Genomic DNA, 53,750 nt, shown 5'->3' on the forward strand with positions numbered 1-53,750 from the left:
CGACATCGGCATTCCGGAGGACAAAATACGCTTCCGCCAACAGCTCCCCGAGGAGAGGGCCCACTACTCACGCGACACCTGGGACGCCGAGATACACAGCGAGCGCTTCGGCTGGGTGGAGTGCGTGGGCATAGCCAACCGCGGTGACTACGACTTAAGCAGGCACATGCGCGAGAGCGGGGCTGACTTGACAGTTCTCATCCACTACGACGAGCCGAAGGTTGTGAAGAAGCTCGAGGTTAGCCTCAATCTCAAACGCGTCGGTCCGAAGCTCAGGAAAGATGCCAAGAGGATAAACGAGCTGATAAAGAGCCTGAGCGAGGAGGAGAAGCGCGAGCTGGTTGAGAAACTTGAGAAGGAAGGAAAGGTCACAATCGAGGGCTACGAGCTTGAGAAGGACGACTTCATAATCAAGGAAGTCGAGGAGAAGATAACGGGCGAGAAGATAGTGCCCCACGTTTTGGAGCCGAGTTTCGGTATCGACAGGCCCTTCTATCTGCTCCTTGAGAACAGCCTCGTCATCGAGGAGGACAGGACCTACCTGAAACTTAAAAAGGACATGGCGCCGATAGAGGTCGCGGTTTTACCGCTGGTCGCCAAGGAACCGCTCAAGAGCATAGCCTACGACGTCTTCAGAACCCTCCAGAAGGCGGGCTTTATAGCCGTCTACGACGAGAAAGACACGATTGGAAGACGCTACATGAGATATGACGAGATAGGAACGCCCTACTGCGTGACGATAGACAACCAGACGCCCGAAGATAACACTGTAACGATTCGTGACCGCGACACGAGGGAGCAGGTGAGGGTTAAGATAGAAGAACTGCCTGAGAAGCTAAGGGAGCTGATTTTTGGGAGCTAGCACTCCCTCTCGATGATTTTTTTCGATTTCTTTTTTCAACTCATCAAGCTGGGAACTCACGATGACCCATACTACCGAAAGGTCAACACCGAAGTAGTGATGAACGACAACGTTTCTAAGACCGACGATTCTCCTCCAAGGAACCGAGGGGTATCTCTCCCTCATTCAGGTAAGAACAGGCAGGGATTCCGTTTAGACATAGACCAAGTCCTCCTTGATATGTTCCCACAGTTCTTTTCTGCTCATAACGGCGTTTTTTGTAATAAGATCTACAGGAAGACCGAGAAGCTCCTCCAGATAGTCCCTGAGGTCAATTATCTCCCACCCAATAGGTCCTTCAAACTCAACGAGTATGTCCACGTCGCTCAGCTCGGTCTCCTCACCTCGGGCGTACGAGCCGAATATAGCTATTGACCTAACCCCGAAGCGTTCTCTGAGCTCTTCCTTGTGCTTTCTGAGAATGGCATCGATTTCCTTAAGTTTCTTGGTCATCGTTTCTGGGTAGTTCGTGAAAGTATAAAAGGCTTAGTGTGAACGCTCTCCATGCCGTCCAAAATCCACCTCATCTACAGGAGGATTCCAAACCGCGTTCTTGAGCGGGACGACGAGGTAATAGATGACTTGGGGGACGTTGTGATTGCCAAGTCTCGTTTCGAGGGCATGCTCACTCCTCTCAGGGTGAACGGCGTTGAGGTTATTAAAAACGGCTACACGATGGTCTACTTCGCCTTTGTTGGGAAGAACTACGACATTCTGAAGGTCTACGATACGGAAGGAAACTTTAAGGGCCTTTACATTGACGTTCTGGCATATACCAAGCGCGAAGGGAACGTAATCGAGATGCTGGACCTTTTCCTGGACATCTTCGTTTTCCCAGATGGCAAAGCCTTTCTTCTCGACGAGGATGAGCTTGAGATGGCCCTCAATTACGGCCTGATTGACAGGAGAACCCTCGAGTTTGCTTACTCAGTCGCTAGGGAGATACTCGAAAGGCTTAAACGAGGGGAGTTCCCACCGGAAATCGTCTGGAGGTATGAATGGAGGGAGTGAGATGGAGTTCTTGAGGGAGACAAAAGAGGGAACTATTTTGCTAATCTACGTCCAGCCCAAGGCCAGAAAAAACGAAATCGGGGGAATAAATGAATGGCGCGGTCGGTTGAGGGTCAAAATCAAAGCCCCGCCAGTTGAGGGAAAGGCCAACAGGGAAGTTGTGAAGTTCTTCTCGAAGCTCCTTGGGACGGAGGTCGTGATAGTAAAGGGCGAGACGAGCAGGGAGAAGGATTTGCTGGTGAAGGGAATGAATAAGGAAGAAGTGAAGAAGAGGCTGAAAATATAATCACTTCAAAATCCCTAAACTCTTGTTCGTCTTCCTTATGCTTTCCCACTTCTCTGCCATCTCGAACATCGCTCTTATGGCGTCAATGTTCTCAGGAACGACGTCGCTCTCCTGGTGCACCGCTTGAATGTAGAATAGCCTGTTTCCTCTCACACTTATGCTCTCCTTCCAGACCGCTATTTCGTAGAGGTTGTTCCACTCGCGGTGCAGGTCGCGGGCAAACTCTATAATCTGAGCAGTGCTTTCGAAGCCCTTCTCCTTCTCAAAGAGCAGAACTCTGGTGGTGTTCTCAAAGATATCAAGGACGTCCTTCTCGGTTATCGGCTTCTTAAGTTCAACCATGATGCTGTGAACGTGCATGAGCGTCGTGGGGACAACAAAAGCGGAAGTCTCAATGTTTATCGGGATTACCGTCTGGACATCTGGGCCATGATGAGATGGAACCGTAACGCTCGGCGTTATGGCGTTTATCGGCCCGCGCTTTGTGTCGTTCGGGTCGGCGGCCCTTCTTATCATCACGGCGTAAACGTAATCTATGTACTCCTGAATCGCGCTGAGTGTCCTGGTTAACCCCGTCGTGTTGCACGAAACAACCCTGACGTAGTCCTTACCTAGTGCTTTCTCGTAATTGGCCTGAGCCACGAAGGAAACCTCGGCAACGCTCGCCCTCTCACCGCCCTGAAAAACGGCCTTAACGCCTGCCTTCTCGTAGAGAGGCTTGTTCTTCGCCCCCATTCCGCCGGGAGTTGCATCAATTATCACGTCAACTTTCTCAAGGAGGTCGTTTAGGGTTCCGGCAACCTCAAAGCCCGCCTTCTCAAACCTCGGAAGGAACTCCTCGCTTGCGGCGTAAACCGGAATTCCCAGCTCTCTAGCGCGGTAAGCCCCAAAATCCGGCCTGGTTTTGGTTACACCGATGAGCTTCATATCGTCCTGCCTAGTTACGGCGTAAGCGACGCGCTTTCCTATTGTTCCGTAACCGTTGATTCCCACCTTTACCTTCCCCATGGTAACCACCGAAAATTTTACATCCATAAAATACTTAAGCGTTATTTTCACTCGTGGTGAAAAGGTTCTACGAATCAATCTTTTCATACCCACTAAAACTCTCTCCCGCTGGTGTTATAAGCCCTTTTTTCAAAGAATTACCGGTGGTGAAAATGTTCGCCGAGATACTGACGATAGGCGACGAACTCCTCACGGGAAACACAGTTGACAGCAATTCCGCTTTCATAGCGAAGAAGCTCACGGAAAAAGGCTACTGGGTAAGAAGGAAAACAACGGTGGGGGACGACGTTGAGGAGATTAAAACCGTTATCCAGGAAATCCTGAGCAGAAAACCCGAAGTCCTTGTGATAAGCGGTGGGCTTGGACCAACTCACGACGACGTCACTATGCTTGCCGTCGCCAAAGCCCTTGGAAGGGAGCTCGTCCTCTGCGTGGAGTGCCTTGAGAGGATTAAGAATTTCTACCGCGAGCTTTACGAAAAAGGCCTCATAGATGACCCCCAGCTCAACGAGGCCCGCAAAAAGATGGCCTACCTTCCGGAGGGAGCCCAGCCGCTGGAGAACACCGAAGGGGCCGCTCCCGGAGCTTACATCGAGCACAGGGGTGTTAAAATATTCGTTCTCCCCGGAATGCCAAGGGAGATGAAGGCAATGCTTGAAAAGGAAGTTCTCCCAAGGCTCGGCGAGAGGAAGTTCCTCCAGAGGAAACTTTTGGCGGAGATAACCGATGAAAGCAAGCTCGCCCCGATACTCAACGAAACGCTGAAGCGCTTTAAGGTCAGGATTCACTCCTCTCCGAAGGGCTTCGGGAAGTACATCGGCCTGATAATATTCGGCGAAAGCGAGGAGGAAATAGAGGGGGCGAAAGCCTTCATGGAAAGCCGGGGAATCCGGTTTGAGGAGGGCTGGTAACCTTTAAATTCTTCCTCCCAAGTCAGTCAGGGGTGAGAGGGTGCAGATAATTGAGGAGAAGCCCAAGGAGGGCATCGTCAAGGTAAAGACCGAAACACTGGACGACCTGTGGCACCTCTACCATATTATCGACCCCGGCGATGTCGTCTACGCCAAGACCCTGAGAAAGAAGGCCCAGCGAACTGACTCGCTGAGGGCCGAAAAGGTAGAGGTTGTCCCCGTTTACCTCGGGGTTAAAGCCGAGAAGATAAACTTCCACAAGTTCGCAAATCAGGTTCGCGTAACCGGGCCGATTGTCTACGCCAGCAGGGACGACGTTCCCCTCGGCAAGTACCACACCATAACAATCGAGGAGGGCACAGTTGTAACAATCCAGAAGCCCCGCTGGAAGGAACACCACATCGAGAGGCTTAAGGAGGCTGTGGAGGCCTCCAAGAGGGCCAAAGTGATGATAGTTGTCGTTGACGAAGGTGAGGCTGACATAGCCCTGGTGAGGGAATACGGCGTCGAGATGGTTGCGAGCATAAGGCGGAACCTCGGGGGGAAGCGCTACAACACCGACAGGGAAAGCGAGGAGAAGAGGTTCTTCCACGACCTGGCGAAGAAGATGGAAGAGCTCATCGAGAGGGAAAAGATCGAGAAAGCTATTGTCGCAGGCCCCGGCTTCGTTAAGGAGGACTTCTACAAGTTCCTCAGTGGGAACTATCCTGATTTGGCGAAGAAAGTCGTTGTGGAGGACACCAGCGTAACCGGAAGAACCGGTATCTACGAGGTCATAAAGCGCGGAACCGTGGACAGGGTTTACCACGAGAACCGCGTTGCGAAAGAGGTCCAGCTCGTCGAGAAGGTTCTTGAAAACGTTGCAAAAAACAACGGTCTAGCAACGTACGGTCTCAGGGAAGTGGAGGAGGCCATCAACTACGGTGCCGTTGAGACCCTTCTGGTTCTCGACGAACTTCTCAAAGGCGACCACAGGGAGAAAATCGAGGAACTGATGGACGCGGTCAGGTATTCGAGGGGCGAAGTTGTCGTCGTAAGTTCGGAGCATGAAGGGGGAGAAAAGCTAAAGGCTCTGGGCGGTCTTGCGGCACTCCTAAGGTTCAGGGTGAAATGAGCCCTTTGCTGTACAGCTCCACATAGGGATCGCCCTTAAACGTTGGAAACACCTTTTCTTCTCCGTTTTCAACTAAAACCCTCTTTTTATCTGCCGTAAACTTACCGAGCTCAAATGCAGTAATTCCGTTTTTATGTAATTCTGCAATTGATTGATTAGATTTTTCCGGGGGAGTTATGGCAATCAGCGTTCCCGTTGAGGAGACGCTCCAGGGCTCGAGGCCGTAGAAGTCCAGGACTTTCTCCACAAGGGGGTCAAGCCTCAGCCTCTCAGGGTAAACCACGAAGCCGAGGCCAGAGTTGTCAGCTATCTCATGGAGGGCTGTTAAGCCACCCTCGGTTGCGTCGTGCATGCCCCTGACAAGGGGTTTGGCTATCAGGGCATCTGGCAGAACCGTTTCTAGTCTGTAGAGCGAGCGGAGTTTCGATAGTTCCCCCGGAGTTAGGAAACCCTTAAGCTCATCGGCCCGGAAGTAAGCGGCCGATACCGCGAACTCAAGGGCAACTTTGTCCGTTACTATAATCCTGTCACCGGGCTTCGCCAGCGGTAGTTTGAGCTCTTCCCTTTTGACGAGCCCCATAGCGGTGGTTGTCGCAACCGGCTCCCTCACGGAGGGATAAACACCGGTGTGGCCCCCGATTATCGCGCTTCCAAAGCGCCTGCACTCTCCGTTAAGGTCATTCATTGTTCTCTCCAAAAACTCCCTCACCGTTCCCGGAGGGAGGACAAAATCCACGACGAGCCACCTTGGTTTTGCTCCAAAAACGGCCACGTCGCTCGAAGCGAAGTGGTATGCGAAGAAGCCGAAGGTCTCGGCCGGAACGCCAAGCGTTGGGTCCGTGGCGACGATTAGATAATGCTTCTCATCGTATTCGAGAACCGCCGAGTCGAACCCCTCCTTAGGCCCGTAGATTACCTTTCCGTCCTCAACTCCGAGGTTTGGAAAGATTACCTCCCTCAGGAGCTCGTTCCTCAGCTTCCCGGGGGGTAACTTCTCCATTTATCTCACCTGAACCTCTCTATTATCCGACGAACCTCTAAAAGCGTCTCCTCGTCACAATTCCAGCACATTATCTCGAAGCTCGGAACCCTGACGCTCACGCGAACTTTCCTCCTCCTCGCGATTTTGCTCACCTCGTAGTTAACCCTGTAAGCAAGGTCCATGAGTTCAGGGGTTACTATCTCCTCGCGGTCTATGTACTGGAGCGGACAGCCCTCGCGCCACTGCCTTCGTCGCGCGTGTTCATACATGCGGTAGGGCCTTATTCCGGCCTCCTCTGCGAGGGCCTCGACGTCCTCGGCGGTGTACTTTATCAGGGGCCTGAAGAAGGGAACCCCTATCCTTGGGATGTCGCAGAGCCTTATGTCAGTTTTGCACTGGTCGAGCAGAGCTCCGATGATTTTGTCGTTGGCGTTGTCGCCCTTCGCCAGAACGTCGAAGTCGTTGTTGAGGGCGAACCATTTCGCGTTCCAGAGCATTACCTTCTTACAGTTAATGCACACCGGGCCTTTCCTGCCCGTTGCCTCGCGGAGTAGGCCGTCCGTGACGTCAACGAGGTAGTGTTCAACCCCGAGCCGTTTGGTGAACTTCATCGCCCAGTTGAGCGTTTCCCTCCAGCTCCAGCGGTGGAAGAACGTCAGGGCGGAAACGTCGAGGCCGGCCTCCTTGAGCAGGTAGAGAGCTAGAGAGCTGTCCTTCCCGCCGGAAAAGAGCACAAGGATTTTTTTATTGTCAAGGTTAAACTTCTCGGCGAAACTTTTGAGGTCTTTAATAGCGCTATCAAGCATAAAACGGAAAGAATTTAAAAATTTAAAAAACCTCCGCTGATTGACTGTTCCTTACAAGTGCCCTGTACACCATCGTCAATGATATCGATGTGTATGGCTCAAGGAATATGGAAGCTATGAAATATCCCACTATCGGAATCAATGCTAGTGGAACGGCAATAACTATCATAACTATAAGGAGCACTATGAAGTACGCCAACAAGTCAAAGGCATTTTCCTTAACTAGCTCAATACTACTTTGAATTGCTGAAACAGCGTTCTTTCTCTGTAGGACTATCTCCTGTATCGTGAAGACTACAAGGAACAGCCATACTAGTCCAGGGATTACGAACAATGCAAGACCTATGAGTGTACCGAGGGCTATTATTATCGAAGCCACAAGCAAATCTGGAAATACTTCAAGCGTGTAATTTATAGCCTCGGTGTATCTTATGCTCCTTCCCTCAAGCTCTTCATTAGCCATGTAAACTAGCGCACCACTGACTATTAGTGAAATCACAAAGGCTATCAGTCGTCCTATGAACATGACAATGGACCCCACGTGATAGTTCAATCCCTCAATCAGGGCATTAAATATCGCAGGAACTACTGGGAGGATTAGGAAGTCTATGTTCCTTGATATAATGTCCAAGGGCTCAACCAACACTTCTCCCAGACTGAATTTCATTCAGTATCACCTCCAAGTAACACAATTTTGTTAGCATGTCAATTAAAACTTTTTCTCGAATTACTTCGAACCATCGCATATTTCATTCGAACCTCTGAGTTTTGTTAGGCCCACCAAAGATTTATTAAGGGCCTCGAGAACGCCATATGGAATTAGGAAAACCTAACGGTGATGAACATGATTGTGCCTTTAATCTCACTCCGTCCGGGCGAGAGAGGGATTGTTGTTGACCTGCGAGGTGGCCCAAACTTCAGGAGCAGGCTCTATGCCATGGGCCTAGCACCCGGGGCCATCATCAGGGTCCTTGAGAACTATCCCAGGGGCCCGGTCATAGTCGAGGCCGGCGGGACGAGGCTCGCCCTTGGAAAAGGAATGGCAATGAGGGTCTTTGTAAGAAAGCTCTGAGGTGACGAACATGGCAATGAAGGTCGTTGCCCTGGCCGGGAACCCCAACGTCGGCAAAACAACCATATTCAACGCCCTAACGGGGATGAGACAGCACGTGGGCAACTGGCCGGGCGTTACCGTTGAAAAGAAGGAGGGTGTCTTTGAACACAAAGGCGAGAGGTTTCTGGTCGTTGACTTGCCCGGCACTTACTCTCTCACAGCCCACTCTGTTGATGAGCTCGTCGCGAGAAATTTTCTCCTCAACGGCAATCCCGACGTTGTTGTCAACGTCGTCGATGCAACCTCACTCCTGAGGAACCTCTACCTCACGATGGAAATCTTTGAGATGGGGCTCAAGAACGTAATCATAGCCCTCAACAAGCTCGACCTTGCTGAGAAGAAGGGAATACGGATAGACCCGGTAAAGATGTCGAAGGCTCTGGGCGTTCCCGTCGTCCCGCTGAGCGCCAAGGAAGGAACCGGTATTGAGGAGCTCAAGGATAAAATCTGGGAGATGGCCAAGGGAAAGATAAAAACCAACCCTGTCCTTCCCCGCTACGACCCGGAGGTAGAGAGGGAGATAGAGCACATCTCGAAGTGTCTTTCCAACACGAAGCTCGCCTCAAGGTATCCCCTCCGCTGGCTGGCCATTAAGCTCCTCCAGCGCGACGACGAGGTTATGAAGCTCGTTTTAAGGTACCTCGGCGAGGAGAAGCTGAGGGAGATAATGACCCACATCGGCGAGGCTGAGGAACGCTACGGAAGGGCCATGGATCTGATTATAGCCGGCCAGAAGTACGAGTTCATAGACGGCCTGACCCACGAGTTCATGAGCTACGGCAAACCGCGGGAGACCCTCACAGACCAGCTCGACAGAATCCTCCTCCACCCGGTTTACGGCTTCATCGCAATGGCTTTCGTCTTCTACCTCGTCTTCAAGTTCGTCTTCGCCTTTGGAATGCCCCTTCAGGGGATTCTCAACGAGGCCTTCGCTAAATTTGGGGAGTGGATTGCACCGCATATCGCCAACAAGGCACTCGGAGGGTTAATCGTTGATGGCATCATCGGTGGCGTTGGCTCCGTCCTGAGCTTCTTCCCGCTGGTGTTCTTCCTATTCTTGGCCCTGTCTTTTCTCGAGGATTTGGGTTACATGGCGAGGGTTGCGGTGCTCATGGAGGGAATCCTCAGGAAGTTCGGCCTGCCCGGGAAGGCGATAATACCCCTAATCCTCGGCCTCGGCTGTAACGTTCCGGCGGTAATGGCGACGAGGACTCTCGATGAGGAAAGGGACAGACTGGTCGCGATGTTCGTCAACCCATTCATCCCCTGTTCCGCGCGTTTAAGCGTTATAAGCTTCCTCGTTGGGACTTTCTTCGGGGGAAACGCGCTCGTTGCCGTCGCCATTTACGTCCTGGCCTTCGCTGTTGCTCTACTTTCAGCGAAGCTTGTAAGCCGGTTTGTTTCTGGTGAGGAGAGCCCCTTCGTGATTGAGCTTCCGGAGTTCCTTCTACCGAGCTGGAAAAGTCTGCTCCTCCACTCATGGGAGAGGAGCAAGGAGTTCGTCCAGAAGGCGGGAACTGTTATACTGGCCGGTTCCATAGCAATTTGGTACCTCAGCAACTATCCGTTCCCCATCGGAACCGGAAAAAGCTACGCCGAGAGGCTCGGCCATCTGGTCGCACCCTATCTGCATCTCATGGGCCTCGACTGGAAGGCGGGTGTGAGCTTAACCTTCGGAATAATCGCCAAAGAAAACGTTATCTCAACATACAGCATACTCTATGGCGGTTTGAGCGGGGAAGCGCTCAGAAGGGCTATGATGAGTTCAATGAGTTCACTACAGGGCTTTGTCTTAGCAGTTGTCACGACACTCTACATACCGTGCATATCAACTATAGCAACGATAAGGGCCGAGAGCAACTGGAAGTGGGCGCTCGCGGTGACTGTCTACATGATAGCCGTTGCATCGGTCCTGGGAATCCTCATCTGGCACCTTGGAAGTGCACTGGGGTTGTGAAGATGGGGAAGATGGAGGAAGCCCTGAGACTTATCGGAGAGGGCAAACGCTTTCCCGAGGAGATTGCAAGGGAACTCGGGACGACGAAGGAAGAAGTCGAGGGCATCCTAGAACTCCTGAAGGCCCTCGGATACATAGAGGAAGTCGAGAAGGGGCCGTCCTGCGAAGCCTGCCCCCTGAGGAAAATCTGCCACGGGAAGTGCATCGTTCCGAAGGTCAAAGTGTTGAAACCGAGGTTCGAGCTGGAGAGAAACGGGCAATCATGAACGCTTCTTTCATCCCTTTCTTGGACATTGAATAGTCACCGGCGGTTAAAAGTTTCACCGTGAGTAATATATTTTACAGCCGTAAAACATATAAGAACACCTGTAGTATGCTTAAATGGTGAGTACCATGAAAGCGGTAATTTTAGCGGGAGGATTTGGAACAAGGTTAAGGCCACTCTCATCGACAAGACCAAAACCAATGATTCCAGTCCTCGGAAAACCCAACCTCCAGTACATCCTAGAGGCTCTAGAAAAAGTCCCAGAGATAGACGAAGTCATTCTCTCAGTTCACTATATGAGGGGCGAGATAAGGGAGTTCATAGATGAAAAGATGGCGGACTATCCAAAGGACATCAGGTTCGTCAACGATCCCATGCCCCTTGAGACAGGAGGAGCGCTTAAGAACGTTGAAGAGTACGTTAGCGACGACTTTCTCGTTATCTACGGCGATGTCTTCACGAACTTCGACTACAGGGAGCTGATAAAGGCCCACGAAGAGAAAGGAGGATTGATAACGGTAGCTGTAACGAAGGTCTACGACCCGGAGCGCTTTGGAGTCATCGAGGTCGACGAGAACGGAAAGGTCATTCACTTCGAGGAGAAGCCCAAGAGGCCGAAGAGCAACCTCGTCGACGCTGGAATATACATGGTAAACAAGAAGGTCCTGGAGGAGATTCCAAAGGGTAAAGAAGTTTACTTCGAGCGCGAGATTCTTCCAAGGTTCGTCGAGCGCGGTGAGGTCTTTGCATACAGAATGCCAAAGGGAACGTACTGGGTTGACCTGGGAACGCCCGAGGACTTCTTCTACGCCCACCAGATAGCACTTGACGAAATGGCCAGGGAGAACGGCTACTTCCACATAGCCGAGAGTGCCGAGGTTCCTGAAGATGTGGAAATCCAGGGGCCGGTTTACATTGACGAGGGCGTTAAGGTTGGCCATGGAGTCAAGATAAAGGCATACTCATACATAGGACCAAACACGGTGATAGAGGACAAGGCCTACATCAAGCGCTCAGTCCTCATCGGGAGCGACATAATCAGGGAGAGGGCCGAGTTAAAGGACACGATACTCGGCGAGGGAGTTGTGGTCGGCAGGGACGTCATCATAAAGGAGAACGCCGTCATAGGCGACTACGCCAAAATCTACGACGGACTCGTGATATACGGCGCAAAGGTCCTGCCCTGGAAGAAGGTCGAGGAATACGAGGCCTACATCAAGATTAAGCTCGACCCGACGAAGGTCAGGCCGGGACAGTATCCAGAAAGGTGTCCGCTTGGCCTTCCAGAGTGTATCTACAAGAAGTTCAAGGCAATAGCCGGTGAAAAACCGCCCTGTGACGAGTGTATCGAGAACCAGTGGCTCTTCTGAGTCCTTCGCTTCCTTACTTTTTCCTGCCCGTGACCCATAGGAAACACTCGAAGGGAGCTGTTTCAATTCTCTTAGAGTCTTGTTGCAACATATCAACCCCATAAGGATCGTCGAGTCCACCAAGATCTTTCAATTCTTCTAGAGTCTTATTGCAACTTCCTGAAGCTGTTCAAAAGTCGTTATGCCGGAGTTCACTTTCAATTCTTCTAGAGTCTTATTGCAACAAGCGGCCTCTCTGACGTTCTCGAGGTGCAGAAAGACTTTCAATTCTCTTAGAGTCTTATTGCAACGAAACGAGGAGGTTCTTGGAATCATTTACGAGAAGAACTTTCAATTCTCTTAGAGTCTTATTGCAACCCCCTCCTAAGCTTTTTTCCGTCATGGTCTAGGTCATCTTTCAATTCTCTTAGAGTCTTATTGCAACATGCTTGCGTCGGCTTCGCCAACTTCGTGACTGACGAACCTTTCAATTCTCTTAGAGTCTTATTGCAACAGGGCGGGATTTTCCTTGATTGGGTCTACAAGCGAATAAAAACCCTCGAATCTTATAAGTCTTTCCACAAAGGTGCCTTAAAACTCTCATCAAAAGCCCTGAATTCGAATGTTTTAAGGGGAATAACAACCAACCCAAGCCAGTACAAGCATTTAATTCACCAATGCACAAAACCATACACGAGACTTCCAGAGGCGTAAGCAGGCTTTGAATGGAGTTTTTCGGCCTTACAACACGTTTTCAAACAAAACATCGCATTTTCATAGGATTCAGCTAAATACAGGTGTTGTCATTGCCCCACTGGACATCTCGAAAAAATTTCGTTACAAATTATGCCGTAGAATAAAACGGTTTGTGTCACAATAACAAAACATTACTAAAAACTTCCAGAGTGATACCAGCCTCCAAAACATCGAGCTGAGAGATTTAAAGTGGAAAAACGCCAAAAGAAAGCTCTTCAGCGTGATAATACCCTAAAACCAAGCTCCCTGAGCTTCCAGATTATTTCAATCGGAAAGCCGACGACGTTGTAGTAGTCCCCCCTAATCCATTCGACCAGGAGGCCACCCAACCCCTGTATTCCATAGGCACCGGCCTTGTCCATGGGCTCTCTCGTTTCAACGTATGCCCGGATAAGCTCGTCGTCGAGCTCGCGGAACTTAACTTCGGTTGTTACGGCACCGGTTATCTCCCTTCCCCTATGGACGATACAGTAGCCGGTCGTAACCCTGTGAACCCTACCACTGAGGAGTTTAAGCATCTCATAGGCTTCCAGCTCGTCCTTTGGCTTTCCGAGAATTTTTCCCTCCACGCTCACAACAGTATCTGCACCAATAACGGTCCCGCCAACGCGCGAGTGAACTTCCAGCGCTTTTTTCCTGGCGAGCTCAACAGCACACTCCCCGGGTTTTCCTGAGCATCTCTCCTCAACGTTGCTCGGAACGACTTCAAAGTCCCCGATGAAACGCGAGAGTATTTCCCTCCTCCTGGGCGATGAAGAAGCGAGGACGAGCATTGACGCACCCCCAAACGTTAAAAGGAAAGCGCCCAAGTTGGATGGGCGATGACGACAATTTCGCTAGCTGACGCGTGATGAGTACCCTCGCAACCGAGCCTAGGCAAGGCACTCCTCTATTGCCTCCACTATGCACTCGATGTCCCTCTCGAACTCGAGGACCGAACAGCGGTTTCCGTCTATCGGTGGGCAGTTTTCTGCAATCCTTCTGAGCTTGACGTGGAGAATTCCCTTCCTTCCGTCCTTTTCGATTGTGTATTTCCTGTAAAGAACGTCGCAGTCATCTCCCTCCGGCTCCTCGACGGTTACCGTGAAGTTCGCCCTGAGGACTCTGTCAATCCCGTTCACGATTTCCATGGCTATGTCGTAGCTCCTGTCCTCGATGACGAGGGGCACGCAGATGTGCTCCATGTTGTGCTTGTCGAACTTATAGAAGGTCTCGGGGATTACAACGACGTCGTACTTCATCGACACCACCGGGAAAAGAAGGGAGGAGGAGTTTAAAAGCCTGTCTCAGGGAGATTGAGCCAATCCACCAAGGTTCTTTCGCAGGAAGCTGACAGTTAAATACACAAAGGCGCTTACCCAGAGGAAATCGCCGATCAGAACGGCCGATGAATAGCCACTCATCGCCAGCAGGTACGAGGCCAGACCGCCAAGGAACAGAGACCAGAAGAGCTTGTCCCCCCATAACCTCATGGTCCCATCTCCGAATCTTTATTATCAAAGAAAGTTGGAAGAAGAGGTTAAAAGGCTTATGTAGTCGCCCAAATGGGGATTCCCGCGTCGATAAGTCTCTTGAGTTCCTTGCCTATGGGCGTGCTCTTGCTCACTTTGACGAGGCCCTTCTTGCTCGGCGTGGCGGTAAAGACGTACTGCTCGCCACCGTAGAACTTCAGGGGCTTTTTGGCGTAGTCGGGTGAAACCCTCAGGACTATCGTTTTCTTCTTCTCCTCGACCTCCACCGGGATTTTCTTCTTGGGCTTCTCAGCTTCCCTCTCGGCGAAGCTCTTAACGTCTATGCTTATACCTATCCTCTTTTCCAGTTCGGTAATCCTCTTCCCCTTCTTGCCGATTATAGCTGGAATGTCGAACTCATCGGCGTATATCACGGCTTTGTGCGGGCTGACTATCTCGACCTCGGTGTAAACGTCGGGCAGGAACTTTTTGATTTCCTGCTTGAGCCTCTTCTCGGCGAGCCTTAAAGCAGGAGCTTTTTCCTCCCTCTTTACCGGAACGACGCTTATCTCCTCGCCGTAGGTGTAAATCTCGTACTCTAGTTCACCCGTCTCGAAGTCCCTCACCTCTATGACGGGTCTCGCAAGGTCTTCCTCCTTCATTCCGCTCGGGACCTTGACGAGGTACTCAAGCGTCAGAACCTTGGCAACGTTTCCTGCCTTGATGAAAAGGACGGTGTCAACTATCTGCGGTATCATTCCAAGCTCAACCCTGCCGATGAAACGCTGTATCGCGTCTATTGGTTTAGTCGCGTGAACAACTCCGACCATTCCAACGCCCGCGAGCCTCAGGTCGGAGTAAATCTTGAAGTCGCTTGTCTTCCTCATCTCATCGAATATCGTGTAGTCAGGTCTCACAAGGAGGAGTATGTCTCCGGTCAGCTCCATTCTACCGTTTAGAGCGGTGTACTGGGTTATTTCTTCACTAACCTGCAAATCCCTCGGCTTTTCCATGGTCTTGACAATCTTGCCCATCGAAGCGTACCACTCCGCCAAGGCCTGCGCGAAGGTCGTCTTCCCCTCACCGGGGGCGCCGGCTATGAGAATGCCCTGGGCCTTGTCCTTGAGCCTTTCAAGTAGCTTCTCGCTCAGCTCGTAGTCCTCTATGCTCAGCTTTTTAACGGGCCTGACCGCTGTAATCTCTATTCTGTCCGCAAAGGGTGGTTTGGCTATGACGATACGGTAGTTCCTCAGCTGAACCACAGTTGCTCCGGGTTCGTCCAGCTCTATGAAGCTGTCCGGTTCTCTCTTTGCCCTCTCAACGATGTCATCTGCTATCTCGTGAAGTTCCTCATCGCTCAGCGGTTCATCACGAATGGGAACGAGCTTCCACGCTCCGGGTTTGCCTTTCTTCGCCAGTGGCCTTACGCCGGCCTTGAGGTGCACGCTCATTGTTGTTTCGTCGAAGAAGTCCTCGAGCCTGTGGCGGACTTCCCTTTTGGCGGTCAGGTAGATTACGTCTATGCCCTTCGCTATGGCTATGTCCCTCTGGACCTGATCGCCGGTTATCAGGGTGGCGTTAAGGGTTTTTGCAGTCTCACGAACCATGTGGTCTATCTCGCCGGCTTTGGCCCTTCTAATTTGCCACAGCTCCGGTCTGTCGCCATGAAACTCGAGGAGTATCTTACCCTTATCTGCCATGTCGCGGAGCTTCTTGAGTTCCTCAAGGCCTGTATGACCTATCGCCTTGCCTTCGTTGGCCTGGTGCTCTATTTCCGCTACGACGGCCTCTGGAACGACGACCTTTACCTTCTCGTCGAGTGTTGAGAGGAACTGGGTTAGCCTTCCATCAACTATCACGCTCGTGTCCGGAACAAACACCCTCATTTTCTCACCCAAATGAGCCTCGGCTAAAGGTTCATAAAGGTTTAGGAGAAAACCAGACGGGTGGGATGATGGGCAGACTGATTTCCATCGCCAGCGGAAAGGGCGGAACCGGGAAAACGACCACCACCGCGAACCTTTCGATAGCCCTCGGCAAGATGGGATACAAGGTTCTGGCAATTGACGCCGACCTGACGATGGCAAACCTCAGCCTTGTCATGGGAATAGACGACGCCGAGACTACAATCCACGACGTTCTCGCCGGTTCGGCCGATATAAAGGACGCGATTTACGCTACCAGCTATGACAACGTTTATCTGATTCCCGCGGCTGTTGACTGGGAGCACGTTGTTAAGGCCGACCCAAGGAGGCTTCCCGGCACGATAAAACCCCTAAAGCCCCACTTCGATTTCATAATCATAGACTGCCCCGCGGGCCTTCAGATGGATGCTATGAACGCCATGATGAGCGGTGAGGAGGTAATCCTCGTAACCAACCCCGAAATCTCGTGCATAACCGACACGATGAAGGTTGGAATAGTTCTTAAGAAAGCCGGCCTGGCAGTTCTCGGCTTCGTCCTCAACCGCTATGGAAGGAGCGACAACGACATTCCTCCAGATGTTGCGGAAGAAGTTATGGAAGTTCCACTCCTCGTCGTGGTTCCGGAGGATCCGAAGGTGAGGGAGGCAACACTCGAAGGCGTTCCGGTGGTTGAATACGCTCCAGATTCGGACGGTGCGAAGGCCTTTATGGAGCTTGCCGAGACTGTGGTAAGAATAGCGGGCTTCAAGGCGAGGGTGATGGGATGATTCTGACATTCATAGGAACGGCTGGAAGCGGAAAAACGACCCTGACAGCGGAGTTCGGAAAATACCTGGAGGAAAACGGCTACGCGGTCTCGTACGTTAACCTCGATACCGGCGTCAAAAAGCTCCCATATAGACCTGACATTGATGTCCGCGAGGAGATAACGGCGTGGGAACTCATGGAAAAGGGGTTAGGCCCAAACGGGGCCATAGTGAAGAGCTACGACATCCTCGCGCCGAAGGTGAACGAATACGCGGAGAAGATTAGAGAGCTGGAGAAAAAATGCGACTACGTCCTCATAGACACGCCCGGCCAGATGGAGACGTTCCTCTTTCACGAGTTCGGAGTAAAACTTATGGAGGCCTTTCCAGATGCACTCGGCGTTTACCTCTTTTCACCCGAAATCCTTAGAAAGCCGACCGACTTCTGCTTTGCACTCTTCTTCGGGCTGATGATTGACCTCAGGCTCGGCATAACGACTGTCCCTGCTCTGAGCAAGGTCGATACGGTGGAAGACACTGGAAAACTGAGGAAGTTCCTTGACGATGTTGAATACCTCACCGCGAGGCTCAAGCTCGAGCCATCAACACAGGGGTTGCTGGCTTACAGGCTCTGCTCGGCCCTCCCCGAGCTGGCCCCACCGACGAGGGTTCTCTATCTGTCGGCCAAAACGAGAGAGGGCTTCGACGAGCTTGAGACGGTGGCCTATGAGCACTACTGCACCTGCGGTGATTTGACCTGAACGGATGTTCAAAGGGCTCATCAGTAACTGCAAACTCCCCCAAGTGGAAAGGGCTAAGCCTTTTCTTTAACCCTTCAAAATTCCATGGGTGACTCTCATGTGCCTCATCGCCGGAGGAGTTGATGGCGAACTCAGGGAAAAGCTCATAAGGATGGCGCTGGCCGGGAAACACAGGGGACCGGACAGCTTTGGGGTGTGGACCGACGAAGGGACGCTTAAATCGAGCGACTTCGCACGACTAAGCGAGATTCCGGGAGGGAAGATAGGGATTCTCCAGTGCAGGCTGGCCATGACCGGTTCGAAGGAATTTACACAGCCCTTTGTGAACGAGCTGGCCCTGGTTCACAACGGTGAAATTTACAACCACGGCCAAATCCGGATTTATCTTGAAGGGAAAGGTGTCTCCTTCGAGAGCGACGTTGACAGCGAAGTGGTTCTAAGGCTCATCGAGTTCTTAAGGGAAAAGGGCATGAGCTTTCCGCAGGCGGTCAAGGAGGCAATGCGCTGGCTTGAAGGAGATTACTCCGTAGCTTTTTCCGACGGTGAGAGGATTTACCTGTTCAGGGACCCGATTGGAATAAGGCCCCTCTACTTCTCCCCCAGCGGTTTCTTTGCCAGCGAGAAAAAGGTTCTATGGGCAATCGGGGAGGAAGCCATTCCCGTCGAACCCGGCGAGCTGGTAGTCCTCGGGAAGGGAGTGAGGAGGACCCGGCTGTTCTCGCTTGCAGGACTCGGTGGGAGGTATCTAAAGGAGAGAAGCCTTCTCAGGGGACTTGAAAACGTCCTTGATTATTCCGTTTCCCTCAGGGCAGGAGAAAGGACGGGCGTGCTCTTTTCCGGCGGACTGGACAGCACGCTGGTGGCCTTTCTTGCTTCAAAGCACTCCGATGTGGTTCTCTACACTGCCGGAACCGAAGACAGCCCAGACATAGAATGGGCAAGAAAGGTGTCGGAGCACTTCGGCTGGGAGCTGAGGGAAAGGATTTTCACGCTTGATGATGTAGAAGAAGCTCTCAGAAATGTAATTTTTGCAATCGAAGAGCCCAACCCAATGAACTTGGCCATTGGAATCCCCCTCTACTTCGCCACCGAACTGGCCGGAAAAGACAACGTTAAAGTTCTTTTAAGCGGACAGGGGGCAGATGAGCTCTTTGGTGGCTACGCCAAGTACCTCGAAAGGCCCGAACTGATGTGGGAGGACATTCTAAGTATCTCGGAGCGGAACCTTGCCAGGGACGATAAAATAGCCATGCTCAACGGTGTTGAGGGGCGCTTTCCGTTCCTGTCGCTCCCGGTTGTAGCCCTTGCCCTTAGAACACCCCCCGAACTCAAGATTTCCGGCAACGAGCGGAAAGTAATCCTCCGGAAGCTCGCGCTCAGAGTGGGAATCCCGGAGTGGATAGCGGGGAGGGAAAAGAAAGCAACCCAGTACGGAAGCAGGGCCCAGAGGCTTCTTGAAAAGCTCGCCAAGAGGGAGGGGCTCTCGCTGAGGGGCTTCACGGAGAAGCTTTTCCACGAGGTCTTTCGGAACGCTTTTTAACTTAATCTCCAACTTTGGGCCATGAGAATCCTCATGGTCGGCCACTATCCACCCCACGGCGGGGGAGTCGCGAGGCACCTCGACAACCTAGTGAGGGAACTGAGGAGAAACCACGAGGTTCACGTCCTCACATACGGGCCCGTTAAGGTCAGGGAGTTTGAGAAAGACCTCGTTCATCAGGTTAAAGTCCCCCCGATTTACGGCCTCAGGGGAACGAGCTTCGCGTTTCTCGGTGCGAAAAAGATAGCCAAACTCCACAGGAAGTTCAAATTCGACGTAATCCACGCCCACTTCGTCGGGACGACGAGCTACGCCGGTGTCCTCGCGAAAAGACGGCTGAAGCTCCCTCTCGTCGTTACCGCCCATGGAAGCGATTTGGAGCATACCGCAAAGCTGACCATCGGCAGGTTATACGTGGGGGAGAGCCTGAAAGAGGCCGACAGGGTAGTGGCGGTCAGCCATCATCTGGCAAAGCTCGCTCTAGCTCTGGGTGCCCCCAAAGTTAGGGTCATTCCCAACGGGGTTGAAAAGCTGGAAGAGGTTGAATCGGGGAGGAAGTTTATCACGTTTATCGGGGCGTTGCGGGAATATAAGTCCCCAGAAACCTTCATCGAGCTTGCAAGATACTTTCCCAACGAAGAATTTCTTGTCGTTGGGGATGGCCCCCTAAGGGAGAAACTTGAAAAGAACGCCCCCCCAAACGTCCGCTTCCTCGGTTACAGGAAAGATGTTGGGAGAATCCTTTCCCAGAGCAAACTCCTCGTTCTCCCTTCCAGAAGGGAGGGGTTTGGCCTCGTAATCCTGGAGGCTAACTCCTTAGGAGTTCCGGTCGTTGGGAGAAGAACCGGTGGGATTCCCGAACTGATACGGGAGGGGAAGAACGGGCTTACCTTTGAAACCTTTGATGAGCTCCTCAACGGGGTTAGAAAACTCCTTGAGCCAAAAACCAACAGGAAGGCCGGAAGAATCGGGAGGGGCGTGGCAAAGCGCTATTCCTGGAAAGATGTTGCCCGCGAGATTGAAGACCTTTACAAGTCTTTACTGGAATAGCTTTTTAACCGGCCCTGCAAGGTTTTTTGCGGGTGAGAGCATGACGGTAGTAATAAACATGCGAGACGGTCTGGACGAGCGAAAGATTAAAGTTGCCGGAAGGTTCATCCTGGAGGGAAAGCTAGTCGCGTTTCCGACGGAGACGGTTTACGGCCTCGGGGCCGATGCACTCAACGAAAAAGCCGTGAGGAGGATTTTCGAGGCCAAGGGCAGGCCGGCCGATAACCCGCTCATAGTCCACATAGCCGATTTCAACGACCTGAAAAAGCTCGCGAGGGAAATCCCAAGGGAGGCGAAGCTTTTGGCCGAGAGGTTCTGGCCGGGGCCTTTAACACTCGTCCTGCCCAAGAGGGAGGAAGTCCCGCTCGTCACCACGGGTGGACTCGACACGGTTGCTGTTAGAATGCCGGCCCACGAGATAGCACTGGCTTTGATACGGGCGAGCAAACCGGTCGCGGCGCCTTCTGCCAACATAAGCGGAAAACCGAGCCCCACCTTGGCGGAACACGTCATAGACGATTTCTATGGCAGGATAGAGGCGATAGTGGACGGGGGAGAAACAAGGGTTGGGGTCGAATCAACGGTCATAGACCTGAGTTCAGAGAGACCGACCCTTTTAAGGCCCGGAGGATTGCCCCTTGAGGAGATTGAAAGGGTCATCGGTCCCGTCGAGATTCACCCTGCCGTGAAGGGAAAGGCCGTTGACCTGGCGAGGGCTCCGGGAATGAAGTACAAGCACTATTCCCCAAACGCCCAGGTTCTGGTAGTTGAAGGCCCAAAAGAGAGGGTCAGGGAAAAGATTAAGGAACTCGTTGAGGAGTACCGCTCGAAGGGCTACCGCGTTGGCGTCATGGCCACCGAAAAGCTCGAGGCCGATGAATTCTTCCATCTCGGAAAGACCGTTGAGGACGTTGCGAAAAACCTCTTTAAGGCCTTACGAGAGCTCGACAGGCGTGGTGTGGACGTTATAATAGCCGAGGGAGTAGAAGAGAGGGGCCTTGGCCTTGCAGTCATGAACAGGCTCAGAAAGGCTTCGGGTTACCGAATAATAAGGGCTTAAGCAACGCTTAAATATTGCTTTCGATTAAATCTACCCGATTTGAGTGAGTGGGGTGAGGACTTTGATTTCACCTGGTATTGATGCTTCACCTGAAGAGCTTGAAGAGCTCGGGTTCAAATACATAGACGATGGTAAAGTCAAAGATGGACTCAAGCTAATCCTCAGAGCGGCCAAAGGGTATGAAGAGAAGGGGGATAAAGAGAACGCCGCAAGACTCTATCACTACTTCGGATACTTTTTAGCAAGAAGGATTGGGATAGAAAAGGGTAGGCCTTCACTTCTCAAAAGTGCCTATCTGTATATTGACCTGATTGAAGAGGAAATATCCAAACCCGAGGTTGATATAGATCTCCTCGATGAATACTGCTTTACGGTTCTTGAAATCTTTGCTACGCTCAAGGATACCCGTCTTTTAAGAAAGTATGCCCTTGAATTTGCGGGAATTTATGAAGATCTTGGAAACTCTTACGAGGAAACTGGGGATATAGGATTGGCAATAAGGGCGTATGAATCGGCTTTCAGATATTATACCCTTTCCAGATCCCCGGATGATGCAAAGAGAATTGCAGAGAAGCTCATAACCCTCTACGGACAGGTCGCGGAAAAGAAGGTTAATGAAGGCGATGCTGGAGGTGCCGCTGATGCATTCTACGAATTGGCAAGGTATACTAGGGTAATATTCGGCTACGATGCTCATTTCATAGAAATGATGGACACCGCAGCAAAGAATTATGAAAAGGCCAGCAAGCTTGCTTACTCAGAAGGCGACCTCGATAAAACAACCACATACTTAGTTAAAGCTCAATATGCCTATCTGTTGGCAGGAAACAACGGAAGGGCCAAGCTTATAGGGATCAACACCATCAGAATGCTCAATCAAGTAATCAGTACCTATCGAACTGCTGGAGATGACAAGAACGTTTCCAGGAAACTCTTGGAAGCAGCTGAGGCCCTGATTGGGATAGGAAAGATTGACGAGGCTATGGTTGCCTACAAGAATGCTCTCGAAATACTTAGTGATTTGGGAGTAAAGACAAGAATAAGACTGGCAGTTGCCAAGGTCTATGCATCGCAGAAAACTTCAACCGAAGTTATGGACGAGATTGACATTGCAGAGTTCTACCTTAAAAAGAACAATCTTGAAAAGGCATTTGAGGTCGCTGACAAGATACTGGAAAAGAGGGACGAGCTTGCCGAGATAAGGAGAAAGATACAGGAGGCAGAGGGCATCACTGAGTTCTGAGTTCCGCCCTTGGAATCGGGACGTGGTATGGAAGGCGCATCTCCTTGGCTATTACAATCAGCATCGGAGTGAGCTCGACGGAGAGGAAGTTGACAACCTCAACGAGCAGAACCGAGTCAAGCTTCTTTTCATCTTCCCATGCCGTTAGAATCGCATCAATCTTGTCCTTCTGAGGAGGCATGTACAGGATTGCTCCCTTCACGGAGGCCCTCGCAATCTGGGGGTTGTACTCGACCTGGAAGTCAAAGAGAACCTCGATACCGTTTATCTTTCCTGTGGGAGTCCTTATTTCACCGAGGCGGAGCTCCTCTATCTTTGGAGATAACTTGACCTGTATTTCTCCCGGGGGGATGTTGGACGTCAGTTTCTCCATTTCGACCTTCGTTATGTTGTATCCCAGCACCGGCATTTTCTTCACCACCCGTGAGTTATCGGTTACGTATAAAACGCTATCGGTAGGTCTTTAAAACTTCCCGCAAAATTCCCACCGATGCCAAGGGAAAAGGTCGTTCGAATCTGGGACGAGCGCGAGGTAATTTACACCCCCAAGAGGTGGCGCTACCTGTGGGAGAAGCGTGAAAAAGCCCTAAAAATCATGGAGCGCCTGGCCCAGTTTGACCCCCTCCTCTACGGTAGCGTGGCTAGAGGAGACGTCCGAAGGGACAGCGACGTGGACATATTCATACCCATTAAGGTTCCGAGCTACCTGATTGAGCTGGCCCTCGAAGGCCTCGTTAGGAGAAGGAAAATAGTCATGGCAACCCCGTGGCACCTCATCAAAGGCGTAATCGAGATTGATGAGGAAACCACCGTAACCTTTCCCCTCATAGAGCCAACGGATAGAGAGCTCGACTTCTACCGCTGGGGTGGGGCTATAGACCTCTGGGGTCTCAAAACAAAGGAGCGCGTTCCGGGAGTGAACAAGAAGCTAATCCTCATAGTCCCAACGGAGAAGGGCCACATAGAGCGGGAAGTCGTCGGTAGGGAGAGCGAGGTCGCGAAAACCCTTGGAGTGAGCGTTGATACCGTCATCGAGCGCGTCCACGTCCTCACGAGGAGGGACGCGATTGGGAGAACCGGGATTTACCTCAACGAAGAGGTTCCCGACTGGATGACCTTTGAGGAAGCCCTGAAAATCATAGCCGACCGCGACCCCAACGTGAGGAGAAAGGTTAGGGAGCGGGGAGGGGTTTAGAAATCGTTAAAATATTTGAGAACGAGAAAGGAATGGTGTGAAAGATGGAGGTCACCAAAATTGAAGTTCCATCTGAATTTGTGGATGATGTTCAGAAGTATGTGGAAAGACTAAAACGGAAAAAGCGTATCCTTCAGAAAACCTTCGGAATACTCAGGGGAGAAGAGAAGAGCGCCACCGAGCTGAAGGTGGAGATTTATGAAGAGCTTTATGGTTGATTCCAGCGTCATAATAGAGCATCTAAAAGGTAACCCCAAGGCGATGGCAATTCTTGAACTCCTTGTGGAGTACGATGCGAGGGGATGCATAAACGATGTGGTGGCCTCAGAAGTCATTTTCGTCTATCTGAAACGCATCACTGGAAGGAGCTACCTAACACTCAAGAAAGAGAAGGAGCTTGTGAAAAGAGCCGAGAAGATTCCCCTGTATGAACTGCTGGAGGAGTTCAGGTTTCTGGATGTAAACGAGTTCGTGTTTGAGGAGGCAAAGAGAATAATGGACGAACATGGCCTCCTGCCAAACGACGCCATTATACTCGCTACTGCAAAGTTTTATAGGTGTTCTGCACTCATAACGCTCGATTCAGATTTCATTGATGCATGCGAGAAGGAGGGCGTCAAACCGATAACCTCTCTTGAGACCCTTAAAAATGAACTAAAAGAAGGAAAAGAAGGGGAATAAACTCAGCTCTGACAGCACTTCTCTTTCATACTTGCTGGTAAAATCTCCTTGAAGCCCGTGTACTTCCAGAGGACCTTCGGGAGCTTTACGATGCCTTCCTCCGTCTGGTGGTTCTCGAGGATAGCTACGATGGCCCTCGAGGTGGCTATGGCAGTCGAGTTCAGCGTGTGGACGAAGCGTGGCTTCTCGTGGGTTTTGTCCCTGAAGCGGATGTTTAAGCGTCTCGCCTGCCAGTCGGTACAGTTGCTCGCTGAAACTACCTCGCGGAACTTACCCTGACCGGCCATCCACGCCTCGATGTCGTATTTTTTAGCTGCCACATAGCCCAAATCACCGGTGCAGATGTTCACCACGCGGTATGGAATCTCAAGCTCCTGGAATATTTCTTCGGCGTTGGCTATGATTTTCTCGTGCCAATCCCAGCTCTCCTCTGGGCGAGAATAGACGAACTGCTCGACCTTGTGGAACTGGTGAACGCGGAAGATTCCCTTCGTGTCCTTTCCAGCTGTGCCGGCTTCCTTCCTGAAGCAGGGGCTAACTCCTACGTAGAGGAGCGGTAAATCCTTTCCGTCAAGGATTTCGTTGGCGTGCATCCCAGCCAGGGGGTGCTCGGCCGTTGGGATGAGGTAGAGGTCCTCGCCCTCGACTTTGTATATCACGTCCTCGAAGTCCTCAAAGGTAGTGGCACCTTCCTCGACGAAGCGCCTGACCATGTAGGGTGGAATAACCGGGGTGAATCCCTTCTCGATGAGCTTGTCCAGTGCGAAGCGGATTAAAGCTAAATCGAGAATTACCAGTTCATTCAGGAGGTAGTAGAAGCGCGAACCACTCACCTTCGCGGCCCTCTCTAGGTCGGCTCCCCTCAAAAGCTCAAGCATGTCAACGTGAAGCCTCGGCCTCCAGCTCAAAACCTCGTATTCCATCTTGCCAAGGCTTTGCTCCTTAAAGCTTTCAAGGAACCCTTCCCAGACCTTGGCTTTGCCCCAGAACCTTATCGGCACGTTGTCCTCGTCGCTCTCTCCAACCGGAACGCTCTCGTGGGTGATGTTTGGGAGTCTCCAGAGGTAGTAGTCTATCTTCTTCCTCAGCTCCTCGACTTCCTTTTCGAGCTCCTCAATCTGCTTGACTATCTCGTTGCTCCTCGCGAGCAAATCGTCTATTGGTTCACCAGCCTTCTTGCGCTTGCCTATCTGTATAGCAAGCTGGTTGCGCTCCTTTCTGAGCTGGTTTATCTTCTTCAGGTTCTCGCGCCACTTCCTGTCGAGTTCGAGAATTTCGTCAATCCATTTGACCTTCTCGGTTTCGCCCCTTTTGATGAGGTCCTTCTTCACCAGCTCGGGGTTTTCTCGGATGAGCTTTATGTCGAGCATAGCCAACACCTGAGGGAAGAACGGCACCGCGTTTAAAAAAGGTTTCCTAACCTACACGAGCACCTACACAAAAGCGCTATAAGAAGGCTAACCCAAACCCTTTGAGGGGCCGGCGCGATGAGAGTGGCTTATTCCTCCCTTCTGAGCAGGTATGAAAGCCTCTACGAGAGGGCCCTTGAGGAAGGCAATGCCGGAAAGGCGCGTTTCTTTGCCCTCCAGTGCGCCGGCCTTTTGAGAAGATTGGCCTCTGAGGAGTTGCAGTTCTCCCACTACTACCTCAAGCTGGCTGAGGAGTGGGAGAGAAAGGCCGAAAACGTTGAAATTGATGTTAAAAAGCGCTCCAACGGCCTTGAAAGGCTAATCACGAGCTCAAACGTAACATGGAACGACGTTGGTGGATTGAGAGAAGCGAAGAGGCTTCTGGCTCAGGCCGTTGGGATGCTCATGGCCAAGGTTCCCGGTGGAATCAAGCCCTGGAGGGGAATCCTGCTCTTCGGTCCGCCGGGAACGGGAAAAACCCTCCTAGCAAAGGCCCTGGCAGGGAGCATGAAGGCCACGTTCATCGGGGTGAAGATAAGCGACGTGCTGAGCAAATACTTCGGCGAGTCGAGCAGGATAGCGTCTTCCATTTACTCTCTGGCCAGAGAAAAGGCTCCGAGCGTTGTTTTTATTGACGAGTTCGACGCGCTGGGAATGAAGCGCTCCTCGATGGAAGACGCCGGCAGGAGGCTTTTGGGGACGATACTGGCTGAGATGGACGGATTCCACGACTCAAAGGGCGTAATAACGCTGGCCTCAACGAACGCCCCCTGGGACCTCGATGAGGCAATTCTTTCCCGTTTTCCCCTGAGGATTTACGTCCCCCTGCCCGATGAGGAGAGCGCCAGGGAGATATTTGCAATCCACCTGAGGGGGCTCCCGCTTAGGATTAGGCTTGAGTCCCTAGCCAAAGTGGCCGTTAAGAGATTCTACTCAGGGAGGGAAATAGCGAACGCCTGCACCTTCGCCTTTCTCCACATGCTGGAGGAGATGAACCCGGAACTGAGCGACCCGCTCAAGGTCGGCTCTATAGCAGGGAAAGAACTTACAATTAGACCCCTTGAGGCGAAGGACTTCAGATACGCCTTCCAGAAAGTCAAGAGTCCGATAAAGAGGGAAACGCTTAGAAAATACGAGAAGTGGGCGAGGGAATACGGTCTTTAGCCGAAGAATGTAACCTCAACCTCCTCCCCTGCCTCAAGGATTTCCACGTTCTCCGGAACCTCAATGAAGCCGTCGGCATCGACAAAGCTCGTAACGGCGCCGCTTCCCTTGAGAATAGGAATGGCTTTCTCGCCTTCTATCCTGACGGGAAGGAACTGCCTTCTGCCTTTGACAGAGAAGACCTTGTGGACGAGCCTTTTCTTTACCTTCCTGACCTCGCTTTCCCGTCCTATGAGCCTCCTGAGGAGCGGTGCGACGAGCAGGGTGAAGTTCGTGAGACAGCTCGTTGGATAGCCGGGCAGGCCGAAGACGGGCTTTCCGTTTATCAGGCCTATTATCGTCGGCTTTCCGGGCTGAATGGCTATGCCGTGTATCTTAACCTCGCCGAGTTCCTCTATGATGGAGCTCGTCAGGTCCCTTATACCACCGCTCGCGCCACCGCTGAGGATTATGATGTCACAGCACTCAACTCCCTTCTCTATAAGGGCCTTCAGGCTTTCGCGGTTGTCCCTGGCTATGCCAAGGAATACTGCCTCACCGCCGAGTTCCCTGACCGCGTCTGCTATCGCCCTTCCGTTGATGTCGTAAATCTGGCCGGGTTTCAGCTCCTCTCCCGGAAGGACGAGCTCGTTGCCGGTGCTTATCACGGCAACCTTCGGTTTCCTGAAAACCGGCACTTCAGCGATTCCAACGGCCGAGAGGAGCGCTGTTTCCTTGAAGCCGAGCCTCGTGCCCCTCTTGAGGAGGGGTTTGCCCTTAGGGATGTCGGTTCCAGCTTTCATGACGCCCAGACCCGGATAGGCGGGCTTGTAGATTATTACTTCTTCCCCTTCTCTGTCCACGTCCTCGAACTGTATCACGGCATCGGCACCCTTCGGCAGGGGGGCACCTGTGGAGATGTAGACGCTCTCGCCGGGTTTTAGCTCGAAGTCAGGGAAGTCTCCGGCGTTTACCTCACCGACGACCTTCAGTTTCACCGGCTCGCTCTCACTGGCCATGAAGGTGTCCTCGGCCCTAATGGCATAGCCGTCAACGGTCGCCCTATCAAAAGGCGGGACGTCTATTGGGGAAACCACGTCCTCCGCCAGAACCCTTCCGAGGGCACTCTCCAGTGGAACTCTCTCGACTCCCGGCTCAAGCGGGAAGGATTCAATAACCTCGAGGGCTTTCTCGAGTGGAACGACCCTAAGGAACGCCATTCTATCACCGGAAGAAAAGAAAAACGCTGACGTATAAATGGGTTGCGTAAGCGGAAGTGTTTTACTCTACATTCCATCTGAGAAACCCTTAAAAGTTTATCCCAACAAAGATTATCTTAGGGAGGATAATGTTTGTGAACCGAAAAGATGAGCTAGCGCTACTTGAGAAGTTGTATGGCTCGGGAAAGAAGGAGATCCTAATCATCTACGGGCGAAGGAGGGTGGGGAAGACTGAGCTCGTGAAGAGGTTCATTGGGAATAAACCGGCCATATATTTTCTCGCCGATAGGGACGGCCTGAAGGCCAACGCGAGGAGGTTCTACCTTGAGACCGCGGAAAAACTCGGCCTGCCTGCGGTGGAGGTGGACGACTTCAGAAAGGCCTTCGAGCTGATAAAACTCAAGGCCCCGGAAAGGCTCGTTGTGGTAATTGACGAGTTTTCCTACCTCATGCTGTCCGATAAAAACACACCGGCCGTTTTCCAGCACGTCGCTGACGAAATCCTTGACGACAGATTTTTCCTTATACTCACTGGTTCCCTCATTGGCCTGATGGAAAGCCTAATGGGCTACAACAACCCCCTCTACGGCAGGAGAACCGCACAACTTAAGCTGAAGCCCCTTAACTTTTTCCATGTGGCGGAATACTTCAGGAATCGGCCACTGGAGACTGTGGTCAAGATTTACTCCGTAACGGGGGGAGTTCCAATGTACTTCCGCCTCTTCAGGGGCGAGAACTTCGAGAGAGAGCTCATGGAAACAGTGTTTTCGCCAATTTCAATACTATACGAGGAGCCCGAGTTCATTTTAAGGGAAGAACTCGGCGATGTTCACCGCTATTACCTGATTCTTGAGGCCCTCGCCAACGGAAGGCACAGGGTCAGCGAGATTGCCAACTTTGCGGGAATCGAGACAAAGGACATGCCCAAGTATCTGAGAACTCTGATTTCCCTGGAACTCGTGAGGCGGGAGGTGCCCGTAACGGAAAATGAGAGGAGCAAAAAGGCGCGCTATTACATTAACGACAACTTCTTCAACTTCTGGTTCCGCTTCGTGAAGCCCAACAAAGGGAGGATAGAGATTGGCACGTTTGAGATGGACTGGGAGGCTTTCAACACCTATGTTGGGAAGGCTTTTGAAGGGATAGCGAGGCAGTTCTTGGTGGAGCTGAACAAAGCCGGAAAGTTACCCTTTGCACTTACAAAGATCGGAAGATGGTGGCATAAGAGGGAGGAGATTGACCTTGTTGCCTTGAATGAGCGGGAGAAAAAAGCCCTTTTCGTCGAGGTGAAGTGGAAAAGCCTTAGTGAAAGGGAAGCGAGGGGAATCTTGAAGGATTTGGAGAGGAAGGCTGAGCTTGTCGGACTTGAGGACTGGGAGGAGGACCATGGGCTGATTGCGAAAAAGGTTGAAGGAAAGGAAAGACTTAGGAAAGAGGGCTTTTTAGTCTGGGATTTGAGGGACTTCGAAGGGTGTGTAAAAAGACTATAACTTCAAAAGCCCCCCGCGTAAACCGTTTCCGAAATCGTTAAAAATGATAATTTCTATTATAATAATGGTGATTATCATATGTTCCCATTCATTGACAGGAGAGAGGAACTTAAGGCACTCAGAGAGCGCTTAACGGGTAAAAGCTTTGAGCTCATAATAGTCTATGGGCGGAGGAGAGTGGGAAAGACCCGTCTCGTTCTCGAAGCCGTTAAAGATTTGCCCCACGTTTATTACCTTGCAGTCGAAGGCGATAACCTAAGACACTTTCGAGAAACCGCGGAGCGGGTGTTTCCCGAGGTTAGATACTCCAGGGAAGACTGGGAAGGAACCCTCCACGCTTTGAAGGGAAAGGTTATCGTCATTGACGAGTTCCCGAACCTGATAAAGGAAAACCCCCAAATTCTTTCGCTATTTCAGAGGGTCATTGACCTCGACTTATTGAATTCTAGCACCAAGCTCGTTCTCCTCGGTTCCTCTGTGAGCATGATGACGGAAAAGGTGCTGAGCTACAAGAGTCCCCTCTACGGGAGAAGGACGGGCTCAATGAAACTAAGACCAATGGGCTTCTTTTCCCTTAGGGAGTTTTTTCCGAAGGCAGGCTGGAAGGAGCTCGTTGAGGTTTATGGCATGACCGATGGGATTCCTTTCTACATAACGCAGGTTAAGCTTCCCTTCTGGGAGTGGCTGGAGAAAGAGCTGTCCAGTCCGGTGAGCTTCTTCAGGGACGAGGTGGACTTCCTACTCAAGTACGAGTTCAGCGAGGTTAGCACCTACAAGAGAATCCTTGAGGCGATAGCCCTTGGAAAGACAACTCCAAAGGAGATAAGGGACTTTACCGGTCTGAGGCATTCCGACATCAGCCCCTACCTAAGGAACCTCATCGAGACCGGGCTGATAGTAAGAGAGGTGCCGGTTACAGAAAAGAGGACCTCAAAGCGGGGACGCTACTACGTGGCCGACAACTTTCTAGCTTTCTGGTTCCGCTTTATCTTCCCGAATCTCTCGCGCATAGAGGAGGGCACATTCAGCGCCGAGGAGATTAGGGAAACCTACGACCACTACCTGGGTTTTGTTTTTGAAAAGGTGGCGAGACAGTTTTTAATAGAGCTTAACAAAGCCTATAAACTCCCCTTCAGGTTCACTAAAATAGGAAGATGGTGGCACAAAAAAGAGGAGATTGATTTGCTCGCTTTGAACGAGGGGGAGAAGAAAGCACTCTTCGTCGAGGTTAAGTGGAAAAGCCTTAGTGAAAGGGAAGCGAGGGGAATCTTGAAGGACCTGGAGAGGAAAGCTGAATTGGTTGGATTGGAGGAGTGGGAGAAGTTTTACGGGCTTGTGGCGAGAAGTATTGAGGATAAAGCGCGGTTGAGGGAGGAGGGCTTCTTGGTATGGAACCTTGAGGACTTTGAACTCATAAAAAACAACCGCTGGGAGAATATAAAGAAACTTCAAGAGCTCTGAGGCTCACCACTCGTCCTCATCTTCCCAGTCCTCTTCCTCCCACTCCTCTTCCCAGTCCTCGTCGTCCCACTCCTCGAGCTCGAACTCCTCATCTAAAAACTCCTCTTCCTCATCGACGACCTTCTTTTTCTTGGGTGGCTCCATACCCTCCCCTCGTCCGGAGTTTGAACTGAAGGCCTATAAACTTTATTCCAAAAATTTAAAAGGCCAAGTCCTTCGGGCGAGGCCTCGGAAAAGGTTTATATCCCAAGGTGAGAAGTGAAAACCATGAGGGTAGCGATTGTAACGAGCAACGCCCGGGTCTACTACACGGCCACGAAGGTGCTGAAGGAGTATAAAATCCCGTTCCTGAGCTTACGCGTCGGCGAGAGGGTTCCCTACGACGTTGAGGTCGTCCTGACAGGCGAGAAGGATAAGGTTGACTTCCCGGTCAAGGTCGTAGTTCATGACGAAAACTTCATAGACGAGCTCCTCGCGAAGCTCGAAGGCAGGGAGAGGTTTAAGAACGTCTTCATAGCGATAGACCCCGGTGCGAGGCCGGGCTTGAGCGTCGTGGCCGACGGGAGGGTTATAGAGGTTCACAGGCTTAAGAATCCAAGGGACGTTGGAATCATCGTCGATTTGCTTGAGAAGTATCCTAGAGCTAAGATAAAAATCGGGCACGGCGCGAAGAGGCACAGGACGATGACGCTGAAGGCCCTTGGAGAATTGCTAGGCTACGATTACCCCATCATAGTCGTGAACGAGTTCAGGACAACGCCCAAGGTCGGGGGAATTGAGAGCTCATCGGTGGTTGACATCGTGGCTTCAATCAACATAGGCCTTAGGGCCGGGCAGGAGACGACCATTGGGGAACTGCTCGACGTGAGGGAGCCTACCAAGAGGGAAATCGAGGATATAAAGCGGAGGAGCCGGGAACTCAGCGGGAACATAACGATTCCATCCTACCTCGCAAGGGAGGTTGCCCTCGGAAACCTGACCCTTGAGGAGGCTATTGAAATTCACAGGGGGCGTTCAAGATGATATTCGGAGGTAAGGAGGAGAAGGTTGACGAGATAAAGCTTCGCGTTGCCGAGGCCTTAAAGAGGGACGTCGGCAGGGGAATAGTGAGGTTCGACAGGAAATACCAGAGACAGCTCGGCGTTGAGCCCGGGGACATAGTTGAACTCGTTGGAGAAAGGACGACGGCCGCGATAGTTGCAAACCCGCATCCCGACGACAGGGGACTGGACATCATCAGGATGGACGGCTACATAAGGAGGAACGCTGGGGTAAGCATAGGAGACTACGTAACGGTTAGAAGAGCGGAAGTTCAGGAGGCCAAGAAGGTAGTCCTTGCACCGGCCCAGAAGGGAGTCTTCATCCAGATTCCGGGCGATTTGGTCAAGCAGAACCTCCTTGGAAGGCCCGTCGTTAAGGGCGACCTCCTGGTTGCGAGCAACAGGAACGAGACATACTACGGTGGTTCTCCCTTCGACGACCTTCTCAGGGGTCTCTTCGAGGCGATGCCACTCGGCTTCGGCGAGCTCAAGTTCGTGGTCGTCAACACCGTCCCAAAGGGAATAGTCCAGATAACCTACAACACCGAGGTTGAGGTTCTGCCTCAGGCCGTTGAAGTCCGCGAGGAGAGCATTCCGGAGGTTACATACGAGGACATAGGCGGTCTAAGCGATGCAATTCAGAAGATTCGCGAGATGGTTGAACTTCCCCTTAAGCATCCAGAGCTCTTCGAGAGGCTCGGCATCGAGCCACCTAAGGGTGTTCTCCTCTACGGCCCGCCGGGAACTGGTAAGACTCTCCTCGCTAAGGCCGTGGCAAACGAAGCTAATGCACACTTCATAGCCATCAACGGCCCGGAGATAATGAGCAAGTACTACGGTGAGAGTGAGGAGAGGCTGAGGGAGATTTTTAAAGAAGCCGAGGAAAACGCGCCGAGTATCATCTTCATAGACGAGATTGATGCAATAGCCCCGAAGAGAGAGGAAGTCGTTGGAGAAGTTGAGAAGAGGGTTGTGAGCCAGCTACTCACGTTAATGGACGGTCTGAAGAGCAGGGGTAAAGTGATAGTAATCGCGGCAACCAACAGGCCTGATGCCATTGACCCGGCTTTGAGGAGGCCGGGAAGGTTTGACAGGGAAATCGAGGTCGGCGTTCCCGACAAACAGGGCAGGAAGGAAATACTCCAGATACACACCAGAGGAATGCCCCTTGAACCGGACTACGACAAGGCGACCGTTCTGAGGATTCTCAGGGAGATGAAGTCCAAGGGCACCTTCGATGCAAAGAAGCTCGACGCTTTGATTGAGCGGGTTGAAAAGGCCAAGGACGAGGAAGAGGTAAAGAAAGCCCTGAAGAGCGAGGGTGAAATCTATGCAGAGGTAAGGAACCGGCTTATAGACAAGATGCTCGAGGAGATTGCAGATAAGACGCACGGATTCGTTGGTGCTGACCTTGCCGCTCTAGCGAGAGAAGCCGCTATGGTCGTTCTAAGGAGGCTCATCAATGAGGGCAAGATAAGTCCGGAACAGGAGAAGATACCTCCGGAGGTCCTCCAGGAGCTCCGCGTGAGAAAGGAGGACTTCTATGAGGCTCTCAAGATGGTCGAGCCTTCAGCGTTGAGAGAAGTCCTCCTCGAGGTTCCAAACGTCCGCTGGGAAGACATAGGAGGCCTCGAAGATGTTAAACAAGAACTCAGAGAAGCAGTCGAATGGCCACTCAAATACCCGAAGGCTTTCGAGAGGCTCGGCATAGAACCGCCGAGGGGAATTCTCCTCTACGGTCCGCCTGGAACGGGTAAGACTTTGCTCGCTAAGGCCGTAGCAAACGAGAGTGAGGCCAACTTTATCGGAATCCGCGGGCCGGAGGTTCTGAGCAAGTGGGTCGGTGAGAGCGAGAAGAGGATAAGGGAGATATTCCGCAAAGCGAGGCAAGCCGCTCCGACGGTGATATTCATCGACGAGATTGACGCCATAGCGCCGGCGAGGGGTGTTGAAGGTAATCGCGTTACGGACAGGCTCATCAACCAGCTCCTCACCGAGATGGACGGTATTGAGAGGAACAGTGGCGTTGTTGTTATAGGTGCCACCAACAGGCCGGATATCATTGATCCGGCACTGCTGAGGCCAGGACGCTTTGACAGGCTCGTCCTAGTTCCAGCACCGGACGAGAAGGCCAGACTGGAGATACTCAAAGTCCACACGAGGCGCGTTCCCCTTGCGAAGGATGTCAACCTTGAGGAGCTTGCAAAGAGGACGGAAGGCTATTCTGGAGCCGACTTGGAGGCCCTTGTCAGGGAGGCGGCACTGATAGCGATGCGCAGGGTTATGAGGGAACTTCCGAGGGAGCTCGTCGAGAGCGAGAGCGAGGAGTTCCTTGAGAGGCTCAAGGTCTCGAGGAGAGACTTCGAGGAGGCCCTTAAGAAAGTAAAACCAAGCATAACCCCGTACATGATGGAGTACTACAAGAACTTCGAGGAGGGCAGGAAGAAGCGCGAAAAAGAGCGCGGAGGTGTTGATTACTACACCTTCTAAGTCCAAGATTTTTTTACTTTTTGTCTCGACCGCTAAGGATTTAACCACTTCTTCAGAGTTAGGCTAAGATGAATGGACTGAAAAGGATAGTCTCAGCGATTTCAATCACAGTGATAGTTGTATTACTTATTTTTGGGTTAGCTGTTCCGAGGTTAAACATTAAAGTCCAAGAGCTTGGGGTTGGTGAATGTTCACTGAACAAGTTTTTGGATACGGCAAACGTGACAATAGGATGGGAAACTACACCTTACATTTTTGGAACTTCAATATACACGCTGAAGAACATAACCATGACGTTTTCAAACAATGTTTCATCAGCAAACTTGAGCGTTTTAGTTGTAATATACGGGTATAATGTCAACACTGGATCTTATCAAGAGGATGTGTTCCAATACAACGCAAGCAATATCTCGATAAAAGCTGGAGTTCCATACGTTATCAACAATACCAACACCTCGTACTCCTACTATGGTGGGGGGATAATATCAAAACCAGAGATCAAGAATTTTACAGTAATCGTAACTACTACCCCGTATCCATGCAACAATACTCCGATAATGGTTGGTGCCCAGGGGATTGAGATAGCATCCCTAAGCTATTCCCCTCCAAGCTCTGGTGTTCTCAACATAACTATTCAAGAACAAAGTGGGTCCAACCTCTCATACTATGTCATCAATTTCACTCTTCCCGGAAACTGGTCAAAGTTATATCCTTACATAACATACCCCAACGGAACCAGACTCTATTACTGGTATGAATACGTTCCCTCTGCCCAAAAGACATGGTTCTGGACACGTGTTAATCTGTCACCGTATCAAACATTGACACTTCAGCTTCACTATGGCAATTACACCCAGTACAATTCAACGTACGTTAATATGTCCAATGTTTTTTGGATGTTTAGTGTATCTCCATTCTCCATTTCTTCAGGCAGTTCTGTCTCGGTAGGGACGACTCTGTTTTCGCAATTTTTAAGTGCTCTCTCCTATTTTGGCTACGATGGTTATACAGTGGATATGAATGCCAATTTAAGTGCACCTTCTACTTCTGAGTATGGGCCCTATTATCTCTTCTACAACGTCACCGGCTATTTTGGGTTAACGTATCCCACAGGTATAGGAATAATTCTCTACTCGTCCCCGTTATATCGTGTTGACTGGGTTCTTTCATTTTTTGGTAGCTTGGTCGTATACCGGGTAATATCATACCCAACGTTGCCCGTCGGAACCATAGCCCAGTATGAACTTACTATAACGTCATCAGGAAATGTAACGCTTACTGCAAATCTAAACGAGGTTGCTAACGATAGACTTTCACAGGCATCGTACCGCAACGACTTTGTGATTGGTCAAGGTATAGGCACTAGCTATTACGAATGGATTGGATTTAGACCCTACAAGAGTCCTCCTCCTAATGTGACCATAACTAGCATTCAAACCGGCGAGTACTCATTCACTGTTTACTTCCGTCCCTGATACCACTCCACAGTCTTCTTTAGCCCCTCTTCCAGCGAGAACGCGGGCTCGAAGCCAAGCTTTTTAATTTCACTTATGTCTGCTACGCTTCTCCTTATATCCCCCGGCCTGGGCTTGTCAAAGACTATAGAGCTCGTCGTTCCGGTTATTTCAATGATCTTCATGGCAAGTTCCAGAATCGTTGTTTCCCTTCCCGTTGCGACGTTGAAGACCTTCCCGTTGGCACGTTTGCTCTCCGCAACGAGGAGGTTGGCCCTAACGACGTCCTTCACGTAGATGAAATCCCTTGTCTGCTTGCCGTCCCCAAAAATCACGAGGGGCTCTCCCGCCAATGCTCTGTTAATGAAGATGCTTATCACTCCCGCGTACTGGTTGAAGCTCTGCCTCGGGCCGAACACGTTGAAGTAGCGGAGCGAGACAACGGGTAAACCGTAGAGTTCGTGGTAGACCCTCAGGTATTCCTCTGCGATAGCTTTTGTTACCCCGTAGGGCGAGAGAGGTCTCGGCCTCTCGGTTTCCTTGAGCGGAAGGTTTGGATTATCCCCGTACACGGCGGCAGAAGAAGCGAATATCAGCTTTCCGTGTCCCTCAAGGAGGGCCTTGAGAACGTTGAGCGTTCCCAAGACGTTTACCTCCTCCGTAAAAACCGGGTCTCGGATGCTTTCAACGACACTAACCTGGGCCGCCTCGTGAAAGATGTAGTCGGCGTTGCTTATCAGCTCCGCTATCGCGCTGTAGTCCCGGATATCGGCCTTTATCAGCTTCGCCCCGGGCGGGACGTTTTCCTCCTTTCCAGTGTAGAGGTTGTCTATCACGATAACCTCGTTGTCCTTGACGAGCTCCCAGGCTATATGAGAGCCTATGAATCCCGCTCCACCGGTAACGACGATAAGCTTGTTCCTCATGGTCAACCCCTGGGGAGTAGTGACACGCCCTTTAAGTCTCTTTCTCCAGATTAACTCCTCCTTAATTTCACAGCCCTCATTAGGTCCTCCTTCGTTAGGGATTTTTCGTAAAGACCTGAGTATGCGTTGAGAATGTCTTCTATTATCAAAAACAGCTTTTCAAGTGTATCTTTGCTTCTGTTCCACGGTATAGCATATCGGAATTCCATTATTTCTGCGAGCTCATCGAGTGTTATCTCAACTAAGATTTTTCCTTCGGGAAATTCTACTAGGAGCAGTTTCTCCTTTCCAAGAACAACCTTAACATCAGAAGTTATCATGGGCATCACAATACGGAGTTCGTCATTGATGTACTTTAAAGTTGTGCTTCATACGGTTTTAAATTTTTGAACGTTCCTCGAGATTATTCACATGTATATGCCTACTTAGAAACAGTTAAAAACATCTTCTTAACTTAAACATTGGTAAGGGGACATGCCGAGCTACATCGTTGTTGGCGGTCAATGGGGAGACGAGGGGAAGGGTGCAATCATAGCCTATCTTGCCCTGAGAGATGAACCTGAGGTAATAGCTCGTGGCGGTGTCGGGACGAACGCCGGACACAGCGTTTTTATCAACGGAAAGAGATACGCGGTCAGACAGCTCCCGACGGGTTTTATGCAGACCAAGGCGAGGCTTCTCGTCGGAGCCGGCGTCCTCGTTGACCCCGAAGTGTTCTTCCACGAGCTCGAACATCTCAGGGACTTCGACGTCGCTCAAAGAGTTGGTATAGACTATCGCTGTGCGATAATCGAGGAGAAGCACAAACAACTCGATCGCTCCAGCAGTCACCTCCACGATAAAATAGGCACCACCGGAAGCGGTTGCGGGCCGGCCAACGCGGACAGGGTCATGAGAAGGGCCAAGCTCGCGAGGGACATTAAGGAACTCGAGCCCTATCTTACGGACGTTGCAGCTGAGGTCAACGACGCTTTGGACGAGGGCAAGCTCGTTCTTATCGAGGGAACGCAGGGCTTTGGACTGAGCCTCTACTACGGGACGTACCCCTACGTTACCTCAAAGGACACCACGGCCTCCGCCATAGCAAGCGACGTTGGAATAGGTCCAACGAGGGTTGACGACGTCATAGTCGTCTTCAAGAGTTTCCCGACGCGCGTTGGAGCCGGACCGTTCCCAACTGAGATGAGTCAGGAAGAGGCTGAAAAGCTCGGACTCGTTGAGTACGGAACCGTGACTGGGAGAAGGAGAAGAGTGGGCTGGTTCGACTTCGATTTCGCGCGCTACTCTGCTAAGCTAAACGGGGCAACGATGCTGGCTTTGACGATGCTCGACAAATACGACAGAGACGCCTTCGGCATAACCGATTATGAGGAGTTGCCAAGAAAGGCGAAGGAGTTCGTGGAGGAAATAGAGGAGAGGGTTGGAGTGCCCGTTGCCCTCATAAAGACCGGGCCGGAGCTGGAGCACATAATAGACAGGAGGGAAAACATCTAACCAGAGTGCTCCAGCAACCACTCAACAACCGTTCTGTGAAAATCATCTCCCCACTCCGGGTCCTCGAATATCTCGTGGTAAGCCCCCGGAAACTCCTTCAGCGTCTTGTCCTTGACCTTTAGCCTATCAAAGAGCCTTTTAGCTCCTTCTGGCGGGGTTATCACATCGCCTGTCCCCACAAGAAGGAGAACCGGGACTTTTATCCTGTCGGCTTCCAAGTGGGCCAGTTCCATGTTGACGAATATGCTCCTGCCGAGCTTTGCCGAAATCCTATCGTGGACCAGAGGGTCCTCCACGTACCTCCTCACGGCGTCCCTGTTTCTGGAGAGGAGTTCCGGCCTTATGCCGTTGGACAGCGTTATTCCCGGTGCAATCTTCCCGAGGAACTTTGCCAAGGCGACCATAAAGCCCGGCGTTTCGGGGCTCTTCGCGAGGGCAGGTGATGAAGCGACTATGCCCTTTATCCTATTGCTCCTCGTCTCTGCGTAGCGGATAACTGTTAGACCGCCGAGGCTGTGGCCAAAGATGAAGGGCTCCTCCCCTATTTCCTCGATTATGGAGTCGATTATCTCCAGTGTTTCCTCAATGCTCGCGTGCCCCCTTTTGCCGGGGCTCTTCCCGTGTCCCGGCCAGTCGAAGGTGTAAACGGCAAAACCAGCCTCGTTCAGCATTCCTATCAGCTTTCCGTAGCGACCGCTGTGCTCGCCGAGGCCGTGCACCAAAACGACCCAGCCCCTGTCGGGCGTTCCGAATTTGGCCCGGTAAACATCCATTTTCAACCCTCCAGCCAGAGCCTCTTGAGGGGGAGCCCGTCAAAGTCCTCATTCTCACTCACTATCGCCTGAAGGCCGTTGTTCTGGATTACGGCGATGTGGAGGGCATCGGAAGGGCGGAGTTTGTATTTGAGAATGATTTCCCTGGCTGTGAGGTAGTCGAAAACTGTCAGGGGCAACACCTCCACATAGGGCAGAATCTTCTCGTCTATGAACTCTATTGAAGTCCTGTAAGGAACTCTGTACTTCCTCTTTGCAACGTGGATTGTCTCGTCAAGAACCAGCGGGCTCGTGTAGAGGGAGTGATTTTCCACGAGTTCCGCGTAGAATTCTACAATTTTTCTATCTTCTCCGGGGGTTTTGGTAAGCAGGTAAACGAAGAGATTGGCGTCAAGGAACAGCTTCATCCCCAATCCCCCAGACTTCGTCGAATTCATCTTCAAGGCTTACGTTCTTCAGTTCCCCTAGTTTGGCTGGTTTTCCCGTCGCGTTCTTTCTTTTCCATTCAAGAAGCTCCCTTATGAGGTCCTCTTTGCTTTTCTTCGGCAGTATGATGAGTCCTTTCTCCGTCGGCTCGACGATAACCTCACCGCCCTCCTTTATGCCGTACGCTTCTCTAAAGACCTTGGGGATGACTATCTGGCCCTTCGGCCCGACCTTCAGGCGGATACTAACCACTGGTATCACCAAGTATAACTGGTAGTTCAACCGATAAAAAGGTTATGAAGAAAGGGAATCAGGAAGAAAATGGGCTCTCCTTTATCTCCCTGTTGGTGAACTCGACTATCTTCCTCACGCTCTCCTCTATTGTCTCAGGCTCTGGCTTCATGAGGACGTAGAAGACGTTGGTCTTTGGTGTCAAAGCCACGTGCTTGACGTTATGTGACTTCGGAAGGCTTTCCAGAAGGGATTTAAGCTTATCCAGATCCCTTCTCTTCTCGAAGAGGGCTTCGTACTTTTTGCCCGCTATCTCCACTTCCTCCCTTTGGAGGAGCGGCTCGTTCTCTATCTTGGGCTTAAGCCTGTAGTAGCCCTTCTGGATGAGATGGGCCTCGCGCTTTATCTGGGCAAAGGGCCTTACGACAATGTAGAGCTTATCGTGCCTGCTTGTCAGGAGAGCAATAGGAAAGTAGAGAAGGCTGTGCCTGGGGAGAAGCGTGAGTGTGTACTCAAATCTCCTCACGTTGTCCCTGTTTATCTTGTAGTTTGCCCTGAAGCCTATGTAGCCCCCAAGCCAAACGTAGTCCTTGTCCTCTGGTTTCACTATCTCCTCTATCTTTTTCAGATAGAATTCCATCAGCTGGAGGTTAAGCTTTCTGCCCTTGTAGAACTGTATCGAAGTTAGCGCGGCTATAACCATTATCGCCAGCAACAGACCTGAAGTCAGCTCCATTATTAGACCTCCTCCTCAATCGGATAATACCTCTGGAGAGAGGTATCGTCGATTATTTCAAAGTACCCGAGCTTATCCTCTAAAACCTTTGCCATGTCCTTGATTATCCTAGCCTGAACCGCCCAGTTGACGGCCATTGCAAAGGGATGGGCCGGGGTATACCTTAGGAACGCAACGTATATTCTCACTGTCCTATCTTCCTCGTCTATCTCAACCTTGCTGACAAGCCCTTCACTGACTATGTCCATGTTGGTTATAGGATTTTTCACTTTTTTGAGCAGTTCAAGTATCTCCTCCTCCCTCAAGTATCAAACCCCCGATCTTCCTGAGCCACTCGATTCCCCTAGGCTCCTCCGAAAACATTGGTACTTTTATGACCCTAACTCCCGGAAACTCCTTTTCGATCTCTTTGAGAACTTTGTGCTGGGCCTCAAGCTTTACTTTGATCTCTGGTATTTCCCTCTCTACAGTTATCACCTTGTTGACAACTATGAGGTTGAAGGGAACCTTGAACTTCTTCAGGCTCTCGTAGGCTCTTTTAGTCTCGTAGAGCGGAAGCATTTCAGGGTTCATAATTGCAACGACGCTCGTTTTGTCTGGATCTGTGATGACCTTTTCAACGAACTCAATTTCCTCTTTGTAGGCTTTAAGCTCCTTCATAACGGGATCTTCTTCCTCGTCCTTTGGAAGGGTGAACTCCTGCCCTTCAAGGACGAACTTCTGATCGCCTTTTATTTTGGCTATCATCCTCCTCCTTTCGAGTATCTTCCGCCTGATTTCCATAAGTTTCTCGGTCCATATCAAGGAGATCTTCGGCAAGGCCAGAACACGGAGGGTCAAACCGGTTGGGGGAGTATCAAAGACTATAACGTCCCACTCCTTTCCCTTGAGAAGGATGTTCCTTATCGCTTCAAGCGTCGCGTACTCCTCGATTCCCGGCGAATAGCTGAGGACTTCGAAATACTTCTCAAGGTTTATAACGGTGAGATAGCGGTACATGTTCTTCAGGTTGTCCTCAAGGTGCTTGAGGTAGCTTTTTATAAGCTTCTCCATGTCGAGTTCACTCGCGTAGAGGTTTTCGCCGAGCTGTTTGGGAATATCGCTGAGCTTCTCCATGAAGACATCGCCAAGGTTGTGGGCGGGATCTAGAGACACTATGAGAGTTTTGTAGCCTCTCTCAGCCAAGGCTGTTGCGAGGGAGGCACTTGTTGTCGTTTTTCCAACGCCGCCTTTTCCTATGACGAATATCACCCTAAAATCCTTCTTGGGCGTCAAAAACTCGTCCATCACCACCACCTCAGTCTATGTCGAACATTCCGGCTATTTCACCAAAGATGTCGTCCATATCAACAGCCCTCTGCTGCATAACGTACATCTCCCTAACCATGTGGAGCATCAGGCGAACGACAAGGGTAGTGGGAGGGCTTGGAATACCGATAAAGGACCCCATGAGAATTAAAGCGAAGACGTTTTCGAGTTCTCTCTCTTCGAACTCAATATACTCAGTTGATTGGTCCTTGAAGGATTCTCCAAAACCCTTCAGGAAGGCCTTTATACCTTCAATGATTTTTTTCATCTCTCACACCCCGATCCATCCCGTTTTAAACGTCACTTCCTTATCGGCCTTTTCCTGCATCACGTAAAGCTCCCTGACAACATATGGAAGCAGTCGAAAGCTTATTTCCGTGGGCGGATTTGGAAGGCCGATGTAGTCCCCAAACAGGATGAGCGCGAAAATATTTTCGAGTTCTTCCTCCTCCCATTTGATCCCCTGAAGATAGTACAGCTCAAATCCCTTATGAAACTCCCAGAGGAATGTCAGCGGGAGTTTTAGCTTTGAAAAAACTTCCTTGAGCAGTTCCCTCATACCATCGCCCCTAAAAAATGATAAATGGAAAGGAGTTCAGGCCTTCGCTGCCTCGTACTCCTCTGCTGGTCTCTTCCATGCGTTCCAGAAGTCGATGACCAGCAGGAAGTTCAGGAGCAGGCCGACGAGGGTTATGAACCCTACCGCGTATCTGGTACCAACTGCTCCGATTCCTGGGACAACCACCACGAGGAACCAGAGCAGTGCCAGAGTAACTGTAATCCACAGGAAGAGCGCTGGAATTAGCACCGCCCAGCTCCACTTTCCTGCCTGCTGTACCTTGGTAACCCATAGGGCCGCGGTCATTAAAGCAATGCTCGCCAGCATCTGGTTCATACCGCTGAAGGATGGCCAGAGGATGAGCCACTGGTTGCCCCATGCAAGCCAGACGCCGAGACCTGCTAAGACTATTGAGGCGAGCCACTTGTTAACGAGGGTTTTTCCAAGCCCGCTGCTGGTATCGAGGAGCATTCCAACGACTTCCTGCCATGCAAACCTTCCAAGCCTGGTAGCGGTGTCGAGTGTGGTCAGGGCAAAGGCTGAAACCCACAGGCTTGCGAAGACAGCACCGGTTTTGACCGGTATTCCAAAGGCATCGTTCAGACCGTAGGCGTAGCTCTTGGCGAAGATGCCGACCTTGAGACCGTGCTTGACGACCTGTATTGCGTACTGAGCACCCCAGTTGTCAACGGTAACTGGCACGTTGAGGGCCTGGAAGACCTTGAGACCATAAACTGCTATCGAAGCTATGACTATCGTTGAGAGGAAGCCCTCGGTAAACATTCCACCGTAGCCGACGAGCAGGCCGTGAAGCTCGTTGTCAAGCTGTTTGGATGAAGTTCCAGAACCGACGATGGAGTGGAATCCGCTCAGCGAACCACAGGCGATGACGAGCGGTATGGTCGGCCAGAAGGGTGAGGGCTTTCCACCGACAACGTTGGCGCTCCATGTGGTGTAAGCTGGAGCGGTAAACGTTCCCTTGCCGCCGATGAGTATAAAGGCCAGACCGCCGAGGATCAGGCCAAACCACAGGATGTAGGCGTTGAGGTAATCCCTAGGCTGTAGCAGGATCCAAACTGGAATCGATGCCGCTATGATTATATACACGAACAGGAAGAGCACCCAGCTGTGGTAGCTTGCGTGGATCGGGTACTTGAAGCCAAGCCACACTGATAGCGCAACAAGGAGCAGGCCGATTATCGTTGCCCCTGCGAAGTGCAGGCTGGTCTTGTACATGAGGTAGCCGACTATTACTGCCGAGATCAGGAACATTATCGAAGCGGTTGCTGCCTCTGGGGTCTTGTTGAAGATTGTGGCTATAACTGACATGAACGCCGCTAGGACGAGGAGCAGTGCAAACAGTATGTAGAACTCAAAGGCAATTCCCGTCCTTCTGCTCATGAGCTTTCCTGCAATCCACTGGATTGACTTACCATCATAGCGGACAGATGACATCAGTGCCAGATAGTCGTGAACTGCACCGATGAACACGTTTCCGAACCAGACCCATAACAATCCCGGGAGCCAACCCCAAGCCATTGCAACCGCTGGACCCACAATTGGACCCGCGCCAGCTATCGAAGCGAAGTGGTGTCCGTAGAGAACGAGCGGGTGCGCTGGGACGTAGTCAACTCCATCGTAGAGCCTGTGGGCAGGTGTTGGCCTGTTGGGGTCGGCTTTAATGACCTTATTTTGAAGGGCCTTGCCGTATGTAAAGTACATGCCTAAATATATTGCAGCTGCTATCAATATTGTTACAGCGGAGTTCATTGTTGCACCTCCATTTAAGTTTTGCACTATATTGTACAGATCACATACTTAAATGCCTTTCGGCAAAAGTCCGGAAATATTTCGGCTTTTCACGGAAAGACCGAAAAAAGATAATTTCAGAGGGCTGGCTTTAATACTATTCCTCGTCACTCAAGTTCTATTAATGGGTCGCCTGTGTTTACGGTGTCGCCTTCTTTGACGTAGATTTTCTTTACAACCCCATCCTTGGGAGCTGGAATCTCATTCTCCATCTTCATGGCCTCAAGAACAACGAGTCCCTGACCGGTTTTAACTTCCTGACCCTCGCTAACAAGAACCTTAAGTATCTTGCCAGGCATTGGGGCAGTGACTGTATTCGGCGAAGCCTGAACAGGAACAGAACTCGGAGCAGGCGTTGATACAGGAGCACTAACGGGAGCAGACGAAAGAGCACTGAGAGGAACACTCTTTGGTATGGAAACTGTTCCACCTGCCTGTGGTAGGTATCTAAGTGCGCCCAAATCAACACCCTCGATACCGACCTCAAACTCAACGCCGTTGACGTAGATTTTAACCCTCTGAGCCTTCTTAGGCGGTTCCACCCTAACCTTTCCCTCGGCCCTGGCCCTGAAGAACTCAAGCGCAACTTCCGGAAAGAGGCAGTAGGTTAATACGTCCTCCTCCTTGTGGAGGTAACCGAGTTCTTCAAGCTTTTTCCTGCACTCCTCAAGGGCAGGCTTGAGCAGGCTCCCCGGCCTCTCTTTAATCGGCTCCTCGTCTCCGAGGACGAGCTTTTTGAGTTCGGGGTTTATCTCCGCCGGTGGCCTTCCGTAGAGCCCTTTGATGTAGTCCTTTACCTGCTTCGTTATCTGCTTGTATCTCCCGAATAAGACGTTGAAAACGGCCTGGGTTCCAACTATCTGGCTCGTCGGTGTGACGAGCGGAGGCCATCCCAAATCGGCCCTAACATGGGGAATCTCTTCCAGAACCTCATCGAGTTTGTCGAGCGCGTTCATCTCCTTGAGCTGGGCTATGAGGTTCGAGAACATTCCACCGGGAACCTGATACTTAAGAACGTAGGGGTTCACCATGAGAGTTTCCTTGTGAAGCAACCCCCAGTACTTTTCCTCTAGGAGTTTCTTCAAATATCGAGAAACCCTGTGGATTAAATCCCTGTCCAGATGGCTTCCTACCGCTTCTGGAAGGGCATGCCATATCGTTTGTATCCCCGGCTGTGCGGTTCCAAAGGCCAGTGGGCTTATGGCGGTATCAATGAAATCCGCACCCGCTTCGACGGCCTTAAGATACGTTGCCACTGCCATTCCAGTGGTTGAGTGGGTGTGAACGTTGACTGGAACGCCGTAGGTTTCCTTAATCTCACTGACGAGCTCGTAGGCCTTCCAGGGAGTTAAGAGACCCGCCATGTCCTTTATTGTGATTACGTCAACGTCCAAAGTTAGAAGCTCCTCAACCTTTTTCATGTAGTATTCAAGAGTAAACACCTTCCCGGTTGTGTAGGCTATTGCCCCCTGAACCTCCGCTCCAACCTCCTTGGCCTTCCTTATTGCAACTTCCATGTTTCTGACGTCATTGAGGGCGTCGAAAACCCGGAAGATATCGATTCCATTTTTATGCGCCAGCTCGACGAACTTCTCCACGACATCGTCGGGATAGTGCCTGTAGCCGACAACGTTCTGCCCCCTAAGGAGCATCTGGAGTTTAGTCTTCCTTATGTGCTCCCTGAGAAGCCTGAGCCTCTCCCACGGGTCCTCCTTAAGATAGCGTATGCATACGTCGAAGGTCGCTCCTCCCCAGACCTCCATTGAGTAGAAGCCTATTTTGTCCATGGTTTCGGCTATCTTCAGCATGTCCTCCGTCTGGAGGCGCGTTGCGATGAGCGACTGGTGAGCGTCGCGAAATGTAGTGTCTATAATCTCTACCCTGTTCATTACCCATCACCTTTAATGCACACAATAGTACAGAACCTTAAAAACTTTACGACGGAAGAAGAATATTAAATAGACAATTGACGAACTACAGAAGGCCCTCAGCTTTCGCTGCCTCCTCCGGGTCCTCGTTCCTATGAATGACGCGAAGGAGGGCCTTTATGAAGGGCTCAGGGTTCTCGCGCTGGAATATGTTCCTTCCAACGACGGCCCCCGCGCCACCGGCTTCAATGACTTCCCAAACAACTTTCAGGAAATCCACAGGGTTGTCTTTTTTTGCACCTCCACTGAGCAGAACGGGGACTCCCGCCGCTGCATCAACGACCTTTGCAAAGGTCTCCCTCGAGCCGGTCCAGTAGGTCTTTATCATGTCCGCTCCGCTCTCGGCCGCGGCCCTCGCGCCGTACATGACGACGCGGTAGTCCTCTTTTTTGCCGTACTTCTCTGTGATGTACGGACCACGCGGATAGGCAAACTGCACAACAGGGAACCCTAGGTCGTGGGCGTAGCTCGCTATCTCCGCGAACTGACGCATCATAACATCCTCAGCTGGACTGCCCCAGTAGACGGTGGCCGCTATGGCATCGGCCCCGAGTTTTACCGCATCCTCGACGAAGGCCAGCTGGCTCTGAAGGAGTTGCTCCTCCTTCGGGCGGAGGTTGGTCTTGCTCGTGAGCTTTATCATCAGGCCAACGTTCGGCTTGACCTCGTCGCCGGCAATCCTCGCGATTCCGGGGAGCATCATGACACCGTCTATCCCCGCTCTGATGACCTTCCTGATGATAACCCTGGGATTCACATGCTCCCAGACAGGCTCAAAATCCGTTGGTCCATGCTCAAAGCCATGGTCCATCGCGAAAATCAGCGCCCTTCCATCCCTGCGGAAGAACCTCCTAAGCCTTCTTCTTATCCCAACGCTCTGGTAGGCGTCCATTTACATCACCCAGAGTGATATATCTTTTTATGTGGATTTAAGGTTTTCCCCGCATGTTACTACCACTTAGAGTTTTCCGCAATCGTTTAAACGCCTTTCGTCAAACAATGAAGTGGTGTTCAAATATGCATTGGAAGGTAATCCGGTTTACTGAGGTGAGCTCCACCAACGATTACGCAAGGGAGATAGCGAAGGAAGTGCCCGAGGGAACGGTTGTGGTGGCAAAAAGGCAGACCTCAGGAAGGGGAAGAAAGGGTCGGAAGTGGGCTTCTCCCGAAGGTGGTCTGTGGATGACGGCTATATTAAAACCCAGATCAAGCCCAGAGCATATTACAAAGCTTGTTTTTGTAGGGGCGCTTGCCGTAGTTGACACCCTTGCCCGATACGGAATTCCTGCGGAGATTAAGTGGCCCAACGACGTCCTTGTTGGTGGAAAGAAAATAGCTGGAATTCTCACCGAGTGCAAGCTTAATTCATTTGCTCTCTTAGGGATAGGTCTAAACGTCAACAACGAAATTCCGGAGGAACTCAAAGAGCAAGCAATCTCAATGGCCGAACTCGTTGGAAAGGTCAGTATTGAAGAAGTCCTCCAAGCACTCCTTAGATCCATTTCATACTGGTACAGCCTATTTAAGAACGGTATGCACGAAAAAATTCTCCAAGCCGTTCGTCTCAAAAGTTCAGTTATTGGGAGGAATGTTGTGATTATAGAGGACGGTGAAGTCGTGCTTGAGGGGAAAGCTATTGGAATAGATGAATCTGGATCCCTCCTAATTGATAGAAGTGGTCATATTGAGAGAGTAGTATACGGCGATGTTTCACTTCGTTTTGCAGATCAGTGAATTTCTTGCCATGTTTTATCATTTTGTCAAATATTCTGCGAAAAAGTTAAAATTCTTAAATCGTTATTATTGATCTTGCCAATTATTGTTTGGTATCTTGCTCTAATTGCAGGAGGTGCAGGTATGGGGCTGCTGAGAAAGTACCTTGAATATCCCGTCCTTTGGAAGATACTCTATGGTTTAATTTTTGGTGCGATCTTCGGGTTGATAGCAGGACACTTCGGCTGGACGGGTTTCGTGGAAACCTACATCAAGCCCTTTGGAGACCTCTTCGTCAGACTGCTGAAGATGCTCGTGATGCCGATTGTTCTGGCATCTCTCGTCGTCGGTGCGGCGAGTATAAGTCCTGCTCGTCTCGGTCGCGTCGGTGTTAAGATAATATTCTACTACCTTGCCACTTCTGCGATGGCAGTTTTCTTCGGCCTCATAGTCGGCAGGCTCTTCAACGTTGGTTCCGGTGTCAACCTCGGCTCTGGAACGGGTAAGGCAATCGAAGCCAAGAGCCCCTCGCTGGTTCAAACGCTCCTCAACGTTGTGCCAACCAACCCCTTCGCATCGCTGACAAACGGAGCGGTTCTGCAGGTCATATTCTTCGCCATAATCCTGGGTATTGCAATCACCTACCTCATGAACAGGGAAGAGGAGAGGGTCAGGAAGTCGGCCGAGACACTGCTCAGGTTCTTTGACGGTCTCGCCGAGGCGATGTACCTAATCGTCGGCGGTGTCATGCAGTACGCTCCCATAGGCGTGTTTGCGCTTATAGCCTACGTCATGGCCAAGGAAGGCCTTAAAGTCGTCGGACCTCTGGCAAAAGTCGTCGGCGCGGTTTACCTCGGCCTGTTCCTGCAGATTGTCATAACGTACTTTATACTCCTGAAAATCTTTGGCATTGACCCCATCAAGTTCATCAGAAAGGCAAAGGATGCCATGCTTACCGCCTTCGTTACGAGGAGCTCAAGCGGAACCCTGCCCGTTACGATGCGCGTGGCTGAGGAGATGGGCGTTGACAAGGGTATATACTCCTTTACCCTGCCACTCGGCGCGACGATAAACATGGACGGAACGGCACTCTATCAGGGTGTTACAGTCCTCTTCGTTGCAAACGCAATCGGCCACCCACTCACGCTGAGCCAGCAACTTGTGGTTGTTCTTACTGCAGTCCTTGCTTCAATCGGAACTGCCGGCGTTCCCGGGGCTGGAGCCATAATGCTCGCAATGGTTCTTCAAAGCGTTGGCCTTGACCTAACCCCCGGAAGTCCAGTGGCTTTAGCCTATGCGATGATACTTGGAATTGACGCGATACTCGACATGGGCAGAACCATGGTCAACGTTACCGGCGACCTTACCGGAACTACGATTGTTGCAAAGACCGAGGGTGAGCTAGACCTCTCCAAGTGGGCCGACTGACTTTTTCTTCCCTCTCTTTTGGGCAAACTTAATATACCCTCATCAATCCTTAACCTTCAAGGCATGTGGAGGTAAAGTTTCATGAGGAAGTTTGGATTTATGGTGATAGCTCTCCTGTTCTTTGGAGTCCTTTCGGGAGGAGTACTGGCCTCTGACGACTACAAAGAAGTACAAAAGAACGAGTACTGGGTTTCATGGAACGGAAGTGCTAACGTTACTCTCATTACTACCGTTTACAGTCCAGAAAGCCTCCTCAACAAGACCAGGGAGAGCATAGCTCAGATGGGACTTGAAAACGCTACTAAAGCCTTTGTGACTCAGATGGCTCAGAGGTTATCTCAAGAGGGTTATTATCTAAAAAATGCAACTGGAGAAATAATAGGATATAACTCAACAGGGCCCCTAACAACGATAATTAGAGGGGAGATACCGAACTTTGCGAAGTATTACTCCTACGGAGACGTCTGGGAAATCACCCTTGATATTCTTCGAGTTGCGGATTTGGCACAGATTGATCCTACCAAAATGAACGGGAGCATGACATTGGAAAACTACTTTATTGTTCACCTTCCCAAAGGGGCAAAAATAACGGAAATTCCTAACAACTATTCGGCACAGTCAAACGGGAGTTACATAAAAATCCAGGTCAGTACAAACGGCACCACAGTTTACGTTCATTCAATAATACACTTTGCAAAGGGCGTGACTTACTCCGATATTCAGGCAATTTACGGCCAGCCACGGGCTTTTGTAATACAATATAAGGGAAAAGCAGGAGTTGAGAACTACACAACCTGGGAGATGAGGATACACAACAACATAACAGTTCAAGAGAACCAGACGGTTTTTGACAGCGTTGAGGAATATATCAAGCCTGAATCCTACATCAACTATCTTAAGTTCCAGATAACTTATCAAGGAGTTCAGCAGGCTGAGCAGAGCCTGTATCAAAAATACGCTCAAAGCTTTCAGGTTCAGGGTGTTGGAGTTAAAAGTGGATCTGTCAAGATACTTAATTTGAACTCAACGGGTCCGCTTATTGTAAAATACCACTTCATCCTCACGAACTTTACTCACAGGATAAACGGAACATACGTTTATGCCTATGACCCTAAGCTTGAACTCGGAAACATGCAATTCCTGAATAGGCTTGACGCAGCAATAAATGAGACAAAAATTACAAAGTTTATCCTTCCAGAGGGTGCAAAGTTCACGGAGCTCCCGAATGATATAAACATTGAACTCAATGGGAGTTTCGTCAAAATGACTGTGAAAAAAGTTAATGACAGAGAAGTTATAGTCACGAGCAACGTATACCTACGCTATGGAACTCCTGTAAATGCCTACCAAACCCTAATGGCCAAAGTGCCGAATAGAGTCGAATTCAAATACACCCTAAGTGAAAAAGAATCCTCCAACGGAATCTGCGGTCCGGCCCTTCTGGTTGGGCTTGCACTACTGCCCCTCCTCTACAGGAGGAGGCGCTGACCTCTTTTCTTCCCTTTACGAAAAAGCTTAAAAACGCATCCCCAAAGCATCAACAGGCATTGTAAGGGGGTGTGACCATGTCAAGGTACAAGCCACTTGCCAAGAAGCTCAGGCTCGCGAAGGCTTACAAACAGAACAGACGCATTCCGGTCTGGGTTATAGTCAAGACGAACAGAAAAGTTCTCACCCACCCGAAGAGGAGACACTGGAGGAGGACCAAGCTCAAGGAGTGAGGTGGTCTAAATGATTAAGCCCGGTGAGGAAGTCATATTCGTCGTTCCCATCAGGAAGATAAAGAAGCGCGTTCCGCGCTGGAAGAGAGCACCAAGAGCGGCCCGCTTCGTCCGCGAGTGGATAGCGAGGCACGCCAAGGCCGAGGAGGTCAAGCTCGACCCCGCCGTTAACGAGAAGCTCTGGGAGCGCGGAGCGGAGAAGCCACCCAACAAGCTCCGCGTTAAGGTCGTCGTGGAGGAAGTTGACGGCAAGAGGGTCGCGAAGGTTTCCCTCGCCTGATTTTAACCACTTTTTAGAGGTGACGAGATGCACATCGAGAGGCTCGATTTTGAGAACTCCCCCTACCTTGGAGTTTACGGTTTCGCCACTGACAGGGTAGCCATCGTTAGGGAGGGCCTTGGCGAGAAGAAGCTGGATGTCCTCAGGGATGTTTTGAAGGTTCCGCTCATCGAGACGAGCATCATGAAGTCGCGCATAGTGGGTATATTCACAGCAGGGAACTCCAACGCGCTAATCGTTCCATGGTACATCTGGGATGCCGAGCTCGACACCATAAACGCCCGGCTCAAGGAAGAAGGAATCGACATGGAAGTTGTCCCCTTTAAGAGCAGGCTCACCGCCTTTGGAAACCTCATTCTGGCCAATGACAAGGGTGCACTGGTCAGCAAGGAGTTTACAAGGGAGGAAGCAAGGAAAATAGAGGACATTCTCGGCGTTCCCGTCGAGAGGGGAGTCATAGCAGATTACACCGCCGTTGGGAGTGTCGGTGTTGTTACGAACAGGGGTGGCCTTGTCCATCCTGAGGCAACCGACGAGGAACTCGAGTGGCTTAGCGACCTATTCAAGGTTGAGGTCTACGTCGGAACAGCCAACATGGGAGTTCCCTTTGTCGGCTCGTGTATGATAGCCAACTCCCATGGCGTCGTTGTGGGACACCTCACGACCGGTCCCGAAATTGTGAAGATTGAAGAGGCCTTGGGCTTCCTCGGATAAAGCTTAAAAGGGTCTTTTCAAAGCTCAGCCGGAGGGAGGGATGAAAATGGAGGTCAAGGTTTACCGCGTAAAGGGAATCTTCCAGAGGGGTAAGCTCAAGCAGCCCTTCACCAAGGAGTACAGGGCTCTAAAGCCGGAGCACGTGGAGGAGCTCGTTTACTCCGAGATTGGGAGCAAGCACCGCGTTCCAAGAACCAAGATATGGATTGAGAGCATCGAGGAAATAAGCCCGGAAGAGGCTGAAAATCCCGTGGTTAGAAGGCTCAGCCTTGAGCTCTGATTTCTTTTCTCCACCATAGAACCCTCGACTGGTAGTGTCTCTTTGGGAATATCTCCAGGGGGTCTATTCCCCTCTTCCTGATGAGGTGCCGTAGCTCGACCTCGTAGTCCGCTTTTTCGAGCTCCTCGCTCTCCCGGATTTCGACGACGAAAAGCCTCTCGGTCAGCTCGCGTATCGTCTTGTAGCCGAGGCCGAGGAGGGGTCTTATGTAAGCTACGCTAAAGCGGTCCTCCAAGGACCTCGCCTTGGGCAAATCCAGATATGGAACCCTGTCGTCTCTCCTAGTGCCGTCGCTTATCCTCTCGACTTCCGGCATTGAGGCGAGTGTTTCCAGAGCCCTCTCGTGGATGAACTGGATGGCGTTGTTGGGGTGGCCGTCCTTTATAGCTATCTCACAGGCATTCTCAAGGATTTCTTCGGGAAGGTAGACGACCCTGTGCCTGAAGCCCAGCCTCTCGGCCGTTTCCCTCGCGTACTTCCAGTTATCGAGGATGCCAAAGCTCACCGTTACGAGTTCCACATCGTAGCCAAGTCTATCTAAAATCCACGCACCCAAACTGGAGTCCTTTCCGCCGGAGTAAAGGTGGTAAACCCTCATGGCGACCCCTCAGTATGCTCTACCGGGGGTTTATTAAGGTGGCCCAAGGCAATGATAGTCTTAAAAGGCCAACCTTTTTAAGGTCATCTCCAGCGAGAGGTTAGTGGTGAGAGAGATGGAAAAACGCTTACCCGGTAAGGTGAGGAGAGCCCTGCGCGCGAGATACTACGACATAGAACCGCGAGCGTGGATAGGTAAACGCGGTCTTGAAGCGAGCGTAATCGAGGAAATCAACACCCAGCTTGAAAAGGACGGCGTGCTCAAGGTGGAGATCAGGAAGGGTGCGCTCATCTCGACTGGAATGGACAGGAAGGCCATAGCTGAGAGGGTTGCTGAATTAACCGACAGCGAGCTCATCGATGTCAGGGGCAAAAGGTTTATATTGTTCAAACCGAGGGAAGGCTGGGAAAGGTATTTAAGGCGCCTTGAAAGAAAGGGAAGAGCCAAGAGGCGGGAGGAACCCGTCCGTAAAGTCAGGCTCGATATCGCTAACTTCAGGAAGAAGTTTAAGAAGGGGAGGGATTGAAGGATGGCGACTGTCTATGACGTTCCCGGTGACCTGCTCGTTGAGAGGGTCGCTGAAAAGCTCAAGGAGATTGAGGAGATAAAGCCCCCGGAGTGGGCCAAGTTCGTCAAGACCGGAAGGCACAAGGAAAGACTCCCTGAGCAGGACGACTGGTGGTACTACCGCGTTGCAAGCATACTCAGGAAGGTCTACATAGACGGCCCCGTCGGAATCGAGAGGCTTCGCACCTGGTACGGTGGCAGGAAGAACCGCGGACACGCCCCCGAGCACTTCTACAAGGCCGGAGGAAGCATCATCAGGAAGGCACTCCAGCAGCTTGAACAGGCCGGTTTCGTCCAGAAGGTTCCGGGAGAGGGAAGGGTTATAACTCCCAAGGGCCAGAGCTTCCTCGACAAGATAGCCACCGAGCTCAAGAAGGAGCTTGAGGAACAGATTCCGGAGCTCAAGAAATACTGAGCTCCCTTTTCTCATACTCTACCCA

At 51.2% G+C, this 53,750-nt stretch carries 62 protein-coding genes and 1 CRISPR repeat array; of the genes, 34 read left to right on the top strand and 28 right to left on the bottom strand.

Annotated features, from left to right (window positions below):
• Nucleotides 1-862 (top strand): glycine--tRNA ligase (gene glyS, locus MVG27_RS03290; protein ID WP_297556161.1); only part of this gene is annotated, 862 nt, incomplete at its 5' end.
• On the opposite strand, the gene MVG27_RS10160 is transcribed toward glyS, so the two are convergent.
• Nucleotides 836-1,027 carry a HepT-like ribonuclease domain-containing protein gene (locus MVG27_RS10160; RefSeq protein WP_366078676.1) on the bottom strand — a complete coding sequence of 64 codons (192 nt, stop codon included), beginning with the start codon at nt 1,025-1,027 and terminating at the stop codon, nt 836-838. The two genes, glyS and MVG27_RS10160, sit on opposite strands and share 27 nt — an antisense overlap.
• Nucleotides 1,028-1,054: 27 nt before the next feature.
• A complete protein-coding gene (locus MVG27_RS03295) occupies nt 1,055-1,354 on the bottom strand; it encodes a nucleotidyltransferase family protein (RefSeq protein WP_297556163.1) in 300 nt (99 codons plus the stop codon).
• A 51-nt stretch (nt 1,355-1,405) separates the two neighbouring features.
• On the opposite strand from MVG27_RS03295, the gene MVG27_RS03300 reads away from it, so the two are divergent.
• Both MVG27_RS03300 and MVG27_RS03305 read left to right on the top strand, forming a co-directional pair.
• A complete protein-coding gene (locus MVG27_RS03300) occupies nt 1,406-1,912 on the top strand; it encodes a DUF402 domain-containing protein (RefSeq protein WP_297556165.1) in 507 nt (168 codons plus the stop codon).
• Nucleotide 1,913: 1 nt separating this feature from the next.
• On the top strand, nt 1,914-2,198 hold the full coding sequence (locus MVG27_RS03305) for a DUF167 domain-containing protein (RefSeq protein WP_297556168.1): 285 nt from the start codon (nt 1,914-1,916) through the stop codon (nt 2,196-2,198).
• On the opposite strand, the gene MVG27_RS03310 is transcribed toward MVG27_RS03305, so the two are convergent.
• On the bottom strand, nt 2,199-3,206 hold the full coding sequence (locus tag MVG27_RS03310; protein ID WP_297556170.1) for a phosphorylating glyceraldehyde-3-phosphate dehydrogenase: 1,008 nt from the start codon (nt 3,204-3,206) through the stop codon (nt 2,199-2,201). It abuts the gene before it with no gap.
• Between the two features lie 152 nt (nt 3,207-3,358).
• Here MVG27_RS03310 and MVG27_RS03315 point away from each other — a divergent pair, with 152 nt between their 5' ends.
• Nucleotides 3,359-4,117 carry a molybdopterin-binding protein gene (locus tag MVG27_RS03315; RefSeq protein WP_297550088.1) on the top strand — a complete coding sequence of 253 codons (759 nt, stop codon included), beginning with the start codon at nt 3,359-3,361 and terminating at the stop codon, nt 4,115-4,117.
• A 40-nt stretch (nt 4,118-4,157) separates the two neighbouring features.
• Entirely contained in the window at nt 4,158-5,231 is a 1,074-nt protein-coding gene (locus MVG27_RS03320; RefSeq protein WP_297550076.1) for an mRNA surveillance protein pelota, read from the top strand.
• Here the strand turns inward: MVG27_RS03320 and MVG27_RS03325 are convergent.
• From MVG27_RS03325 to MVG27_RS03335, 3 genes are read right to left on the bottom strand one after another with little or no spacing between them, the layout of a single operon-like run.
• Entirely contained in the window at nt 5,218-6,231 is a 1,014-nt protein-coding gene (locus tag MVG27_RS03325; RefSeq protein WP_297550078.1) for an AIR synthase family protein, read from the bottom strand. The genes MVG27_RS03320 and MVG27_RS03325 overlap by 14 nt on opposite strands.
• A gap of 5 nt (nt 6,232-6,236) precedes the next feature.
• Nucleotides 6,237-7,019, bottom strand: a complete 783-nt coding sequence (locus MVG27_RS03330) for a 7-cyano-7-deazaguanine synthase (protein ID WP_297550080.1) — start codon at nt 7,017-7,019, stop codon at nt 6,237-6,239.
• Nucleotides 7,020-7,041: 22 nt separating this feature from the next.
• Entirely contained in the window at nt 7,042-7,686 is a 645-nt protein-coding gene (locus MVG27_RS03335; RefSeq protein ID WP_297550082.1) for a hypothetical protein, read from the bottom strand.
• A gap of 177 nt (nt 7,687-7,863) precedes the next feature.
• Here MVG27_RS03335 and MVG27_RS03340 point away from each other — a divergent pair, with 177 nt between their 5' ends.
• The 4 genes from MVG27_RS03340 (at nt 7,864) to MVG27_RS03355 (ending at nt 11,725) form a co-directional block, all read left to right on the top strand.
• A complete protein-coding gene (locus MVG27_RS03340) occupies nt 7,864-8,091 on the top strand; it encodes a FeoA family protein (RefSeq protein ID WP_297550090.1) in 228 nt (75 codons plus the stop codon).
• Between the two features lie 10 nt (nt 8,092-8,101).
• Nucleotides 8,102-10,090 carry a ferrous iron transport protein B gene (gene feoB, locus MVG27_RS03345; protein WP_297550084.1) on the top strand — a complete coding sequence of 663 codons (1,989 nt, stop codon included), beginning with the start codon at nt 8,102-8,104 and terminating at the stop codon, nt 10,088-10,090.
• A gap of 2 nt (nt 10,091-10,092) precedes the next feature.
• Entirely contained in the window at nt 10,093-10,356 is a 264-nt protein-coding gene (locus MVG27_RS03350) for a DNA-binding protein (RefSeq protein WP_297550086.1), read from the top strand.
• A gap of 127 nt (nt 10,357-10,483) precedes the next feature.
• Nucleotides 10,484-11,725 (top strand): NDP-sugar synthase, encoded by a 1,242-nt coding sequence (locus MVG27_RS03355; RefSeq protein ID WP_297550092.1) that lies wholly within the window; start codon nt 10,484-10,486, stop codon nt 11,723-11,725.
• A gap of 59 nt (nt 11,726-11,784) precedes the next feature.
• A CRISPR array of direct repeats spans nt 11,785-12,218; the repeat unit is 17 nt; unit sequence TAGAGTCTTATTGCAAC.
• Nucleotides 12,219-12,675: 457 nt separating this feature from the next.
• Here MVG27_RS03355 and MVG27_RS03360 read toward each other — a convergent pair.
• The 4 genes from MVG27_RS03360 to MVG27_RS03375 form a co-directional block, all read right to left on the bottom strand.
• A complete protein-coding gene (locus tag MVG27_RS03360) occupies nt 12,676-13,233 on the bottom strand; it encodes a Maf-like protein (protein ID WP_297547898.1) in 558 nt (185 codons plus the stop codon).
• A 99-nt stretch (nt 13,234-13,332) separates the two neighbouring features.
• Nucleotides 13,333-13,701: a hypothetical protein gene (locus tag MVG27_RS03365; RefSeq protein WP_297547900.1), complete on the bottom strand. Its 369-nt coding sequence runs from the start codon at nt 13,699-13,701 to the stop codon at nt 13,333-13,335.
• Nucleotides 13,702-13,746: 45 nt separating this feature from the next.
• The gene (locus MVG27_RS03370) at nt 13,747-13,932 is read right to left on the bottom strand and encodes a hypothetical protein (protein WP_297547896.1); all 186 of its coding nucleotides are present in this window, start codon (nt 13,930-13,932) and stop codon (nt 13,747-13,749) included.
• A gap of 56 nt (nt 13,933-13,988) precedes the next feature.
• Nucleotides 13,989-15,797 carry a PINc/VapC family ATPase gene (locus tag MVG27_RS03375; protein WP_297556173.1) on the bottom strand — a complete coding sequence of 603 codons (1,809 nt, stop codon included), beginning with the start codon at nt 15,795-15,797 and terminating at the stop codon, nt 13,989-13,991.
• 68 nt (nt 15,798-15,865) lie between these two features.
• Between MVG27_RS03375 and minD the strand changes: the two genes are divergently transcribed.
• From minD to MVG27_RS03405, 6 genes are all read left to right on the top strand, one after another.
• Nucleotides 15,866-16,603 carry a cell division ATPase MinD gene (minD, locus tag MVG27_RS03380; protein WP_297066023.1) on the top strand — a complete coding sequence of 246 codons (738 nt, stop codon included), beginning with the start codon at nt 15,866-15,868 and terminating at the stop codon, nt 16,601-16,603.
• Nucleotides 16,600-17,343, top strand: a complete 744-nt coding sequence (locus tag MVG27_RS03385) for an ATP/GTP-binding protein (protein ID WP_297548797.1) — start codon at nt 16,600-16,602, stop codon at nt 17,341-17,343. The genes minD and MVG27_RS03385 overlap by 4 nt, the downstream gene beginning before the upstream one ends.
• Before the next feature lie 97 nt (nt 17,344-17,440).
• Nucleotides 17,441-18,883 carry an asparagine synthase-related protein gene (locus MVG27_RS03390; RefSeq protein WP_297548801.1) on the top strand — a complete coding sequence of 481 codons (1,443 nt, stop codon included), beginning with the start codon at nt 17,441-17,443 and terminating at the stop codon, nt 18,881-18,883.
• A 21-nt stretch (nt 18,884-18,904) separates the two neighbouring features.
• Entirely contained in the window at nt 18,905-19,933 is a 1,029-nt protein-coding gene (locus tag MVG27_RS03395; protein WP_297556175.1) for a glycosyltransferase family 4 protein, read from the top strand.
• Between the two features lie 40 nt (nt 19,934-19,973).
• Complete coding sequence (locus MVG27_RS03400; protein ID WP_297556178.1) at nt 19,974-20,993, top strand: L-threonylcarbamoyladenylate synthase; 1,020 nt, start codon at nt 19,974-19,976, stop codon at nt 20,991-20,993.
• A 61-nt stretch (nt 20,994-21,054) separates the two neighbouring features.
• Nucleotides 21,055-22,236 carry a hypothetical protein gene (locus tag MVG27_RS03405; protein ID WP_297548873.1) on the top strand — a complete coding sequence of 394 codons (1,182 nt, stop codon included), beginning with the start codon at nt 21,055-21,057 and terminating at the stop codon, nt 22,234-22,236.
• Here MVG27_RS03405 and MVG27_RS03410 read toward each other — a convergent pair.
• On the bottom strand, nt 22,223-22,645 hold the full coding sequence (locus MVG27_RS03410) for a hypothetical protein (RefSeq protein WP_297548879.1): 423 nt from the start codon (nt 22,643-22,645) through the stop codon (nt 22,223-22,225). The two genes, MVG27_RS03405 and MVG27_RS03410, sit on opposite strands and share 14 nt — an antisense overlap.
• A gap of 81 nt (nt 22,646-22,726) precedes the next feature.
• On the opposite strand from MVG27_RS03410, the gene MVG27_RS03415 reads away from it, so the two are divergent.
• The 3 genes from MVG27_RS03415 to MVG27_RS03425 are packed head-to-tail and all read left to right on the top strand — an operon-like array spanning nt 22,727 to nt 24,112.
• Nucleotides 22,727-23,431 carry a nucleotidyltransferase domain-containing protein gene (locus MVG27_RS03415; protein ID WP_297548871.1) on the top strand — a complete coding sequence of 235 codons (705 nt, stop codon included), beginning with the start codon at nt 22,727-22,729 and terminating at the stop codon, nt 23,429-23,431.
• Nucleotides 23,432-23,475: 44 nt separating this feature from the next.
• Nucleotides 23,476-23,649, top strand: a complete 174-nt coding sequence (locus tag MVG27_RS03420) for a hypothetical protein (protein ID WP_297548869.1) — start codon at nt 23,476-23,478, stop codon at nt 23,647-23,649.
• Nucleotides 23,630-24,112 (top strand): type II toxin-antitoxin system VapC family toxin, encoded by a 483-nt coding sequence (locus MVG27_RS03425; protein ID WP_297556181.1) that lies wholly within the window; start codon nt 23,630-23,632, stop codon nt 24,110-24,112. Before MVG27_RS03420 ends, MVG27_RS03425 begins: the two co-directional genes overlap by 20 nt.
• A 2-nt stretch (nt 24,113-24,114) precedes the next feature.
• Here MVG27_RS03425 and serS read toward each other — a convergent pair whose 3' ends face one another.
• Nucleotides 24,115-25,482, bottom strand: a complete 1,368-nt coding sequence (serS, locus tag MVG27_RS03430) for a serine--tRNA ligase (RefSeq protein WP_297548376.1) — start codon at nt 25,480-25,482, stop codon at nt 24,115-24,117.
• 117 nt (nt 25,483-25,599) lie between these two features.
• Between serS and MVG27_RS03435 the strand changes: the two genes are divergently transcribed.
• The gene (locus MVG27_RS03435) at nt 25,600-26,685 is read left to right on the top strand and encodes an ATP-binding protein (RefSeq protein WP_297548350.1); all 1,086 of its coding nucleotides are present in this window, start codon (nt 25,600-25,602) and stop codon (nt 26,683-26,685) included.
• Here MVG27_RS03435 and glp read toward each other — a convergent pair.
• Nucleotides 26,682-27,884 (bottom strand): gephyrin-like molybdotransferase Glp, encoded by a 1,203-nt coding sequence (gene glp / locus MVG27_RS03440; protein WP_297548352.1) that lies wholly within the window; start codon nt 27,882-27,884, stop codon nt 26,682-26,684. The genes MVG27_RS03435 and glp overlap by 4 nt on opposite strands.
• A gap of 128 nt (nt 27,885-28,012) precedes the next feature.
• On the opposite strand from glp, the gene MVG27_RS03445 reads away from it, so the two are divergent.
• Together MVG27_RS03445 and MVG27_RS03450 are read left to right on the top strand one after the other, a co-directional pair.
• On the top strand, nt 28,013-29,374 hold the full coding sequence (locus MVG27_RS03445) for an ATP-binding protein (RefSeq protein ID WP_297548354.1): 1,362 nt from the start codon (nt 28,013-28,015) through the stop codon (nt 29,372-29,374).
• 78 nt (nt 29,375-29,452) lie between these two features.
• On the top strand, nt 29,453-30,835 hold the full coding sequence (locus MVG27_RS03450) for an ATP-binding protein (protein ID WP_297548356.1): 1,383 nt from the start codon (nt 29,453-29,455) through the stop codon (nt 30,833-30,835).
• Between the two features lie 3 nt (nt 30,836-30,838).
• Here the strand turns inward: MVG27_RS03450 and MVG27_RS03455 are convergent, their stop codons facing one another.
• Nucleotides 30,839-30,979 carry a hypothetical protein gene (locus MVG27_RS03455; RefSeq protein WP_297469858.1) on the bottom strand — a complete coding sequence of 47 codons (141 nt, stop codon included), beginning with the start codon at nt 30,977-30,979 and terminating at the stop codon, nt 30,839-30,841.
• 123 nt (nt 30,980-31,102) lie between these two features.
• Here MVG27_RS03455 and MVG27_RS03460 point away from each other — a divergent pair, with 123 nt between their 5' ends.
• The 3 genes from MVG27_RS03460 (at nt 31,103) to MVG27_RS03470 (ending at nt 35,840) form a co-directional block, all read left to right on the top strand.
• On the top strand, nt 31,103-31,858 hold the full coding sequence (locus MVG27_RS03460) for a hypothetical protein (protein ID WP_297548358.1): 756 nt from the start codon (nt 31,103-31,105) through the stop codon (nt 31,856-31,858).
• A complete protein-coding gene (locus MVG27_RS03465) occupies nt 31,855-34,365 on the top strand; it encodes a CDC48 family AAA ATPase (protein WP_297556183.1) in 2,511 nt (836 codons plus the stop codon). Before MVG27_RS03460 ends, MVG27_RS03465 begins: the two co-directional genes overlap by 4 nt.
• A 68-nt stretch (nt 34,366-34,433) precedes the next feature.
• Complete coding sequence (locus MVG27_RS03470; RefSeq protein WP_297548362.1) at nt 34,434-35,840, top strand: hypothetical protein; 1,407 nt, start codon at nt 34,434-34,436, stop codon at nt 35,838-35,840.
• Here MVG27_RS03470 and MVG27_RS03475 read toward each other — a convergent pair.
• Complete coding sequence (locus MVG27_RS03475; protein WP_297548364.1) at nt 35,825-36,745, bottom strand: SDR family oxidoreductase; 921 nt, start codon at nt 36,743-36,745, stop codon at nt 35,825-35,827. The genes MVG27_RS03470 and MVG27_RS03475 overlap by 16 nt on opposite strands.
• 50 nt (nt 36,746-36,795) lie before the next feature.
• The gene (locus MVG27_RS03480; protein WP_297548366.1) at nt 36,796-37,074 is read right to left on the bottom strand and encodes a hypothetical protein; all 279 of its coding nucleotides are present in this window, start codon (nt 37,072-37,074) and stop codon (nt 36,796-36,798) included.
• Between the two features lie 145 nt (nt 37,075-37,219).
• Between MVG27_RS03480 and MVG27_RS03485 the strand changes: the two genes are divergently transcribed.
• Entirely contained in the window at nt 37,220-38,239 is a 1,020-nt protein-coding gene (locus tag MVG27_RS03485; protein ID WP_297548368.1) for an adenylosuccinate synthetase, read from the top strand.
• On the opposite strand, the gene MVG27_RS03490 is transcribed toward MVG27_RS03485, so the two are convergent.
• From MVG27_RS03490 to fba, 11 genes are all read right to left on the bottom strand, one after another.
• Nucleotides 38,236-39,012 carry an alpha/beta hydrolase gene (locus tag MVG27_RS03490; protein ID WP_297548370.1) on the bottom strand — a complete coding sequence of 259 codons (777 nt, stop codon included), beginning with the start codon at nt 39,010-39,012 and terminating at the stop codon, nt 38,236-38,238. The two genes, MVG27_RS03485 and MVG27_RS03490, sit on opposite strands and share 4 nt — an antisense overlap.
• A 2-nt stretch (nt 39,013-39,014) precedes the next feature.
• Nucleotides 39,015-39,419 (bottom strand): type II toxin-antitoxin system VapC family toxin, encoded by a 405-nt coding sequence (locus MVG27_RS03495; RefSeq protein WP_297548372.1) that lies wholly within the window; start codon nt 39,417-39,419, stop codon nt 39,015-39,017.
• Nucleotides 39,403-39,699: an AbrB/MazE/SpoVT family DNA-binding domain-containing protein gene (locus tag MVG27_RS03500; protein WP_297548374.1), complete on the bottom strand. Its 297-nt coding sequence runs from the start codon at nt 39,697-39,699 to the stop codon at nt 39,403-39,405. Before MVG27_RS03500 ends, MVG27_RS03495 begins: the two co-directional genes overlap by 17 nt.
• Nucleotides 39,700-39,748: 49 nt before the next feature.
• Nucleotides 39,749-40,405, bottom strand: a complete 657-nt coding sequence (locus MVG27_RS03505) for a hypothetical protein (RefSeq protein ID WP_297556184.1) — start codon at nt 40,403-40,405, stop codon at nt 39,749-39,751.
• 2 nt (nt 40,406-40,407) lie between these two features.
• The gene (locus tag MVG27_RS03510; protein ID WP_297556187.1) at nt 40,408-40,710 is read right to left on the bottom strand and encodes an iron-sulfur cluster assembly protein; all 303 of its coding nucleotides are present in this window, start codon (nt 40,708-40,710) and stop codon (nt 40,408-40,410) included.
• Nucleotides 40,688-41,692: an ArsA family ATPase gene (locus MVG27_RS03515; RefSeq protein WP_297556189.1), complete on the bottom strand. Its 1,005-nt coding sequence runs from the start codon at nt 41,690-41,692 to the stop codon at nt 40,688-40,690. Before MVG27_RS03515 ends, MVG27_RS03510 begins: the two co-directional genes overlap by 23 nt.
• A gap of 10 nt (nt 41,693-41,702) precedes the next feature.
• Nucleotides 41,703-41,981 carry a hypothetical protein gene (locus MVG27_RS03520; RefSeq protein ID WP_297556192.1) on the bottom strand — a complete coding sequence of 93 codons (279 nt, stop codon included), beginning with the start codon at nt 41,979-41,981 and terminating at the stop codon, nt 41,703-41,705.
• A 3-nt stretch (nt 41,982-41,984) separates the two neighbouring features.
• Nucleotides 41,985-42,272, bottom strand: coding sequence for a hypothetical protein (locus MVG27_RS03525; RefSeq protein ID WP_297556195.1), 288 nt, complete (start codon nt 42,270-42,272; stop codon nt 41,985-41,987).
• A 36-nt stretch (nt 42,273-42,308) separates the two neighbouring features.
• Nucleotides 42,309-44,042 (bottom strand): carbon starvation protein A, encoded by a 1,734-nt coding sequence (locus MVG27_RS03530; protein WP_297556198.1) that lies wholly within the window; start codon nt 44,040-44,042, stop codon nt 42,309-42,311.
• 146 nt (nt 44,043-44,188) lie between these two features.
• Nucleotides 44,189-45,970, bottom strand: coding sequence for a pyruvate/oxaloacetate carboxyltransferase (locus MVG27_RS03535; RefSeq protein WP_297556199.1), 1,782 nt, complete (start codon nt 45,968-45,970; stop codon nt 44,189-44,191).
• A gap of 85 nt (nt 45,971-46,055) precedes the next feature.
• Nucleotides 46,056-46,901, bottom strand: coding sequence for a class I fructose-bisphosphate aldolase (gene fba / locus MVG27_RS03540; RefSeq protein ID WP_297551069.1), 846 nt, complete (start codon nt 46,899-46,901; stop codon nt 46,056-46,058).
• A 125-nt stretch (nt 46,902-47,026) separates the two neighbouring features.
• On the opposite strand from fba, the gene MVG27_RS03545 reads away from it, so the two are divergent.
• From MVG27_RS03545 to rpl18a, 7 genes are all read left to right on the top strand, one after another.
• Nucleotides 47,027-47,743, top strand: coding sequence for a biotin--[acetyl-CoA-carboxylase] ligase (locus MVG27_RS03545; protein ID WP_297551067.1), 717 nt, complete (start codon nt 47,027-47,029; stop codon nt 47,741-47,743).
• Nucleotides 47,744-47,866: 123 nt separating this feature from the next.
• Complete coding sequence (locus MVG27_RS03550; RefSeq protein WP_297551065.1) at nt 47,867-49,150, top strand: dicarboxylate/amino acid:cation symporter; 1,284 nt, start codon at nt 47,867-47,869, stop codon at nt 49,148-49,150.
• An 81-nt stretch (nt 49,151-49,231) separates the two neighbouring features.
• A complete protein-coding gene (locus MVG27_RS03555) occupies nt 49,232-50,638 on the top strand; it encodes a CGP-CTERM sorting domain-containing protein (protein WP_297551063.1) in 1,407 nt (468 codons plus the stop codon).
• Nucleotides 50,639-50,715: 77 nt separating this feature from the next.
• Nucleotides 50,716-50,871: a 50S ribosomal protein L39e gene (locus tag MVG27_RS03560; protein WP_297551061.1), complete on the top strand. Its 156-nt coding sequence runs from the start codon at nt 50,716-50,718 to the stop codon at nt 50,869-50,871.
• Between the two features lie 10 nt (nt 50,872-50,881).
• Complete coding sequence (locus MVG27_RS03565; protein ID WP_099211393.1) at nt 50,882-51,151, top strand: 50S ribosomal protein L31e; 270 nt, start codon at nt 50,882-50,884, stop codon at nt 51,149-51,151.
• Nucleotides 51,152-51,178: 27 nt separating this feature from the next.
• Complete coding sequence (locus MVG27_RS03570) at nt 51,179-51,865, top strand: translation initiation factor IF-6 (RefSeq protein WP_297550366.1); 687 nt, start codon at nt 51,179-51,181, stop codon at nt 51,863-51,865.
• A 46-nt stretch (nt 51,866-51,911) separates the two neighbouring features.
• On the top strand, nt 51,912-52,145 hold the full coding sequence (rpl18a, locus tag MVG27_RS03575; protein WP_297066114.1) for a 50S ribosomal protein L18Ae: 234 nt from the start codon (nt 51,912-51,914) through the stop codon (nt 52,143-52,145).
• On the opposite strand, the gene MVG27_RS03580 is transcribed toward rpl18a, so the two are convergent.
• Complete coding sequence (locus MVG27_RS03580; RefSeq protein WP_297550368.1) at nt 52,129-52,743, bottom strand: asparagine synthase-related protein; 615 nt, start codon at nt 52,741-52,743, stop codon at nt 52,129-52,131. The two genes, rpl18a and MVG27_RS03580, sit on opposite strands and share 17 nt — an antisense overlap.
• A 115-nt stretch (nt 52,744-52,858) precedes the next feature.
• Here MVG27_RS03580 and MVG27_RS03585 point away from each other — a divergent pair, with 115 nt between their 5' ends.
• A complete protein-coding gene (locus MVG27_RS03585) occupies nt 52,859-53,269 on the top strand; it encodes a YhbY family RNA-binding protein (protein WP_297556203.1) in 411 nt (136 codons plus the stop codon).
• Nucleotides 53,270-53,272: 3 nt separating this feature from the next.
• Complete coding sequence (locus MVG27_RS03590) at nt 53,273-53,725, top strand: 30S ribosomal protein S19e (protein ID WP_297548921.1); 453 nt, start codon at nt 53,273-53,275, stop codon at nt 53,723-53,725.
• The last annotated feature ends 25 nt before the right edge of the window (nt 53,726-53,750 follow it).

Source organism: Thermococcus sp. (assembly GCF_027011145.1).
Lineage (GTDB): Archaea > Methanobacteriota_B > Thermococci > Thermococcales > Thermococcaceae > Thermococcus.

Bases quoted from the DNA above. Each gene is read 5' to 3' on its own strand.
- MVG27_RS10160 (WP_366078676.1), bottom strand. From the start codon at position 1,027: ATGAGGGAGAGATACCCCTCGGTTCCTTGGAGGAGAATCGTCGGTCTT.
- MVG27_RS03295 (WP_297556163.1), bottom strand. From the start codon at position 1,354: ATGACCAAGAAACTTAAGGAAATCGATGCCATTCTCAGAAAGCACAAG.
- MVG27_RS03300 (WP_297556165.1), top strand. From the start codon at position 1,406: ATGCCGTCCAAAATCCACCTCATCTACAGGAGGATTCCAAACCGCGTT.
- MVG27_RS03305 (WP_297556168.1), top strand. From the start codon at position 1,914: ATGGAGTTCTTGAGGGAGACAAAAGAGGGAACTATTTTGCTAATCTAC.
- MVG27_RS03310 (WP_297556170.1), bottom strand. From the start codon at position 3,206: ATGGGGAAGGTAAAGGTGGGAATCAACGGTTACGGAACAATAGGAAAG.
- MVG27_RS03315 (WP_297550088.1), top strand. From the start codon at position 3,359: ATGTTCGCCGAGATACTGACGATAGGCGACGAACTCCTCACGGGAAAC.
- MVG27_RS03325 (WP_297550078.1), bottom strand. From the start codon at position 6,231: ATGGAGAAGTTACCCCCCGGGAAGCTGAGGAACGAGCTCCTGAGGGAG.
- MVG27_RS03330 (WP_297550080.1), bottom strand. From the start codon at position 7,019: ATGCTTGATAGCGCTATTAAAGACCTCAAAAGTTTCGCCGAGAAGTTT.
- MVG27_RS03335 (WP_297550082.1), bottom strand. From the start codon at position 7,686: ATGAAATTCAGTCTGGGAGAAGTGTTGGTTGAGCCCTTGGACATTATA.
- MVG27_RS03340 (WP_297550090.1), top strand. From the start codon at position 7,864: ATGATTGTGCCTTTAATCTCACTCCGTCCGGGCGAGAGAGGGATTGTT.
- feoB (WP_297550084.1), top strand. From the start codon at position 8,102: ATGGCAATGAAGGTCGTTGCCCTGGCCGGGAACCCCAACGTCGGCAAA.
- MVG27_RS03350 (WP_297550086.1), top strand. From the start codon at position 10,093: ATGGGGAAGATGGAGGAAGCCCTGAGACTTATCGGAGAGGGCAAACGC.
- MVG27_RS03355 (WP_297550092.1), top strand. From the start codon at position 10,484: ATGAAAGCGGTAATTTTAGCGGGAGGATTTGGAACAAGGTTAAGGCCA.
- MVG27_RS03360 (WP_297547898.1), bottom strand. From the start codon at position 13,233: ATGCTCGTCCTCGCTTCTTCATCGCCCAGGAGGAGGGAAATACTCTCG.
- MVG27_RS03365 (WP_297547900.1), bottom strand. From the start codon at position 13,701: ATGAAGTACGACGTCGTTGTAATCCCCGAGACCTTCTATAAGTTCGAC.
- MVG27_RS03370 (WP_297547896.1), bottom strand. From the start codon at position 13,932: ATGAGGTTATGGGGGGACAAGCTCTTCTGGTCTCTGTTCCTTGGCGGT.
- MVG27_RS03375 (WP_297556173.1), bottom strand. From the start codon at position 15,797: ATGAGGGTGTTTGTTCCGGACACGAGCGTGATAGTTGATGGAAGGCTA.
- minD (WP_297066023.1), top strand. From the start codon at position 15,866: ATGGGCAGACTGATTTCCATCGCCAGCGGAAAGGGCGGAACCGGGAAA.
- MVG27_RS03385 (WP_297548797.1), top strand. From the start codon at position 16,600: ATGATTCTGACATTCATAGGAACGGCTGGAAGCGGAAAAACGACCCTG.
- MVG27_RS03390 (WP_297548801.1), top strand. From the start codon at position 17,441: ATGTGCCTCATCGCCGGAGGAGTTGATGGCGAACTCAGGGAAAAGCTC.
- MVG27_RS03395 (WP_297556175.1), top strand. From the start codon at position 18,905: ATGAGAATCCTCATGGTCGGCCACTATCCACCCCACGGCGGGGGAGTC.
- MVG27_RS03400 (WP_297556178.1), top strand. From the start codon at position 19,974: ATGACGGTAGTAATAAACATGCGAGACGGTCTGGACGAGCGAAAGATT.
- MVG27_RS03410 (WP_297548879.1), bottom strand. From the start codon at position 22,645: ATGCCGGTGCTGGGATACAACATAACGAAGGTCGAAATGGAGAAACTG.
- MVG27_RS03415 (WP_297548871.1), top strand. From the start codon at position 22,727: ATGCCAAGGGAAAAGGTCGTTCGAATCTGGGACGAGCGCGAGGTAATT.
- MVG27_RS03420 (WP_297548869.1), top strand. From the start codon at position 23,476: ATGGAGGTCACCAAAATTGAAGTTCCATCTGAATTTGTGGATGATGTT.
- MVG27_RS03425 (WP_297556181.1), top strand. From the start codon at position 23,630: ATGAAGAGCTTTATGGTTGATTCCAGCGTCATAATAGAGCATCTAAAA.
- serS (WP_297548376.1), bottom strand. From the start codon at position 25,482: ATGCTCGACATAAAGCTCATCCGAGAAAACCCCGAGCTGGTGAAGAAG.
- MVG27_RS03435 (WP_297548350.1), top strand. From the start codon at position 25,600: ATGAGAGTGGCTTATTCCTCCCTTCTGAGCAGGTATGAAAGCCTCTAC.
- glp (WP_297548352.1), bottom strand. From the start codon at position 27,884: ATGGCGTTCCTTAGGGTCGTTCCACTCGAGAAAGCCCTCGAGGTTATT.
- MVG27_RS03445 (WP_297548354.1), top strand. From the start codon at position 28,013: ATGTTTGTGAACCGAAAAGATGAGCTAGCGCTACTTGAGAAGTTGTAT.
- MVG27_RS03450 (WP_297548356.1), top strand. From the start codon at position 29,453: ATGTTCCCATTCATTGACAGGAGAGAGGAACTTAAGGCACTCAGAGAG.
- MVG27_RS03455 (WP_297469858.1), bottom strand. From the start codon at position 30,979: ATGGAGCCACCCAAGAAAAAGAAGGTCGTCGATGAGGAAGAGGAGTTT.
- MVG27_RS03460 (WP_297548358.1), top strand. From the start codon at position 31,103: ATGAGGGTAGCGATTGTAACGAGCAACGCCCGGGTCTACTACACGGCC.
- MVG27_RS03465 (WP_297556183.1), top strand. From the start codon at position 31,855: ATGATATTCGGAGGTAAGGAGGAGAAGGTTGACGAGATAAAGCTTCGC.
- MVG27_RS03470 (WP_297548362.1), top strand. From the start codon at position 34,434: ATGAATGGACTGAAAAGGATAGTCTCAGCGATTTCAATCACAGTGATA.
- MVG27_RS03475 (WP_297548364.1), bottom strand. From the start codon at position 36,745: ATGAGGAACAAGCTTATCGTCGTTACCGGTGGAGCGGGATTCATAGGC.
- MVG27_RS03485 (WP_297548368.1), top strand. From the start codon at position 37,220: ATGCCGAGCTACATCGTTGTTGGCGGTCAATGGGGAGACGAGGGGAAG.
- MVG27_RS03490 (WP_297548370.1), bottom strand. From the start codon at position 39,012: ATGGATGTTTACCGGGCCAAATTCGGAACGCCCGACAGGGGCTGGGTC.
- MVG27_RS03495 (WP_297548372.1), bottom strand. From the start codon at position 39,419: ATGAAGCTGTTCCTTGACGCCAATCTCTTCGTTTACCTGCTTACCAAA.
- MVG27_RS03505 (WP_297556184.1), bottom strand. From the start codon at position 40,405: ATGGAGCTGACTTCAGGTCTGTTGCTGGCGATAATGGTTATAGCCGCG.
- MVG27_RS03515 (WP_297556189.1), bottom strand. From the start codon at position 41,692: ATGGACGAGTTTTTGACGCCCAAGAAGGATTTTAGGGTGATATTCGTC.
- MVG27_RS03520 (WP_297556192.1), bottom strand. From the start codon at position 41,981: ATGAAAAAAATCATTGAAGGTATAAAGGCCTTCCTGAAGGGTTTTGGA.
- MVG27_RS03525 (WP_297556195.1), bottom strand. From the start codon at position 42,272: ATGAGGGAACTGCTCAAGGAAGTTTTTTCAAAGCTAAAACTCCCGCTG.
- MVG27_RS03530 (WP_297556198.1), bottom strand. From the start codon at position 44,042: ATGAACTCCGCTGTAACAATATTGATAGCAGCTGCAATATATTTAGGC.
- MVG27_RS03535 (WP_297556199.1), bottom strand. From the start codon at position 45,970: ATGAACAGGGTAGAGATTATAGACACTACATTTCGCGACGCTCACCAG.
- fba (WP_297551069.1), bottom strand. From the start codon at position 46,901: ATGGACGCCTACCAGAGCGTTGGGATAAGAAGAAGGCTTAGGAGGTTC.
- MVG27_RS03545 (WP_297551067.1), top strand. From the start codon at position 47,027: ATGCATTGGAAGGTAATCCGGTTTACTGAGGTGAGCTCCACCAACGAT.
- MVG27_RS03550 (WP_297551065.1), top strand. From the start codon at position 47,867: ATGGGGCTGCTGAGAAAGTACCTTGAATATCCCGTCCTTTGGAAGATA.
- MVG27_RS03555 (WP_297551063.1), top strand. From the start codon at position 49,232: ATGAGGAAGTTTGGATTTATGGTGATAGCTCTCCTGTTCTTTGGAGTC.
- MVG27_RS03560 (WP_297551061.1), top strand. From the start codon at position 50,716: ATGTCAAGGTACAAGCCACTTGCCAAGAAGCTCAGGCTCGCGAAGGCT.
- MVG27_RS03565 (WP_099211393.1), top strand. From the start codon at position 50,882: ATGATTAAGCCCGGTGAGGAAGTCATATTCGTCGTTCCCATCAGGAAG.
- MVG27_RS03570 (WP_297550366.1), top strand. From the start codon at position 51,179: ATGCACATCGAGAGGCTCGATTTTGAGAACTCCCCCTACCTTGGAGTT.
- rpl18a (WP_297066114.1), top strand. From the start codon at position 51,912: ATGGAGGTCAAGGTTTACCGCGTAAAGGGAATCTTCCAGAGGGGTAAG.
- MVG27_RS03580 (WP_297550368.1), bottom strand. From the start codon at position 52,743: ATGAGGGTTTACCACCTTTACTCCGGCGGAAAGGACTCCAGTTTGGGT.
- MVG27_RS03585 (WP_297556203.1), top strand. From the start codon at position 52,859: ATGGAAAAACGCTTACCCGGTAAGGTGAGGAGAGCCCTGCGCGCGAGA.
- MVG27_RS03590 (WP_297548921.1), top strand. From the start codon at position 53,273: ATGGCGACTGTCTATGACGTTCCCGGTGACCTGCTCGTTGAGAGGGTC.